The following is a 57,671-nucleotide window of genomic DNA, read 5'->3' as shown; positions in this document are numbered from 1 at the left end:
CGGTGATCTTCATCGACGAACTCGACAGCCTCGTCCCCGCCCGCGGGTCCGGTGCCGGCGAGCCGCAGGTGACGGAGCGGGTGGTGAACACCATCCTTGCCGAGATGGACGGGCTGGAGGAACTGCAATCGGTCGTCGTCATCGGCGCGACCAACCGGCCCAACCTCGTCGATCCGGCGCTGCTCCGGCCGGGCCGCTTCGACGAACTGGTCTATGTCGGCGTCCCCAGCGCCGCCGGCCGCCGCCGCATCCTCGATATCCAGACGGCCAAGATGCCCCTGGCGTCCGATGTCGATCTGGATGAGGTCGCGCGCCGCACCGACCGCTTCACCGGCGCCGATCTGGAGGACGTCACCCGCCGCGCCGGTCTCGCCGCGCTGCGCCGCTCGATCACCAGCACCGACGTGACGATGGCCGATTTCGAACACGCCCTCACCGATTCGCGCGCCAGCGTGACACCGGAAATGGAGCGCGACTATGAACAGATGGCCAGCCGTCTGAAACAGGACGCCGCCTCGATCCAGCCGATCGGCTTCGCGTTTCCCAGCCGGCCCGTCACACCCGAAGAGTGATCCGGGCGGGTCGCCAACATACCCTGTTCCCCGGCCTCCGCCGGGGGTTAGGATCAGGATAACAACCCACCTCTATTCTGACAGACCACCCCGCGCCCACCGATACGACCGGTCCACCCCCGCCACCGCAACCTCGTACCGCTCATACCAGTCCGCCCGCCCCGCATCGCGGATGGCGGCATGAACCGGATGCCCGCGCCACGCCACCGCCGCCGCCTCGTCCGCCCACCAACTGACGGTGATGCCGAATCCGTCCGCCCCGCGCGCGCTGTCGACGCCGCGATAGCCGGGCTGCCCGGCGGCCAGCGCCTCCATCGCCACTGCCGCCGCGCCATACGCGTCGTCGTCCCCCGCCCGCCGTTGCGAGAGGAAGACGACCGCCACCTGTCCCGTCCGATCCGTCATAGGCGGACGGCCATCCCTTATTGTTTCGTCGCCGTAAACTTCGCTGTCGATCCGTTGCGCTTGTTGTCGTTGCTGTAATCGAGCGTCCGCCCGTCCGGCCTCACCGTCACCGTCGTCACGCTCGCCACCTTGCCCTCACGCATCATCGTCGACACGAACGACGATGGGCCGGTCCGCACGAACTTCACCATCGTGTTGCCCGGATCATTGGCCATCGTCACCGCCGGCCCGCCGAACCGCGCCGTCACGCTCTCGCCGGTCGGATAGGTCATCGTCAGATTGTCGCCCTCAGTCCTGAAGGTCACCATCGTGCCCGAATCGGATACCGTCGCGCCGCTCTTGCCGCGCCAGCTACCAGAAATCGCGTGCGCCCCGGCCGGCGCCGCGGCCACGCGGGTCTGCTGCGTTTCATAGGTGACGGGCGTGCCGTTGCCGCTGCTGCTGTCCTCGCCCTTCTGGGTCACGACATTCTTGTCGGACGATACCGTCCAGACTTCGTCGCCATTGACCTTGCCGGCCTTGCGATAGGAGAACTTCACGGTCATCGGATCGATCACCGTCACCGATACGTCGTCGGTATAGGGATCGCCCTTGATCGGGTGGAAGGCACCGTCCGCTGCGATCGTCCACGGTTCGGGGCAGGACACGCAGCTATATTTGCCGGCCTTCAGCGTGCGGATCATCGGCTTGCCGCCGAACTGGGCGGTGCTGGTGTCGACCTTCCATGTCCCGTCGAATACGCTTTGCGCGGCGACGGGCGTCGCGGCACACAGAAATGCGGCAAACGGCGCCGCCATCACGAACAAGGCTTTCATCATCGTCTCCTCCTGTCGTCTACAGGGAAGCGCGCCGCGCCATGATATCGCACGGCCGTCTCCCGCCTTGGGGAAACACGACACGCCGGCAACGCGCGTTCCCGAAACGGGGACGCAAGCGGCGGTCGATCGATGATATGACGCCGCGATCAGCGCGCCAAGCGGCTGCATCGGCCCGATCCGGTACTGTCGTCCCATCGCGGGAATGAACCCGATGGCTTGCAACACGTTCGGCACTTGTGCGACGGAAGGGGGAGACCCTCGCCGTTCGTGTGGGGACCACGATCGACAGGATTTCGATGGCTAGTTCGACCTCTGCCGCCCGCCGCGTGCGCCGCCCCGCCGGGATACCGTCGCCGGCACAGATGTTTTTTCAGGGCTTCCTGAAACATCCCGTGATGGTCGGCTCCATCATTCCGTCCTCGGACAAGCTGATTCGCAAGATGCTGTCCCGAGTCGATTGGGATGCTTGCAAACTTTTCGTGGAGTACGGTCCCGGCGTCGGCACCTTCTGCCGTCCGATCCTCGAACGGATGGCACCCGATGCCACGCTGATCGCGATCGACACCAACACCGATTTCATCCGCTATCTCGATGCCACGATCGTCGATCCGCGTTTCCAGGCCGTCGAGGGATCGGCCGCCGACGTGGCGCAGATCATCGCCGATCGCGGCTTCGCCCATGCCGACTTCGTGCTGTCGGGCCTGCCCTTCTCGACGCTGCCGCCCGGCGTCGGCCCGGCGATCGCCGCCGCGACCCATGCATCGCTGCGGGTCGGCGGAGCGTTCCTGGTGTATCAGTTCAGCCCGAAGGTGAAGGACTTCCTCGATCCCCATTGGGATCGCATCGACCACGATATGGAATGGTGGAACGTTCCCCCCGCCCAGCTCTACTGGGCCTGGAAGGAATAAGCCGACGCGTCGTCATTGCGAGCGTAGCGAAGCAACCCAGTGCTCCGCGTGAGACACTGGTTTGCTTCGCTACACTCGCAATGACGGCGTTCTCAGATCGGGCGGGCGGCTATCACGGCCGACCCGACCCGCTCACATCATTTCTTGCCGGCGCGCTGCTTGCGGGCGGCATAGCGCGCATCGCGCGCCGCCTTCATCTCGGCTTCGGTTGGCATCGTCGGAATATACGGCTTTGCCGCCTCTGCCGCAGCGGCAGCCGCTTCGGCAGCGGCAGCAGCGGCCTCGGCCGCCCGCGCCTTCTTGTCGGCGATCTCCTGCTCGCGCGCCGCCTTCTTCTCGGCGCTCAGGCGCGCCTTTTCCTCTTCGCGGGCCGCAGCGGCCGCACGCCGCTCGGCCAGTTCCGCCTCGTCGACGGGCGGCTTCGCGCGCAGCTTGTCCAGCGCAGCCTGCTTGGCCTTGGCGGAGAGCGCGTTACGCTCCTGAAAACTCTGTTCCTTGAAGGCAGCCATAGAGACGAAATGATCCTGTCGTTGGTCGGGAATCGCGACACCCACCCATGGGCGCCGCTCACCATCACACGCCCGATAGGGCAAAACGCCGGTTTCTACAAAATATCCGGATTTGCAGGCGTAGCGGCACCATAACCGATCGACGGCTACCGATGGTTCCACCCCCGACCGGCCATCGGCCGACAAGGATGCTCGCCACCCGCTGCCCCCTGCTGTATCGGCCCCTGATGACACCCAGAGAATTGCTCGGCACCGCGCAGATACCCGGCGGGAACGAACTCCGCCTGTTCCGGCGCGGCGGCGACTTCATGATCGTGCTCGACCGCAACGAATTGATGAGCAGCCGGATGAGCGGATCGGAAGAGGCGCTGGCGGTCATGACCTGCGACCGCCTGCGCGGCCGCCCCGCCCCGCATCTGCTGATCGGCGGCTATGGCATGGGCTTTACCCTGCGCGCCGGCCTGGCCGCGCTCGGTCCCGATGCCCGCGTGACGGTGGCCGAACTGGTGCCGGAGATCATCGAATGGGCGCGCGGCCCGATGGCGACACTCACCGCGAACGGCCTAGACGACCGCCGCGTCGATCTGGTCGGCGGCGACGTCGCCGATGTCATCGCCGCCGGCCGCGGCCGGTACGACGCCATCCTGCTCGATGTCGACAACGGCCCCGACGGCCTCGTCCGCGTCGCCAACGACCGCCTCTATTCGATGCGCGGCCTCGCCACCGCCCGCGCCGCGCTCAAACCCGGCGGCGTCCTCGCCGTTTGGTCCGCCGGCGCCGACCCCGCCTTCACCCGCCGCCTGAACGCCGCCGGCTTCGACACCGACGAAGTGGGCGTGAAGGCCCGCAGCAACGGCAAAGGCCCCAGCCACATCATCTGGTTCGCCACGCCACGCTGAACCGTTCACGCGAAGCCGCAAAGAAGATGGTTTCGCGCAGAGGCGCGGAGGACGCAGAGCGTCAAGAACATACAGCGCTGTCCGTTCAAATGACGCCAGCGATCGCTTCAGCGACCCGCCCGGCGCGCAACCCCTCTGCGTCCTCCGCGCCTCCGCGCGAAACCATCACTTCCTGTTTCTTTTCGCGGCTTCGCGGCTTCGCGTGAATGCCAAACTCGACCGCCCCTATTCGTCGATCCCGAAATTCAGCCCCCGCGACACACTGGGATCGACCACCGCCAGCGTCAGGTACGCGCCGAACTGCTTCACCCGCTGCCACCACCCCGTCCGCGCCTTGTACACGTCCCAGGTGATCGCCTCCGACTGCGCGATCTCGCCGTCGACATACCCCCGGACATGGTCGGCAAAGGCGCCATCCTCGATCCGCAGCATCAGCTCCAGATTGATGAACAGGCTGCGCATGTCGAAATTGGCCGACCCGACATGCACCGCATCGTCGACGACATACAGCTTGGTATGCAGCTTGGTCTGGGTAAACTCGAACATCTGCACCCCCCGCCGCAACAGGCCGGCATAGGTGAAGCGCGCCGCCGCGATCGTCGCATTGTTGTCCGATTTCGCCGCCGTGACGATCCGCACCCGCTTGCTCGCCCGCCCCGCCCGCTCGATCCGGCGCAACAGCAACGGGCTCGGCGTAAAATAACCCGCGATCATATCGATGCACCGCCCCCGCGCCATGTCGTCGCGCAGCGTCCGCGCCCAGGGCGACAGCTTGCGCGTCGGCCCGCCGATCAGCCAGCGCAGCGGTCCCTCGGTTTCGCTATATTTCGCCAGCGCCTTGTTCAGCGGCCTGATCTTCGGGTTGGGATGCTCGATCGCGGTCTTCAGTTCATCGAAATAGGCCGCCATCCGCGCCGCCGCCGGTCCCTCGACCAGCAGGCCCAGATCGCGCCACGCCTGCTCGGCCGCCGTCCCGAAATAATCGTCCTCGACGTTGAAGCCGCCGATGATGATCCGCGGCGCGTCCTCCGCATCCGCCAGCGCCAGCTTCTGGTGATTGCGCAACAGATACCGCCGCCCGAACTTCGCGGCGAAGCGGCACATGTCCACCCCCGCGTCGCGCAGCGGCGTGAAGAAGTCGTCATCGGTATCGTCGCTGCCGAACCCGTCGATGATGAGCGCCACATCGACCCCGCGCCGCGCCGCCGCCATCAGCGCCTCGTTCACGCGCCGGCCCGCGCCGTCATCGGCGTAGATATAATACAGCACCCGCAGCGTCCGCCGCGCCCCCTCGATCAACGCCACCAGCGCATCCAGCCGGCGCGGTCCGGTGTCCAGCAGCGTCAGCCGGTTGCCGTCCACCGTGAACACCGGCTGTTCGGGCGGCGGTGTCATATCGGAAGACGGAGGACTTTGATTGACCGATGCCATCTTTCCATTACGCGCAGGGACGCCCGGTTGATCCATGTTCCTCGCGCCGGCCGCTCCCCCGCCCCGCCAACCTTGATTTTACCGGCCCGGTCTGCTAGCCGCCACGGCTCTCCCTATTCCCCGGGTATTTGAAGGACACGGCATGGCGCGCGTCACCGTCGAGGATTGCGTCGACAAGGTTTCCAATCGCTTCGACCTGGTGCTGTTCGCGGCCCAGCGGGCACGGCAGATTTCCGGCGGCGCCGATCTGACGCTCGACCGCGATCGCGACAAGAACCCGGTCGTCGCTCTCCGTGAGATCGCCGAGGAGCGCGTGCGCCCCGACCATCTCGAAGAATCGGTCATCTCGTCGCTCCAGAAGGTGCAGATCGACGACGATGACGAGGTCGATGCCGTCGGCTCGCTGTCCGGCGCGGCAGAGGCGCTGCGCCTCACCGCCGCCGCCCCGCCGCGCAACCAGAATCTGGGTGCCGACTACGACGGCTGATCCGCTACGCTGCCCGGCAGCGTGACGATCCGATACGAAAAGAGCCGCGACGGCAACGTCGCGGCTCTTTTTATGTCATTCCCTCTCCCAACGGGAGAGGGAGGGAGGCGCAAAGCGCCGGAAGGGTGAGGGTGTGCCGAGGCGGCGGCGGCAGAACCTACCTCTCCTCGTCCGCCCTTGCATCAACCGTGGCCGCCCGCCCCTTGAACCCCTGCGCGATCACATACCACTCCGACGAATCCTTCCGGCTAGCCGGCGGCTTGGCATGCTTCACCGCGGTGAAATTCCGCTTCAGCGTCGCAACCAGATCATTGTCCGCCCCGCCCGCCAGCACCTTGGCGACGAACGCCCCGCCCGGCCGCAGGATGTCGCAGGCGAAATCCACCCCCGCCTCGACCAGCCCCATCGTGCGCAGATGGTCGGTCTGCGGATGCCCGACGGTGTTCGCCGCCATGTCCGACAACACCAGATCCGCCTGCCCGCCCAGCGCCTCTTCCAGCAGGCGCGGCGCGCTGTCGTCCATGAAATCCAGCTGCATGATCGTCACGCCGTCGATCGGATCGACCGGCAACAGGTCGATGCCGACGATGCTGGCGGCCGGCACCTGCCGCCGCACCACCTGCGACCAGCCACCGGGCGCGATGCCCAAATCCAGCACGCGGCGCACGCCCTTCAACAGCCCGAATCGCTCGTCCAGTTCGATCAGCTTGTACGCCGCCCGGCTGCGATAGCCCTCCGCCTTCGCCCGGCGGACATACGGGTCGTTCAACTGCCGCTCCAGCCAGCGCTGCGACGCCGCGGTCCGGCCACGCGCCGTCTTCACCCGCGTCCGGCCGCCCGATCCACCCCTGCTCACAGTCTGTTCTCACCCATCAATCGGCGTAATATGCCCTCGCGAATGCCGCGATCGGCGATGCCGAGCCGTTCGGCAGGCCACAAGTCCATGATCGTTTCCAGGATCGCACAGCCCGCCACCACCAGATCGGCCCGCTCCGCGCCGATACACGCGACCTGCGCACGCTGCGCGATCGATTTGCCCGACAAGGACCGGCTGATATCGCGCATCGCCGATGTCGGCGCGATCAGGCCATCGACCATCGACCGGTCGTAATGGCTCAGCCCCAGATGCACGCTGCCCAGCGTCGTCACCGTACCGCTGGTCCCCAGCAACCGCGGCCGATCCACCCGTGGCAACCGCGCCGCAAACCCCGCCATGCTCTCCGCCGCCAGCGCCCGCATCCGCGCATAGACATCGGCGAGCGATGCCGCCCCACCGTCCGCGCTGCCCGCCACGCTCTCGGTCAGCGACACCACGCCCCACGGCGCCGAATGCCAGTCGAGCACGCGCGGTTGCGGCCCGGCGGTATCGACCAGCACCAGTTCGGTCGATCCGCCGCCGATATCGAACACCAGCGCCGGGTCGCTCCCCGGCTCGATCAGCGCATGACAGCCCAGCACCGCCAGCCGCGCCTCTTCCTCGGCGGTGATGATGTCCAGCCGGATGCCGGTTTCCGCATGCGCCCGTTCGATGAAGGCCGCACCATTCGCCGCCCGCCGGCACGCCTCGGTCGCCACCGATCGCGCCAGCACGACGTTGCGCCGCTTCAGCTTGTCCGCGCACACGCGCAGCGCCGCCAGCGTCCGCTCGATCGCCGCATCGCTCAGTCGCCCGCTCGCCGCCACGCCCTCGCCCAGCCGGACGATTCGCGAAAACGCATCGACCACCGCAAAGCCCGCGCCCTGTGGCCGGGCGATCAACAGCCGGCAGTTGTTGGTGCCAAGGTCCAGCGCGGCATAGGCCTGCGCATCGGACCAACGGCCGCGTGGCGGCCGGGTCGGCGCCGGACGGGCAGGACGGTCCTGCCGGTACGGCTGTCGGGTGGAAACGTCCCCCATCGCCGTGGTGCTTTCTTTTAATGTTCTGCCGTCGCGGGCCAGACCCGCTCGGTGCTTGCCGCCAACGTAGCGATACCCGCCCCCCACCACAAGCCGAGCGTTGACAGGCCGCCCGACCCCGCCTAGATGCGCCGGCCTGTTGCCCCGTCGTCTAAAGGTAAGACTACGGACTCTGACTCCGTTAATTGAGGTTCGAATCCTCACGGGGCATCCAATTCCAAGCTGCCAAGTGGCTGGAATTTGTCAGAAATTTAGCGAGATCGATGTCTGACTTATCACAGTCAACTAGCGTTCGCTGACTGTATAGCTGTTTTTGGGATTTTTCCGCTTCACCCCTTGACAAATTGACTAGACGCGGAACGGCATATGCTCTATATGCGACTCATGGCTCTCCGTTTCCAATTCAATGAGCGGAAGGGTACGGAGGCTCTGGCGTATATCACGTCGAGATGGCCGGGAATTTCCGCATTTTTTGCCTCCAAGGTGCTTTTCTACGCAGAAAAAAAGCATTTGAATGCGTACGCTCGTCCGATCGTAGCGGATACGTTCGTAGCGATGCCGAATGGTCCAGTCCCATCGACTCTTTATGACTTCATGCGCAATCGACTTGGAATGGCGGGCGATCCCGAGGCGGTTCAGGGCGCGATCGATTGCTCACAATATCCACGAATGGCAGCGCGGCGGGATGCCGATATGTCTGCGCTATCAGACACAGACCGGGCCTGTCTTGATGAGGCGATGGAATTCTGTCGATCAAAGGGCTTTGGCCATTTGTCGTCGCTGACGCATCAGGAGCGCGCGTGGGCGGATGCCAGCTCAAATGGGCCGATGGATTATGAGAAGTTCATCGATGAAGACAACCCGCATCGCGAGCAGATTTTAGAGGATGCGGCCGACTTTGCGGCATATGGCGTTTTGTGAGCGTTGGAGACGTGTTCGTCGTTTACACGGCACTTTCCAAACCCTCCAAAGATAAAATTGTCGTCTGCGTGGGTAATAATCCGCCGATATTCTTTTGGGTTAATACCGACCCTCGCTTTCATGGAATTGGCCAGATGCGATTGTCCGGGAACGACCATACTGCTCTTACCCATGATTGTTATCTGGATTGCAGCCGCGTTACTACATTTCCTGCGCATGAGCTTCGGGCCGCTCGACAGCGTGATCCGATCACAACGGATTTAGCAGATGCGATCGTGAAATTTCTTGAAACGGAGCAGCCAGCTACTCTCCCCTCGGCACAGCGGGAATCAATCTGCCAGGTTTTGCGCGAGCACGTTTGATATCGATTTATCTGTAACCGAGTCTTCCTAGCGATCGGCTGCATACCAACCGCCTGATTTAACAGAAATTTAACCCACTTTGATGCTCGTCCGTCAAATAAAAGAAATGCTGCACCGCAAACAGCCTTAAACCGGCCTTAACCATAGTAGCCGATAACGGGGGCATGGATCGCATCGCCCCGCCCGCCGCCTATGCCGATTCGGGATCGTCCGTCATGGCGGCATCGTCCGGCATCGCCGCCTTCACCGCCGCCCTCGTTCGGCGCCTGCCCGTCAACGCCGGCACGCTGGCGACGATGCGGATCGATGAGGCGCGGGGCCTCGCGTCGATCATGGTCGTCGCTTTCCACGCCATCGGGTCGGAGTCGCTTGTACATTCGTCCTGGGCCTATCTGGCCCAGAGCCTCACCTTCGTGCGGATGCCGCTGTTCATCGCGATCACCGGCTATCTCTATGGCCTGCGCCGCGGGCATCGGCCGCTGACCTTTACCGGCTGGAGCAAGCGCACCGGCCGGCTGCTGCCGCCGTTCCTGCTCGGGACGTTGGTCTGCTGGACGATCAGCCTGCACAAGGGGCGCCCGTTCGAGATCGTGAACGGCCTGATCTTCGGCGCCTGGCACCTTTGGTATCTGCAAGCTCTGGCCATGATCCTGCTCGCGGTGTGGGTGATGGACAAATGGCTGCGGCCGTCGAACGATCGCCTGTGGATGGTCGCGGGGGCAGCGTTTGCCGTCGTGGCGACGGGCATGTTCAGCGGCGTCGCGCAACTGTCGGTCGCCAAGGCCGCGTATCTGTTGCCGCATTTCCTGGTCGGCGCGGCGATCGGCGCGTCACCGGCCCTGCTGGAACGCCGCCGGAACCGGATCGCGATCTACATGGCCGGCGCGTTCGGCCTGATCGCGCATCAGGCGTCGCTGCTCGGCGTCGGTTCCGAATGGGCCAAGACGTCGCTGGTCGCCGCCACGATCGGCGTCGCCACCTTTACGCTGGTCCGCACCAGCATGCCCGCCAGCCCCGTGCTGCGCCGCATCGGCGCCTATTCGCTGCCGATCTTCCTGTGGCATCTGCCCGTCGCCTCGGTGTTGAGCGCGCTGCTCCTCCACCGATTCGGCACCGAGCCGCACATCGCCGTGATTGCGAAGATGGCGTTCGGCATCGCCGTCCCCATCGCCGCCGCGATCGCCTGCGCGCGCCTCGCGCCGCAGATGCTGATCTTCGTCGGCCGGCGCGCGACCAGCCCGTCGCCGGAACCGGCGGCGGAAACCCGCCGCCCGGTCCCGGCGCTTAGCCCGGCGCTGGCCTGACACCCCTACTTCAGGGCCGCGATAGCCTTGGTCGCCAGTTCGCCCGTCCAGTCGAGATCGCCGACCGTGCGCAGCACCTCGTGCCCGGTCGAATCATACAGGATGCTCGTCGGCAGGTTGCTGGCCACCGCCGGCACCCACGCCATCTTGGGATCGGTATAGGCCTTCAGCGTCTTGAAGTTGCGCGCCGCGAAGAACGGCGCGACCTTGGCCGGGTCCATGTCCTGGCTCAGCGTCACGACATGCAGCCGCCCCGCCTCGCGCGTCGCCAGCGCGTCCAGCGTCGGCAGTTCCTTCACGCACGGCCCGCACCATGTCGCCCACAGGTTCAGCAGCACCGGCTTGCCGCGATAATTTACCAGCGTCACGCTTTTGCCTGCGGGATCGAGAAAGGCGAGCGTCGGCGCCGCATCGCCCGCATGGCTGCGATCGAACGATCCGCCGGCGGCGGCACCGGCGGGCGCGGACGGCGCGACCTCGTCCGCACTGACGGCATCAGCGGGGTTGGCGGCAGAGTTGGCGGACGCGGCGGCATTGCCTTGCCCCCCGTCGCCTGACGGCTTATCGCCGCACGCGGCCAGCAGGCCTGCAAGCAGGACCGGAACGATCAACGAACGCATGAAAACCTCCAATGCCATGTGGGGCGGCCGCTTTGCGGAGGGCCCGTCGGCGGTGATGCGCGAGATTAACGCATCCCTGCCATTCGACAAGCGTATGTGGCGTCAGGATATTGCTGGGTCAAAAGCCCATGTCGCGATGCTCGGTGCGCGGGGCATCGTGTCGCCCGCCGATGCCGCGACGATCGCCGCCGGGCTGGACCAGGTGGCCGCCGATTACGAAGCGAACGGCGTCCCCGACGATCTCGCGCTCGAAGACATCCATATGCTGACCGAGGCACGGCTGGCCGATGCGATCGGCCCGGTCGCCGGCCGGCTGCACACCGCGCGCTCGCGCAACGATCAGGTCGCGACCGATTTCCGCCTGTGGGTACGCGACGCGATCGATCAGGTGCTGGCCGCGCTGGCCGGTTTCCAGACCGCGTTGCTGGTCCGCGCCGAGGAACACGCCGACAGCGTGATGCCCGGCTTCACCCACCTGCAATCCGCGCAACCCGTCACGCTCGGCCATCACCTGATGGCGTATCACGAGATGATCGCCCGCGACGTCAGCCGCTTCGCCGATGCGCGTACCCGCCTGAATCGTTGTCCGCTCGGCTCCGCCGCGCTGGCCGGCACCGGCTTCCCGATCGACCGCGACGCGACCGCCGCCGCGCTGGGGTTCGATGGCCCGACCCGCAATTCGCTCGACGGGGTCAGCGACCGCGACTTCGCGCTCGATTACCTGACCGCCGCCACGCAATGCGCGCTGCACCTGTCGCGGCTGGCGGAGGAATTCGTGCTCTGGGCGTCGCAGCCCTTCGGCTTCGTCGCGCTGTCCGACCAATGGTCGACCGGCAGTTCGATCATGCCGCAAAAGCGCAATCCCGACGCCGCCGAGCTGGTGCGCGGCCATGCCGGCCGGATCATGGGCGCCATGACGTCGTTGATGGTCACGATGAAGGGCTTGCCGCTCGCCTATTCCAAGGACATGCAGGACGACAAGCCGCCGGTGTTCGAGGCGCACGACCTGCTCGGTCTCTGCCTCGCCGCGATGACCGGCATGGTCGAAAGCGCCACGTTCCGTACCGAGCGGATGCGCCAGGTCGCCGAAGCCGGCTTCTCCACCGCCACCGACCTGGCCGACTGGCTGGTGCGCGAGGCGGGGTTGCCGTTCCGCGAGGCGCACCACGTCACTGGCCGCGCGGTGAAGCGCGCCGAGGAACTGGGCGTCGGCCTCGACGCGCTGTCGCTGGACGAACTCACCGCGATCGACGCGCGCATCGATACGTCGGTCTATGACGTGCTGTCGGTCGACGCCTCGGTCGCCAGCCGCACCAGCTTCGGCGGCACCGCCCCCGCCAATGTCCGCGCGGCGATCCGCGCAGCGAGGAATATCTGATGCGCGGCCTTCTTCTGCTCCCTTTGCTGCTGGCCGGTTGCGGCTCGGCCGCCGGCCTGAAGCCGCCCGAAGGCGGCAAGCTGCCCGTCGCCCCGCTCGGCGCGCGCGCCACGCCGACGCCGCAACAGTTGCTGACCCCCACCACGCAGCAGCGACCGCAACGCAGCGACGAGCTGCTCCGCAGTTCCGAAGAGCGTCGTTCCGACGAATTCGATCTGCCGCCCCGCTGATGAACCATTTCGATCACAAGGACGGCGTGCTGCACGTCGAGGACGTCGCCATTCCCGCCATCGCGGCGGCGGTCGGCACCCCCGTCTACATCTATTCCGCCGCCACGCTGCGCCGCCATGCCCGCGTGTTCCGCGAGGGTCTTGCCGGCGTGCCGCGCAAGCATCTGGCGTATGCCATCAAGGCCAATCCCAACCTCGCCGTCCTGCGCGTGCTGGCCGATGAGGGATACGGCGCCGACGTCGTGTCGGTCGGCGAGATGCGCCGCGCGCTGGCCGCCGGGATGCCGCCCGCCGACATCGTGTTCTCCGGCGTCGGCAAGACGAAGGCCGAACTCGCCGCCGCGCTCGACGCCGGCATCGGCCAATTCAATCTGGAGCTGGAAGAGGAAGGCGTCGTCCTCGCCGCCCTCGCCGCCGAACGCGGCATCCGCGCCCCCGCCACCCTGCGTGTCAACCCGGACGTCGATGCCGGCACCCACGCCAAGATCTCGACCGGCCGCAAGGAGAACAAGTTCGGCGTCCCGATCGACCAGGCGGCGGCGATGTTCGACCGTCTGGCGCCGCTCCCGGGCCTGAACCTGCGCGGCGTCGCGATCCATATCGGCAGCCAGTTGTTCGATCTGGCCCCACTGGAGGCCGCGTACACCCGCGTCGGCGAACTCGTCGCCGAATTGCGCGCCGCGGGCCACACCATCACCCATGTCGATCTCGGCGGTGGTCTCGGCGTGCCGTACAAGGCGGGCGACATGCCCCCCAGCCCGGCCGATTACGGCGCGATGGTCGCCCGCGTCACCGCGGATTGGGACGCCGAACTGATGTTCGAACCCGGCCGCGTCATCGCCGGTAACGCCGGCGTGCTGCTGACCGAAGTCATCTGGGTGAAACCCGGCGTCGTCCACCCCTATGTCATCGTCGATGCCGCGATGAACGACCTCGCCCGCGTGGCGCTGTACGATGCCTATCACGATTTCGTCGCGGTGCAGCCCAACGGCGACCGGATGACCGCCAACATCGCCGGCCCGGTGTGCGAAAGCGGCGACACCTTCGCGATGGGCCGCGACATCGACCATGTCGTGTCGGGCGACCTCGCCGTGTTCCGCACCGCCGGCGCGTACGGCGCGACGATGGCCTCCACCTATAACAGCCGCCCGCTGGTGCCGGAGGTGCTGGTCGACGGCGACCGGTTCGCGGTGGTCGCCGACCGCGTCGCCGCCGAAACGCTGATCGCCGCCGAGCGCGTGCCCGACTGGCTGAACGAGGCGCGCGAGGGATGAGCCTGCACAGCCTGCCGCTGTTCATGCGGCTGGCCGGGCGGCCCGTGATCCTGCTGGGCGAAGGTGAATCGGCCGACGCGAAACGCCGCCTGCTCGAACGCGCCGGCGCGTTCGTCTGCGGCGAGGATACCGCCGCCCCCCTCGCCATCGTCGCGATCGATGACGAGGACGTGGCGCTGGCCGCCGTCGCCCGGCTGAAGGCGCGGGGCATTCTGGTCAACGCGGTCGACCGCCCCGATCATTGCGACTTCACCCTCCCCGCCATCGTCGATCGCGATCCGGTGCTGGTCGCGATCGGCACCGGCGGCGTCTCCGCCGGCCTCGCCGCCGCGCTGCGCCAGCGGCTGGAGGCGCTGCTCCCCGCCTCGCTCAGCAGCCTTGCCGATGCGATGCATGCCGCCCGCACCGCGATGCGCGACCGCTTTCCCGATGGCGGTGAGCGCCGCCGCGCGATCGGCGCGGCCTTCGCCCCCGGCGGCCCGCTCGATCCGCTGGACGACCACCCGAACGCCGACGTCATGACCGCCCTCACCGGCGGCGGCCCCGCCCGGCTGGAACGCATCGTCCTCACCTCCCCCGACCCCGACGACCTGACGCTGCGTCACGCCCGGCTGCTCGCCAACGCCGACCGCGTCTTCCACGCCGATGGCGTCCCACCCGCGATCCTCGACCGCGCCCGCGCCGACGCCGCCCGCATCGCCGGCCCGCCGCACGACGCACCGGGCCTCTCAGTCTGGCTGGAGATGGCGTGATGGACGCCTATTGCTACCGCATCGCCGGCGGTGACGGCACCCGCATCGACCCGGCGGAGGCGCTGGCCGACCGCTGCGACCTCGTCTGGATACACCTCGCCCAGATCGATCAGGAAACGCAGGACTGGCTGCGCGGCCCCGCCGGCCTCGACGACTATATCGTCGACGCCCTCACCGCGACCGAGACGCGCCCCCGCTGCGAGGCGTTCGGCGACGGCGCCTTCCTCAACCTGCGCGGCCGGTCGAAGGAGGAACCCGACAGTTCCGATCTCCTCGCCTCGGTCCGCATCTGGGCGGTCAAGGGCCGCGTGTTCTCCGTCACCCGCAAGCCGCTGATCGCGGTCGGCGCGGTGAAGCAGGAGGTGACGGCGGGCCGCATCCGCGATCCCGGCGACCTCATCACCGCCTTCGCCACCGCGATTACCACCGATCTCGACCCCGACGTCGCCGAACTCGGTGACCAGCTCGACGATTGCGAGGAACAGCTCGACGCCAACCGCGTGTTCGAACTGCGCCGCAACGTCAGCCGGGTGCGCGTCGCCGCCATCGCCTATCGCCGCTTCCTCAGCCCGCAACGCAGCGCGCTGGAGAAGCTGGCGGCCCTGCCCGGCGACTGGCTGGGCGACGACGATCGCCTGCACATCGCCGCCGCCGCCGATCGCGCCGCGCGCATGGCCGAGGAACTGGAATCGATCCGCGAGCGATCCGCGCTGATGCACGAGACCCTGTCCGATCTGCGCGCCGAGCAGATCGACGGCCGCACGCTCATCATCTCGATCGTCGCGATGGTGTTCCTGCCGTTGACCTTCATCACCGGGCTTTACGGCATGAACGTCGCGCACCTGCCCTATGCGCAGGAACCATGGGCATTCGACGCGATCATGGGCGTCTGCACCACGATCGCGGTCGGCGTGGTGCTATATTTCGTCCGCCGCCACTGGTTCACTCACTGACCTGATTCGGCCGCCACCCGCGCCAGCGGTGCGAAGCGCGCCACCTGCCGGCCGATCAGCCGCAATTGTTCGACCACCGCCGGGTCGCTCGCCCCGCCCTCGTCGTCGAAACGCGTCACCTGCGTGTTGATCGCGGCGGCGAACGGCGTCGGCCAGCCGCGCAGCGCATGGACGATCGACCGCAGCGCCGCGATCGTCGATCCCGTCGCCTGCCAGCCATAGGCGGTGGCGATCAGGCCCACCGGCATGTCCGCCAGATACGGCCGCCCGTCCTTCGCCGTCTCTTCCAGCAGGTCGAGCGCGTTCTTCACCACGCCCGATATCGACCCGTGATACCCCGGACTGGCGATGATGACCGCCGATGCGCCGCGCACCGCATCGACGAACGCGCGCTCGTCCGGCGTGCGCGTCGTCGCGCGCGGATCGTACAGCGGCAGCCGCGCCATGTCCGCGCCGCCGAACATCCGCGTCGCGAATCCCTGCTGCGCCGCCGCCTCCAGCGCGATGCACAGCGCGCGTTCGGTCGACGATACCGCGCCGATCGTCCCGCCGATTCCCACCACCAGCGGCCGCTGCCGGTCGATGTCGCCTGTCGTCACCTGATCCATCCCGCTCCTATTCCACATTAGCGCTGCAAAAGAACAGGGGGGTCGCGCTTCCGCGGTCACGCGATTATGAAGGACCACATTGCGCGAGGTGTTCTAGTCAGGTAGAACAGCGCCCGTGTCCTGGAACCCGCCGATGCGCCCCGACCCCTTCGATCCCGATCGCCCCCGGCCCCGGACCGACCATGATACCGAACGCCCCTACACCTATGCCGGTGTCGATCCGTGGCGCGACCGGTTCGATGCCGAGCCACGACCGGAACCCCGATCCTATCGCTGGATCGGCCGCTGGCTGGTGCGCGGGTTCGCCGCCGGCATCGTCCTGCTCGTCATCGCCATCGCGTGGCTGGCGATCACCGCGCCGCTGTCTCGCTCGTTGAAGCCGCCGACGCCCCCGTCGATCACGCTGACCGCCGACAACGGCACGCCGATCGCCCGGCGTGGCGCGATCATCGGCACGCCGGTCGATGCCGCCACCCTGCCGCCGCATGTGCGCGAGGCGTTCATGGCGATCGAGGACCGGCGCTTCTATTCGCACTGGGGCATCGATCCGCGCGGCATCGCCCGCGCCGCATGGGCCAATATCGGCTCCGGCGGCGTCCGTCAGGGCGGCAGCACGATCACGCAACAGCTGGCGAAAAACGCCTTCCTCGATTCGGATCGCACCGCCGCGCGCAAGCTGCGCGAGGTGATGATCGCGTTCTGGCTGGAGGCATGGCTGACCAAGGACGAGATCCTGTCGCGCTATCTGTCGAACGTGTATTTCGGCGACAACGTCTATGGCATCTCCGCCGCCGCGAAACATTATTTCGGCCGCACCCCGCAGACGCTGAGCGTCGGTCAGGCGGCGATGCTCGCCGGACTGGTCAAGGCGCCCTCCCGCCTCGCCCCCACCGTCAACCTGAAGGGCGCCCGCGCGCGTCAGGCCGTCGTCGTCGCCGCGATGGAAGATGCCGGCTTCCTGACCCAGCGAGAGGCCGATGCGGTGCAGCCGCAGCGCGTGCTGGCCTCCCGGCCGCAGCAATTGCCCAGCGGCACCTATTTCGCCGACTGGGTCCTGCCCCAGGCCCGCGACCGCGCCGGCGAGGTGAAGACCGAGGCGACCGTCCGCACCACGCTGGACCCCCGTCTCCAGAACGCTGCCGAACGCGCCATCCGCGGTGCCGGCCTGCGTCAGGCGCAATCGGCCCTCGTCGCGATGCACCCGGATGGCCGTGTCGTCGCGATGGTCGGCGGCCGCGATTACGGCAAGAGCCCGTTCAACCGCGCGACGCAGGCCCGTCGCCAGCCCGGATCGACGTTCAAGCTGTTCGTCTATCTCGCCGCGCTGCGCGCCGGCATGACGCCCGATACGGTGATGGACGATTCGCCGGTCGAGATCGCCGGCTGGAAACCGCGCAACGACGACAACCGCTATCTGGGGCCGATCACGCTGCGCCGCGCCTTCGCCCGCTCGTCCAACGTCGTCGCCGCACGGCTGACGCAGGAGGTCGGCGTACGCAACGTCATCCAGACCGCGCGCGATCTCGGCATCTCCACCCCGATCGCCAACGAGGCGACGATCGGCCTCGGCACGTCGGAGGTATCGCTGATCGAACTGACCGCCGCCTATGCCGCGATCGCCAACGGCCGTTACCCCGTGCAGCCGCGCGGCGTCGACGAGGTCGCCGACCGCAGCTGGTACGCCTCGCTGGCGGGGCGCAGCCGTGCCCTGCCCGAAAATGTCCGCAGCCAGATGCTGCAGCTCCTGTCGTCCTCGATCCGGGGCACGGGTCGCGAGGCGGTGCTGAGCATCGATGCCTGGGGCAAGACCGGCACCTCGCAGGACAGCCGCGATGCGTGGTTCATCGGCTTCGCCGGCGATCTGGTCGTCGGCGTGTGGGTCGGCAACGACGACAACAGCCCCAATCCCGGTCTTCACGGCGGCGGCGTGCCGGCGCGCATCTGGCGCGACTTCATGCAGAACGCGCTCGGCGTCGCGCCCCCCGTCGTGGCCGAACCCGAACCGGCGTTCGACGGCAACGCGGTCGAGGGGATCGGCAACGATCTCGCCGACATGGGCGCCGACGCGCTCGACGCCGCCGCCAGCCAGTTGGAAGGGCTGGGCCTCGAAATCCGGCAGGGCGACGACGGCTCGATCTCCGTCGGCCCCCGCCGCGACCGCGACCGTGACCGCGATCCCGGTCCCCCACCCCGCGACGACCGCCGCCCCCCGGACGAACCACAGGACGAATTCTGACGATCTTTCCCTCTCCCACCGGGAGAGGGAGGGAGGCGCGAAGCGCCGGAAGGGTGAGGGTGTTCACCAGGCGCGAAAAGGTATGTCCTACACCCCGACGCGCTGATACACCCAACCCATCGCTCTTTCCCAGTACCGGCCAGTATAATCCCGCCCACGCGCCCGCGCACGCACGCCCTCGCGCGCGAGCGCAGGTGTGACTTTAGCGACTTTCCGGCGCTTTCACGTCAGCAACATTGACGTGGCCGGCACATCTTTCCACAGCGCCCGCCATGCGCTTCTTTTCCGACAACGCCGCCCCCGTCCATCCGCGCGTCTTCGCTGCGCTGGCCGAGGTCGATCAGCTCGACACCGCCTATGACGGCGATCGCTGGTCGAAACAGCTCGACGGCCGCCTGTCCGACCTGTTCGAAACGGAGGTGCGCGCGCTGTGGGTGCCGACCGGCACCGCCGCGAACTGTCTGGCGCTCGCGGCGTTGTGCCCGCCCTATGGCGGCGTGATCTGCCACCGCGACGCGCATATCCAGAACGACGAGGGCGGCGCCCCCGAATTCTACACCCACGGCGCCAAGCTGATGCTGGCCGACGGCGACGGCGCCAAACTGACCCCGGCAAGCATCGCCGCCGTCGCCGATGCGATCGCCAACGACGTCCACCGCGTCCAGCCGCACGCCGTCTCGATCACCAACGCCACCGAATACGGCCTCGTCTATCGCCCGGACGAGGTCGCCGCGATCGGCGATCTCTGCCGCAGCCGTGGCTGGCGCTTCCACATGGACGGCGCCCGTTTCGCCAATGCGGTGGCCAGCGCCGGTTGTTCGCCCGCCGACGTGACATGGCGGGCCGGAGTCGAGGCGCTGTCGTTCGGCTTCGTCAAGAACGGCGGGATGAGTGCCGAGGCACTGATCTTCTTCGACACCGGCCTCGCCGCCGCCACGCTGCGCCGTCGCAAGCGCGCCGGTCTGCTGCTGTCGAAGGGTCGCTACCTCGCCGCACAGATCCTGGCGATGACCGAGGACGATCTGTGGCTCGACAACGGCCGCGTCGCCAATGCCGGCGCCGCGCTGCTCGCCGACGCCGCCGGCGACCGCCTCGTCCATCCGGTCGAAGCGAACGAGGTGTTCCTGCGCGTCACGCCTGACGAGGCTGCGGCGCTCAGGGCAAAGGGGTTCGACTTCTATGACTGGGGGCCGGGCGAGGCGCGGCTGGTCATTTCGTGGAACCAGCGCGAGGACGCGATCCGTCCGCTCGCCGACGCGATCCAGGCCTTGTGAGCGCTACGCCCAACAGCGATTTCGCCGGCACCGCCCCGCAATCGACCCGCGCGTCGATCCTGATCCCGTTCGCCATCGTGACGCTGATCTGGGGATCGACCTGGATCGTCATCCGCGACCAGATCAGCGTGGTGCCGCCCAGCTGGTCGGTCACCTATCGCTTCCTCGTCGCCGCCGTGGCGATGGGCATCTGGGCGCTGATCCGCCGCGACAGTTTCCGCTTCGACGGACGCGGCCTCGCCTTCGCCACGGCGCTCGGCGTGCTGCAATTCTCGCTGAACTTCAACTTCGTGTACCGGGCAGAGGGGTTCATCACCTCCGGCCTCGTCGCCGTCACCTTCGCGATGCTGCTGGTGCCCAACGCGGTATTGGCCCGCCTTTTCCTCGGGCAAAAGATGGGCCGGCAACTGGTGCTGGGCTCCGCCGTCGCGATGGCCGGCATCGCCCTGCTATTCCTGCACGAGGCGCGATCCGATCCGCAGGGGCCGACCGCCTCCTTGGTCGGGATCGGCTGGACGCTGGCGGCGATCCTGTCCGCCTCCACCGCCAACGTGATGCAGGCGAGCGCCACCGCCAAACGCTATCCGATGGCATCGACGCTGACGATCGCGATGCTGGTCGGCGCCGCGCTCGATGCCGGGGCGGCATGGTGGCTGGCGGGACCGCCGGTGTTCGAGCCGCGTTGGGGCTATGTCGCCGGCATCCTCTATCTCGGGCTGTTCGCCTCCGCCCTCGCCTTCCCACTGTATTTTCAGGTGCTGCGCGTGATCGGCCCGGCCAAGGCGGCCTATTCCAGCGTCATCGTGCCGGTCATCGCCATGCTGTTGTCGACCGTGTTCGAGGGTTATCGCTGGTCGACATTGGCGGCGGGTGGCGCAGCGCTGACCGGACTGGGCCTCGTCATCGCGCTCAGCGCCCGCAGGCCCAACCGGTAATCCGGCCAACGCGGGGTCCAGCCGAGCACCCGCTTCGCCTTGCCGTTCGCCACCCGCCGGTTCTCCGCATAGAAACCGCGCGCCATCGGTGACAGGTCGGCCAGCGACACGAGCGGCGGCGGCGTGCAGCCGATCAGCCGGGCGCCGAACGTCACCACGTCGTTCGGCGAACAGGGCAGGTCGTCGGCCAGATTATACGCCCCCGCCGGCCCGTCGAACCCGGCGATGACACCTGCGACGATGTCGTCGACATGCACCCGGCTGAACACTTGCCCGGCCACATCGACCCGGTGCGCCTCCCCGGCCCGCACCCGGTCGAGCGGCGAACGGCCAGGACCATAGATGCCGGGCAACCGGAAGACGCGCGTGCCGATCGCCAGCCAGTCCGCATCCGCCTGCGCCCGCGCCGCCCGCCGGCCACCGCCGGTCGCCGCCGTCTCGTCGATCCACGCCCCGTCCGCATCGCCGTATACGCCGGTCGACGACAGATATCCCAGCCACGCCCTCCGGCGGGCGAGCACCGACCCATAATTCACCAGCACCGGATCGCTCTCCGCCACCGGCGGCACCGACGACAGGATGTGCGTCGCCGCCGCGATCTCCGCCAGCACCGCCTCGCGGTCGTCGAACCGCACCGTGCCGTCGCGACCGTCCCGCGTCGTGCCGGTCACATGCCAGCCCTCGCCCGCCAGCCGCTCGCCTAGCCGGCCCGCGCTATAGCCGAGGCCGAAGATCAGCATCCTGCTCATCAGCGCGCCATCGCCCCCTTGTAGAGCGTGCCGAAATAATCGCCCTTGTTCCACACCGGTCGTTCGGCCCCGTCGGCGATATCGCGGGCGATGCGATAATTCACATCGACGAAGCGCACGCCCTGATCCCACATGATCGGCAGCGACAGATCGTCGCAGGGTCGGTGGTAGCAGGTCGACAGGAACCCCTCGACCGCCGCCTTGCCCGGCCCCTTCTGCCCCGGCCACAGGAAGACCGAGGGGATACCCTGCTGCACGAACCGGAAATGGTCGGACCGGACGAAGAAGCCCTGTTCCGGGTTCGGATCGGGCGACATCGTCGTCCCCGCCGTCGCCGCCGCCCGCGCCACGATCGGCCCAAGCGTCGATCGATCCGCGCCGAACACGATCATGTCCTCGAACGGATAGAGCAGCATCGGCATGTCGAGGTTCACGTCGGCGACGATCGCGCTCTTCGGTACGGTGGGATGATGCGCAAAGTAATCCGCCCCGACCAGCCCCTTCTCCTCCGCCGTCACTGCCAGGAACATGACGGTGCGGCGCGGCGGCTTGCCGCTGGCGGTGAAGCGCTTGGCCTCCTCGATCAGGCTGGCGATGCCGATCGCATTGTCGAGCGCGCCGTTGTTGATCGCATCGCCGTTCACCGGCCGACCCACACCGATATGGTCGAGGTGCGCGGACAGGACGACCACCTCCTTGCCGACCACCGGGTCGCTGCCCGGCACGATACCGACGACGTTGCTGCTCGGCATCGGCGTGAAGCTGGTATGGAGCGCGATAGTGAGCGTTCCCGGCAGCGGCACGGCCTTCAGCCGCGGTTCGGCACGGGCGGCCTCGGCAACGATGCTTGCCCATGATGTGCCGGCACCTGCGAACATCCGCGCGGCTGCCGTTGGGGAGAGCGTCCCGAGCAGCGGCGTCGTCGGCGTGGCCGTATTGGCGAAGCCGGCGGGCGCCGCCCAGTTGGTGCGGGCGCGGTCATAGGAATCCGCCATCCGCGTCATGCCGTCGGCGGTCGTCGAAGGCGCGGCCAGTTCGATGGCACCGACCGCCCCGTGCGCCGCGGCGATCCGCAGCTTTGTATCGGTAGACCCGAAAAACGCGCGTTCCTCACCGGCGAAGCGACCCGGCGCGCCGCGGAAGAAGGCGACGATGCGGCCTTGCACATCGACGCCCTTATAGCTGTCATGGGCATATTGCGGCGCGTCGATGCCATCGCCGACGAACACCACCGGTGCCGAGACGCTCGTCTCGACCCGTGCCGGATCGGGGGCTGGCACGACATCGGTGCCGAACGCCAGTGTCCGTGGCTCACCACCGCGCGCCGTCCACACGAAGCTGCCCTTGTCCGCTGCCTTGTACGCGACCAGCGGCACCTGTTGCAGGTAGCCGCCGGCATCGCCCGCCGGTCGCAGGCCGGCGGCGTAGAATTGCGCGGCGACATATTGTGCGGCGATGTCGTATTCGGCGCTGCCCGCCTCACGCCCCTTCATCGCGTCGGACGCCAGGAACATCACGTGCGCCTTCATCGCCGCCTGACCGGCGGGCAGCGGCGCGTTCAATCGGGCATTCAGGGCCGCCGCATCCGGCTTGACCGGCGCGGGCACGGGGACGGGCGCAGCCGTCTGGGCGATCAGCGAGGTGGACGACACCAGCGCCACCAGCGCGGCCGGGAAACGATACATCGACAAGGTCCTTGATTCTCCACGCGCTGCTATCACGCCGCGCCCAACGCGCGAAGTCGGTGGAACGCCCGCCATCGTCGTCTATATTGATGCGATGGATATCCAGCACAGCCTCGCCCAGCCCCCGGTCGTCATCCTGCGCGAAGACTATCGGCCACCGGCATGGCTGGTGCCGGAAACGCGGCTGGTATTCGATCTGGATGCCCATGCGACACGCGTCCACGCGATCCTGTCGGTGACGCGCAACGGCGATCATGGCGAACCGCTGCGCTTGGACGGCGCCGGCCAGACGCCGCTCTCGGTGACGGTTGACGGCATCGCGATCGACGACTGGCGGCTGGAAGGCGAGCAGCTGGTGATCCCGCTGAGCGGCGGCCAGCACCGTGTCGAAACCGAGGTCGAGATCGCACCCGATCGCAACACGCAGTTGATGGGACTGTACGCCAGCGGCGGCAATCTGTGCACGCAGTGCGAGGCGGAGGGCTTTCGCCGCATCACATACTTCCCCGACCGGCCCGACGTCCTCAGCCGCTATGCCGTGCGGATGACGGCGGACAAGGCGCGCTATCCGGTGCTGCTGGCGAACGGCGATCCGATCGCGACGGGCGATCTGGATGGTGGCCGGCACTGGGCGGAATGGAACGACCCGTTTCCCAAGCCTTCCTATCTGTTCGCGCTGGTCGCGGGCGATCTGGCGGTCAATCGTGGCACCTTCACCACCCGATCGGGCCGCGAGGTCGCGCTCGGCATCTGGGTCCGTGCCGCCGATCTCGCCAAGACCGACCATGCGCTCCATGCGCTGAAGCTGTCGATGGCGTGGGACGAGCGCGTCTATGGCCGTGAGTACGATCTCGATGTGTTCAACATCGTCGCGGTCGACGATTTCAACTTCGGCGCGATGGAGAACAAGGGGCTGAACATCTTCAACAGCCGCTATATCCTCGCCGATGCCGATACCGCGACCGACCATGATTATGACGGCATCGCCGCGGTCGTCGCGCACGAGTATTTCCACAACTGGTCGGGCAATCGCATCACCTGCCGCGACTGGTTCCAACTGTCGCTGAAGGAAGGCTTCACCGTCTATCGCGATCAGGGCTTCTCTGCCGATCAGGGATCGGCCGCGGTCAAGCGGATCGAGGATGTCCGCTCGCTCCGCGCCGCCCAGTTTCCCGAAGACGCCGGCCCGCTGTCGCATCCGGTACGCCCCGATGCGTATCAGGAGATCAGCAACTTCTACACCGCCACCATCTATAACAAGGGTGCCGAGCTGATCCGCATGATGGCGACGATCCTCGGCCCCGCCGCCTTTCGCGCCGCCACCGATCTGTATTTCGACCGTTTCGACGGCACGGCCGCGACCTGCGAGGATTTCGTCGCCTGCATGGAGGAGGCGAGCGGCGCCGACCTGTCGCAGTTCCGCCTGTGGTACGGACAGGCGGGCACGCCGCGCGTGTCGGCCAGCATCGACCATGTCGCCGGTGGCGGCCGCGCGACGCTGCGGCTGGCGCAGCGCGTACCGCCGACGCCCGGACAACCGACCAAGCGGCCGATGGTGCTGCCGCTGAAGGTCCGGTTGTTCGGGGCGGAGACCGCCACGCCGTTGACCGACGAGCGTCTGATCCTGCTCAGCGATGCCGACGAGACCCTGGTGTTCGAGGGCGTGACCGAGCGGCCCGTACTCTCGATCAACCGCGGCTTCTCCGCCCCCGTGATCGTCGAGAGCGACCGCAGCGCCGCCGACCTCGCCTTCCTCAGCGCGCATGACGACGATCCCTTCGCCCGGTACGAGGCGATGCAACAACTGATGCTCGACACGCTGGTCGCCGGCGCGATCGAGGGACGGGCGGACCATGACGCGGTGATCGCGGCGGTCGCCCACACGCTGGACGATCCCGATCTCGATGCCGCCTTCGTAGCGGAGGCGGTGCTGCTGCCGTCCGACGCGTTCGTCGGCGATCAATTGGCGCTGGTCGATCCGGATGCGATCTTCCGGGCGCGGGAGGCCTTGCGTCGCGACATCGGCGTACAGTTGCAGGACCGCTGGCGGCTCGCCTACGACCGCGCACCGGCGGTGCCCTACGTCTATTCGCCGACCGAAAAGGGCAAGCGGCGGTTGCGCAACGTGGCGCTCGGCTATCTGGCGGCGACCGATGCCGCCGATGTCGCGGCCCTCGCTTTTGAGCAGTTCCGGGCGGCGGACAACATGACCGATCGGCAGGCGGCGCTGACCACGCTGGTCAACGGCGACGCGGAGGAGCGGCAGGCGGCGCTCGACCTGTTCTATGCCCGCTATGCCGACAATGCGCTGGTGCTGGACAAGTGGTTCCAGACACAGGCGCTGGCGACGCGGGACGATACCGCGGCGGTGGTGACGCGGCTGGCGGCGCATGCCGACTTTTCGCTGGCGAACCCCAACCGGGCGCGCAGCCTGATCGGCGCGTTCGGCGTGAACCAGCGGGCGTTCCATCAGGCGGACGGGGCCGGTTATCGCTTCCTGGCCGATCAGTTGATCGCACTCGACCAGTTGAACCCGCAGACCGCGGCCAAGCTGTTGCCGCCGCTCGGCCGCTGGCGCCGGTTCGATCAGGGTCGCGCGGCGCTGATGCGGGCGGAACTGGAGCGGATCGTCGCCACCCCCGGCCTGTCGCGCGACCTGTTCGAACAGGCGTCGAAGAGCCTGGAGGCCTAGGCGATCGTCAGAACAGCCGGCCGCCGTCGGGCACCGGCTGGCCGGGGCCGATTAGTACGACCTTGCCGTCGGCGTCGGGAAAGCCGAGCGTCAGCACTTCGGACATCATTGGCCCGATCTGGCGCGGCGGGAAATTGACGACCGCCGCGACCTGACGGCCGACCAGTGTGTCGGGCGTATAGTGTTCGGTGATCTGGGCGGACGACCGCTTGCGGCCGATCTCCGCGCCGAAGTCGATCGTCAGCTTGATCGCGGGTTTGCGCGCTTCCGGAAAGGGTTCGGCGGCGACGATCGTGCCGACGCGGATGTCGACCTTCAGGAAGTCGTCGTAATCGATCACGTCCATCAGAAATCCAGATTGTCGTAGTGCGCGGGCGGCCCGATCATCTCCATCCGTTCGGACAGGAGCGGACGGAAGGTGGGCCGGCTCTTCAGCCCGCGATACCAGCGCGCGGTCTGGTCGTGGCCCTTCCAGTCGATGCCGCCGAGATAGTCGGCGACCGAGATCTGCGCGGCGGCAGTCAGATCGGCGAGGCTCATGGTCGCGCCGCCCAGCCATTGGCGATGATCGAGCAGATAGTCGGTGTAATCGAGATGCCCGACCGCCGCCTTCATCGCCTCCCGCAGTGCCCGTGCATCAGGCGTGGCGCGCTGGGCGATGCGCTTGACCATGCGTTCGTGGAGCAGCGGCCCGGTGACGTCGCGATAGAAATGCGTGTCGAACCACGTCACCAGCCGGCGGATTTCGGCGCGGTTGGCGGCGGTGCCGTTGATCATCGCCGCCTTTTCGACCGTCTCCTCGAAATACTCGCAGATCGCCATCGAATCGATCAACAGCGTGTTGCGGGCCGGATCGACCATCACCGGCGTCTGCGCGGCGGGATTCATGTCGACGAATTCGTCCCGCCGGACCCAGGGGGATTCGCGGACGAGTTCGTAGCCGACCCCCTTTTCGCCCAGCAACAGGCGCACCTTGCGGCTGAAGGGACAAATCGGGAATTGATACAGTTGCCACATGGTCACGGTGTTAGCCGTCCCGACGTGTCGGCGGAAGGGCAGTGGTAGTGCTTATTGCGAATGGAACTTCACACTGCTTCGCACCCAGACGATGCATTTTTCTGACATGACCGACCGTGGCGGCATGAAAGTCACTCAGGCGTGATGACGGATGTCCTCGCGCTTAGAACCGCAGGCGTCGATGCGACATGAGAAACAGCGCCACGAGGATACGATCGACAGGTCGTGTAGGACAGGGCCATGTCGGCCTTGATCATACCTGTTGGACATTTGTTTGCTGACGGTGGCCGGTTTGCAACACGGCGACGAGCGACATCGCCTTCGTGGTGGCGACCGATAGCGCGTATTGCGGCTGTGGAAAGCCCGGCATACGGACCGTTCCCGCTCAGACCGTCGTCCACGCCGGTATCGATCCATGGGAACCGAGATTCACGCCGATGGACGCGCTGTTGTTCCTGTTCGCCGCGATGGCGCTGGTCGCGCTGGCGGATCGCTGGCCGCCGCTGGCGCTGGCGGCGGTGCCGATGGCGGCGTTGGCGGGGACGACGTTGCCCGATTGGGATATGGCGCTGGACCTGGGCCATCGCAGCGGGCTGACGCATGGCGTGCTGCCGGTGTTGCTTGCGCTGTGGTCGCCGCGATGGCGGCCGGTGGCGGCGGGGCTGGCATTGGGGATCGGGCTACATCTTTCGGCGGACGTGTTTCCGAACGGGATGCGCGGGTTCGCGACGGTGAAGCTGCCGGGCGTCGGGTCGATCGGGCGCGGCGGATCATGGGCGTGGCTGGCGGTGAATGCGGTCGCGGCGCTGGCGATCGGGGCGCTGTTGTTGCGGCGGATGGCGAGCGCGGGCGTAACGCTGGTGATCCTGATCGTCGTGGCGGTGATCGGGGCGGCGTATCTGTTCGTCACCGATGGCGGGTGGCCGGCGCTGCTGGTGTATGGCGGCACGGGGTGGGCGCTGGTGCGGCGGCGGGGGATCGCCAGCAGCTAGGGGTCGTGCTCGATCAACATCTGTTCACCCTCACCCTTCCCACCCGGCTGCGCCGGGCGGGCCCCTTCCCTCTCCCATCGGGAGAGGGAGAGACGCCGAAGGCGGCGAAAGGTGAGGGTGAACAGATGTGATCGAGAACGGCTCTAGGCGTTATATCAACCATCGTCATTGCGAGCATAGCGAAGCAATGACGGATCGGGGTGAGGTCGTCACAAGCTAGACCTGTGGTCGATGCCCCCCCCTCCGTCAGTCCTGCGGACTGCACCTCCCCGTGCCGGGGAGGATTTATTCGGCTGCGATCTGTTCGATCTGGTCGTCCAGCGGGTGGGCGAGACGGGTGAGCATTTCCTTGGGCACGACTTGCCAGAAATCGCCGGCGACACGCTCCCAATCGTCGAGCAGTCCCTTCGACCAGCGGCTGTCGGTGGCCTTGGCATGCGCCGCAACGAGATCGTGCAGCACGCCTTCCCAATGCGCCGAGCCGAGCCGCCGCCAGGTGATGTTCTCCGGGTTGGCGCGGCGATCGAACTGCCCTTCCGGATCGTAGATGAAGGCCATGCCGCCAGTCATGCCGGCGCCGAAATTCGCGCCGACCTTGCCCAGCACCACCGCGACACCGCCGGTCATATATTCGCAGCCGTTCGCGCCGCAGCCCTCGACCACCACCTGCGCGCCGGAGTTGCGGACGGCGAAGCGCTCGCCCGCCTGCCCCGCCGCGAACAGCCGGCCGCTGGTCGCGCCGTACAGCACGGTGTTGCCGATGATCGTGTTGTCTTGGCTGGCCAGTGGTGACGACACCGCCGGCCGCACGACGATGACGCCGCCCGACAGACCCTTGCCGACATAATCGTTGGAATCGCCGAACACCTCCAGCGTGATCCCCTTGCACAGGAAGGCGCCGAGCGACTGGCCGGCGGAGCCGCGCAGGCGGATGGTGACGTGGCCATCGGCGAGCGCGGACATGCCGAATTTGCTCGTGATCTCCGACGACAGGCGCGTGCCGACCGCGCGGTGCGTGTTGCGCACCGAATAGGTCAGCTGCATCTTTTCGCCACGGCTGAACACGGCGGCGGCATCCTTGATGATCTGCGCATCGAGGCTGTCGGGCACCTCGTTGCGCCACGTATCGAGGCTGAAGCGCCGTTCCGCGTCGGTGGCATCGACCTTGGCGAGGATGGGGTTCAGATCGAGATCGTCGAGATGTTCGGCACCGCGGCTGACCTGACGGAGCAGTTCGGTGCGGCCGATCACGTCGTCGAGCGATTTGACGCCGAGCCGGGCGAGGATGTCGCGCACCTCTTCGGCGATGAAGGTCATCAGGTTGATGACCTTTTCGGGCGTGCCGGTGAATTTGGCGCGCAGGCGCTCGTCCTGCACGCAGACGCCGACCGGGCAGGTGTTGCTGTGGCACTGGCGCACCATGATGCAGCCCATCGCCACCAGCGACAGCGTGCCGATGCCGTATTCCTCGGCCCCAAGGATGGCGGCGATGACGATATCGCGGCCGGTCTTCAGCCCGCCATCCGCGCGCAGGCGGATACGACCGCGCAGGCCGTTCAGCGTCAGCGTCTGGTTGACCTCCGACAGGCCCATTTCCCACGGCGTGCCGGCATATTTGATCGACGTCTGCGGGGACGCGCCGGTGCCGCCGACATGGCCTGAGACGAGGATGACGTCGGCATGCGCCTTCGCCACGCCCGCCGCGACGGTGCCGATGCCCGCCGAGCTGACGAGCTTCACGCAGACGCGGGCGCGCGGGTTGATCTGCTTGCAGTCGTAGATGAGCTGGGCCAGATCCTCGATCGAATAGATGTCGTGATGCGGCGGCGGCGAGATGAGCGTGACGCCGGGAGTCGCGTGGCGCAACTTCGCGATGAACTCGGTCACCTTGAAACCGGGCAGCTGACCGCCCTCACCGGGCTTGGCACCCTGTGCGACCTTGATCTCGATCTCCTCGCACGCACCGAGATATTCGGCGGTGACGCCGAAGCGGCCTGATGCGATCTGCTTGACGCCGGAATTGCCGTTGTCGCCATTGGCGTATGGCTTGAAGCGGATCGTGTCCTCGCCGCCTTCACCCGACACGGCCTTTGCACCGATGCGGTTCATTGCGATCGCCAGCGTCTCGTGCGCCTCCGGCGACAGCGCGCCGAGCGACATGCCGGGGGTGACGAAGCGCTTGCGGATCTCGGTGATCGCCTCGACCTGATCGATCGCGACGCCCTCTGCCGGGAAGTTGAACTGGAGCAGATCGCGCAGATAGACGGGCGGCAGGTCACTGACCCCGCGCGAGAATTGCAGATAGCTGGAATAGCTGTCGGTCGCGACCGCCGTCTGGAGCAGGTGCATCAGCTGCGCCGAATACGCATGCGTCTCGCCATCCGCACGCTGGCGATAGAAACCGCCGATCGGCAGGGTGGCGACCGCGCTGTCGAAGGCGAGATCGTGGCGCATCATCGCCGACAGATGCAGCGAGGTGTAGCCTTCGCCGGAGATCTTGGCGGGCATGCCCGGAAACAGGTCGTTCACCAGCGCGCGGGACAGGCCGACCGCTTCGAAATTATAGCCGCCGCGGTAGGACGAGATGACCGCGATGCCCATTTTCGAGATGATCTTGAGCAGCCCCTCTTCCACCGCGACGCGGTGACGGGTCAGGCATTCCTCGATCGAGAAGTGGCCGAACAGACCACGGGCATGGCGATCGGCGATCGCGGCTTCGGCGAGATAGGCGTTCACGGTGGTCGCGCCGACGCCGATCAGGACCGCGTAATAATGCGTGTCGAGGCATTCGGCACTGCGCACGTTGATCGACGCATAGGAGCGCAGACCACGGCGGACGAGATGCGTGTGCACCGCCGCCGCCGCCAGCACGCCGGCGATGGCGACGCGATCTTCGGACACATGCTCGTCGGTCAGAAACAGTTCGGAGCGGCCTTCGCGGACCGCCTGTTCGGCCTGGTTGCGGATGCGCTGGATCGCGGCGCGCAGGCGTTCGGGGCCGCCATCGGCCTCGAACGTGCAGTCGATCTCGGCGGCGGCGCGGCCGAAATGGGTCTTCAGCCGCTCCCAATGCGCGCCGGTCAGCACGGGCGAGTCGAGTACCAGCACGCGTTCGCGCTGGTCGCGGACATCGAGGATGTTGGCGAGGTTGCCGAAGCGCGTCTTCAGCGACATCACATGGCGTTCGCGCAGGGAATCGATCGGCGGGTTCGTGACCTGCGAGAAATTCTGGCGGAAGAACTGGCTGATGAGGCGCGGCTTGTCGGAAATGACGGCGAGCGGCGTGTCGTCACCCATCGATCCGATCGCTTCCTTGCCGCCCTCGACCATCGGCGACAGGATCAGCTCCATGTCCTCCAGCGTCTGGCCGGCGGCGACCTGACGGCGCGCGAGTTCGGGGCGCGGGAAGCGCAGCGCGTCGACGGTGGTGGGCGGCAGATCGGCCAGCGTCAGGAATTCGCCGGTCATCGCGGCATAATCCTGTTCGCTCGCGATCCGGTCCTTCACCGCGCGATCTTCCAGCACGACGCCTTCGTCGAGATCGACGGCGATCATCTGGCCCGGCCCGAGGCGGCCCTTGGCGATGATGGTCGATTCGGGGACGACGACCATGCCGCTTTCCGACCCGACGATCAGCAGGCCGTCATTGGTGCGGGTATAGCGCAACGGGCGGAGTGCATTGCGGTCCATGCCCGCGACCGCCCAGCGGCCATCGGTCATCGCGAGCGCGGCGGGGCCGTCCCACGGCTCCATCACCGAGGCGAGATAGCGGTACATCGCCGCATGGCTCTCGGGCGTGTCGCCGCGTTCGTCCAATGCCTCGGGCACCAGCATCAGCTTGGCGGTCGGCGCGTCGCGGCCGGAGCGGCAGATCGCCTCGAACACGGCGTCCAGCGCGGCGGTGTCGGATGCGCCGGCGGGGATGACCGGCTTGATGTCCTCCGAATTGTCGCCGAACGCGATGCCGGCCATGCGGATCTCGTGGCTGAGCATCCAGTTCTTGTTGCCGCGGATCGTGTTGATCTCGCCGTTGTGCGCCAGGCAACGGAACGGCTGCGCCAGCCACCATTGCGGGAAGGTGTTGGTGGAATAACGCTGGTGGAAGATCGCGACGCGGCTTTCGAACCGCTGGTCGGTCAGGTCTGGGTAGAAGACCGACAGGCTCTCGGCCAGGAACAGGCCCTTGTACACGATCGAGCGCGCCGACAGCGAACAGATGTAGAAGCCCTGGATCTGCGCGGCGATGATCCGCTTTTCGATGCGGCGGCGCACGAGATACAGGTTCTTCTCGAACTCGGCGACGTCCTGTTCGTCGGGCAGTGGCCCCGCGATCATGATCTGCTCGATTTCGGGCCGGGTCGCCTGCGCCTTCTGACCGATGACGGACACATCGACGGGCACCTGACGCCAGCCATAGATGGTGTAGCCCGCCTCGATGATCGCGGATTCGACGATCGTCCGGCAATCCTCCTGCGCGCCCAGATCGGTGCGCGGCAGGAAGATTTGGCCGACGGCGAGCCGGTTCGGCCGGACCTTGTGCCCCGACGCGGCGATGGCATCGTCGAAGAAGCGTAGCGGCAGGTCGAGATGGATGCCGGCGCCGTCGCCGGTCTTGCCATCGGCATCGACCGCACCGCGATGCCACACCGCCTTCAGCGCATCGATCGCCGATTGCACGACGCGGCGCGAGGGCCGGCCATCGGTGGCGGCGACGAGGCCGACGCCGCAGGCATCGCCCTCATATTCGGGGCGGTACATGCCGTGTTCGGCGAGATAGGCGTGCTGGGGGGTCATGCTCTGGACTCCAGTAGGCGTCGTGCGACGACGACACGATGCGCCCGCTCGGCGGCATCGAAGAGAAACGGAAACGCGTCATGGGCAGCGATGAAGCGATCGTAGCGATCGGACGAACCAAGCGGATATTCGTGGACGAGTTCGTTGCGCAGCTTGGTAATCGCGACCCAGCGATCGGGATCGTCCAGAACATCAAGTTCCGCCATCCGGTTGGCGATGTCGAGGGGATACAAGCCCTTCAAACGCACGGCCATGATCCGGAGGATCGCGCGAAACAGACCGGTCAGGAGCCCTTCCATCTGCTCGAACTGCTTCAGCATCGCAGTGCTCGCCATACGCTGCATCGTGGTCATCGCGGCGAAGGTGGCATCGTCCACCGGCATCCTGCCGATCAGCGGCAGCGTTTCACGCGCCGATCGTTCGACCGCCGCAATCGCGTCCAGCTGGTCGGCGACGATCTCCTGCTCAGGCGTCACAGGACCACCCCGTCACGATAGGCGATCCGCTCAAATCCCCGCGGGGTGCCGCCACGCCTGGACAGGATCAGATCGACCTTTTGCGGTTCGATCCGGCGAAACAGCACGTCTTCGAAGACACCACGCGCGTGCCACTCGTCAGCCGGGGGGTCGATTTCGATATGCAGGTCGATGTCGCCGCCGCGTGCATCGTCATCGAGACGACTGCCGAACAATCGCACGACCGCCGTCGGGCCGAACGCCTCGCGCGTTGCCGTCTTGATCGCATCGATGTAATCGGGTGCCAGCCTCACGCGGCGACCTTGACGGCCTTCGCCTTTGCTTTCAGCCATTTGTGCATGCTGGCCGCCACGTCACGACCGTCGCGGATCGCCCAGACCACCAGCGAGGCGCCGCGGACGATGTCGCCCGCCGCGAACACGCCGTCGAGGCTCGTCATCAGCGTTTTGCCGTCGACCAGCACGGTGCCCCAGCGGCTGACGCCCAGTTCGGGGGCGCCCCAGAGCGTCGGCAGGTCCTCGGCATCGAAACCGAGTGCCTTGATGACCAGATCGGCCTCCAGCGACAGTTCGGCGCCGGGATCGACTTCCGGCGCGCGGCGGCCGCTGGCGTCGGGCGCGCCTAGGCGCATCCGGCTGGCGCGGACCTGCGACACCGTGTCGTTGTCACCGGCGAAACCAAGCGGGGCGGAGAGCCAGACGAATTCGGCGCCTTCCTCCTCGGCGTTGGCGACTTCGCGCTGGCTGCCGGGCATGTTGGCGCGGTCGCGGCGATAGAGGCATTTCACCGAGGTCGCGCCCTGGCGGATCGCGGTGCGGACGCAATCCATCGCGGTGTCGCCGCCGCCGATGACGATGACGTTCTTGCCCGCCGCATCGAGCGAGCCATCGTCGAACGCGGGGACGGCATCGCCGAAGCCCTTGCGGTTCGACGCGGTCAGATAGTCGAGTGCGGCGACGACGCCGGATGCGCCGTTGCCCGGCACCTCGACCTGCCGCGCCTTGTACACGCCGGTCGCAATCAGGATCGAATCGTGGCGCTGGCGCAACTCGTCCAGCGTCGCATCCTCACCGACCGCGAAGCCGTAATGGAACTCGATCCCGGCCGCGGCGAGGCGGTCGATACGGCGCATGACGACGGGCTTTTCCAGCTTGAAGCCGGGGATGCCATAGGTCAGCAGGCCACCGGCGCGGTCGTGCCGGTCATAGACGTGGACGTCGTAACCATGACCGCGCAGATATTCGGCGGCGCTGAGTCCTGCCGGTCCGGCACCGATCACGCCGACCGACTGACCGCGCGACGGGCCGACGACGACCGGCTCCACCCAGCCCTCCGCCCAGGCGGTGTCGGTGATGAACTTCTCGACCGACCCGATCGTCACCGCGCCGTGACCGGAGAACTCGATCACGCAATTGCCTTCGCACAGCCGGTCCTGCGGGCAGATGCGACCGCATATCTCGGGCATGGTCGAGGTGCTGTTCGACAGCTCATATGCCTCGCGCAGCCGCCCCTCGGCGGTCAGACGCAGCCAGTCGGGGATATGGTTGTGCAGCGGACAATGCACCGAACAATAGGGCACGCCGCATTGCGAGCAGCGCGACGCCTGATCCTCAGCCGTCGGTGCCGCATAGCGGTCCGCGATCTCACGAAAGTCGGCGGCGCGCAGATCGGCATCGCGCTTGGCCGGATAGGCCTGATCCTGATCGACGAATTTCAGCATCGGGTTGTCGGCCATACGGCGTCTCCGCTCGGAAAATTACTCCGGCGGCTCTACCGACGACCGAAACCTATAACAAGTAAGCCTTGCTTACCTATAAAAGCGTCGGTCATGATTTATTTCGCACAAGTGCGAATGGATCGCAAGAATAAAAGGCCGATGCGGCTCTAATGATTGTAGAGAAAGAACAGCGCAGCAGTGCCCGCGACGATTCGATACCAGGCGAAGGGTGCGAAACCGTGCCGGGTCACCACCGCCATGAATCCCTTCACCACGGCCAGCGCGACGATGAACGACACCACGAACCCGATGGCGATCAGGCCGAGACCCCCACTGGTGATCGCATCACGGTGCTTCACCATCTGCAACACCGTCGCGCCGGTCAGCGTCGGCAGCGCGAGGAAAAAGCTGAACTCCGCCGCCGTGCGCCGATCGATGCCCAGCGTCATCGCGCCCATGATCGTGGCGCCGGAACGGCTGACGCCCGGAATCATCGCCAGACACTGGACGATGCCGATCTTGGCCGACTGGATGGCGGACACGCCGGCGATGCCGCCCACCGGCTGCGTCTTCGCCAGCCGCTCGACGATCAGGATCGCGACGCCGCCGACGATCAGCGCCCACGCCACGACGATCGCGTTTTCCAGCAACGCCTCGATCTGGTCGTTGAACGCCAGCCCCAGCACGACGGCGGGGACGAACGCGATCAACAGGTTGCGCACGAACGCGATCGAATTCGGCTCGCGCTTCAGCAGGCCGGTCAGCACCGCCATGAACGTCCGCCAGTACAGCACGACGATCGCCAAGATCGCCCCCGGCTGGATCGCGATATTGAACACCGCCCAGCGCGACGCGTCATATCCCATCAGGTCGGTGGCGAGCACCAGATGGCCGGTGGAGGAAACGGGCAGGAATTCGGTGACCCCCTCGACGATGCCGAGGAGGATGGCGACCAGATAATCGTTCAAGGGCGTCGCTCCGGACGGGAAGAAGGGATCAGGCGGCCTGTTCCAGCGAGCGTCGGCCGAACCGGCCCTGCCGGCGGAAGCGGACCAGCCAGTCGGAGGCGACCGCCGCCAGCGGCGTGGCGGCGACGCCGAGCGCGTCCAGCCCGTCGGTCTCGGTGCCGACGATATTATCCTGCTGCAACATCAGCCACTGGTCGCGCGTGATCGGCCCGCCGGGCACCGACGCCAGCAACGATCCGATCGCGTCCGGCAATTCCAGTATCGTCGGCGAGCGGCCGATCGCATCGGCGATGAAGCGGATCAGCTCACCCATCGACAGGATATCGGGACCGCCGAGGGCGAACGTCCGGCCGCCGAAGCGATCGGGATCGCTTGCCGCCGCCGTGATCGCCGCGCCGACATCGCCCGCGAAGACCGGCTGGAACCGCACTGGCGCGCGCAGGACGGGCACGATGGGGCTGGCGGCGATCATGCCGGCGAACCGGTTGACGAACTGATCCTCGCGACCGAACACGATCGACGGGCGTAGGATCGTCGCCTGGGCGAAGGCGGCGCGCACCGCGGCTTCCCCCTCGCCCTTGCTGCGGCCATAGGCGGATTTGCTGCCGGCATCGGCGCCGATCGCGGACACGTGCACCAGTGCTGCCGCACCGGCCTGCGCCGCGGCCTCCGCCACCGTACGGGCGCCATCCACATGGATGCGGTCGACCGCCCCGGCCAGCACGCCGACCAGATTCACGACCACGTCCGCACCGGCCACCGCCCGCGCGATCGTATCCGGCCGCGTCACGTCGGCGGCGACGAACTGGGTCTGGCCCAGATTGCCCTGCGTCTTCAGGAACCACGCATGGCGCGGATCCCGCTGTGCGATGCGTACCCGCGCCCCGGCGGCGAGCAGGGATCGCACGGCATAACGCCCGACGAAACCGCCCCCGCCGATCAGCGTCACCAGCTTGTTGTTCATGTGTTCGTATCCCGCTGCGGCCATGAAATGCCTTTGGCCGTGACGAGCGCTGTTGACAAGGCTCCGTCACGTCCCCTAGAGGCGCCGGCCTACCCCGTGCCCAGATGGCGGAATTGGTAGACGCACCAGCTTCAGGTGCTGGCGATCGCAAGGTCGTGGAGGTTCGAGTCCTCTTCTGGGCACCATTTTTCCCGGGGTCAGAATACCCTTGGGAACCAGCGAAAAAGCGATGCTTCGGAGCGCGTCTTACTCGCCATTGCGGGTTGACGGCCGTCGTTCTTCTGCCGCCCTCTATCCTGCCACGCTTCACACGCATCTGCGATCGAGCTTCGCTGTGAGCGACAGGCGAGCACGGGATTTGCTCGGTATCAAGCATGCCGTCCTGGTGGTTAGATAATATCTTTACCTTTCGTTCGGATCATATTCTTCCTCAACCCGTAACTTGCATATCGACGTTATCCCGATAATATCATACTTAATTGGTAAGTAAGAGACGGTGGGGAGAAAACGACATGACGGGCAGCGGGCTTCGGCATGGGCAGATCGACCGCCGTCGATTGGTGCAGACCCTGGGTGTCACTCCGTTTCTCGGCTTGTTCGGTCCGGCAGTTCTGGCCGGCGAGCGCGAGGCGTCGGGCGATCTGGCGGCGATATGGCGGCGGGCGCTGGACCCGGATGACGAGGGGCTGTCGCGACGCTGGTATGCCACGACGCTGCCGGACACGCTGCCGATGCCGGGCAGTCTGGAACAGGGCCGTGTCGGCAATCCCGTCGCGTTGACCACGCCGTGGACCGGCGACGTCAACGACCGGTCCTATTTCACCGAACCGAACTACGCACGCTATCGTAAGCCGGGGCAGTTGAAGGTGCCGTTCTTCCTGCAACCGGACACCTGGTATCGCGGTGCCGCCTGGTATCAGCGCGACATCGATATTCCCGCCGCGTGGCAGGGCAAGCGCGTCGAACTTTTTCTGGAGCGACCGCACTGGGAGACGCGCGTATGGGTCGACGGGCGCGCGATCGGGCGGAGCGACGCGCTGCACGTGCCGCATCTTTATGATCTCGGTCGGTTGTCGCCGGGCGTCCACCGGCTGACGATCCGCGTCGACAACCGCATGATCGTCGAGATCGGCCATAATGGCCACGGCGTGACCGACCATACCCAGGGCAACTGGAACGGCATCGCCGGCCGCATCGAACTGCGCGCGAGCGAACCCGCATGGATCGACCGGGTGGACCTTTATCCTTCGTTCGCCGACCGGGTGCTGACGGTGCGCGGCACGCTGGCCCGGATCGGCGCGGCCACCGGCGCCGCCACCGCGGACATCCTGTTCGCCGGCCGATCGACCCGCGCGACGGTGGAATGGACGGGGACGGACGGCCGGTTCGAGGCGAAGGTCGGCGCCGACCCCGGCGACACCGCATCGGCGCGCGCGTGGGACGAATTCGATCCGGTGCTGCACGACGTCACGGTGCGGCTGGCGAACGGCGAGGAATGGCAGGGCCGCTTCGGCTGGCGCGAACTCGCCGCCGGCCCCGATGGCTTCACCATGAACGGCCGCCCCGTCATGTTTCGCGGCGCGCTGGAATGCAGCATCTTCCCGCTGACCGGACACCCGCCGACCGACATCGACAACTGGCGCCGGATCATGCGCCGCGCCAAGGATTACGGCCTGAACCATCTGCGCTTCCATAGCTATTGCCCGCCGGGCGCCGCATTCGATGCCGCCGACGAGGCCGGTATCTACATGCAGATCGAAACCGTCTGGGCGAACCAGTCGGTGAAGATCGGCAGCGGGTTGCCGGTCGATCGCTGGGTCCTCGCCGAAACCGATCGCGTGCTGGCGGCGCACGGCAATCACCCGAGCTTCGTCCTGATGACGCATGGCAACGAACCGGGCGGCGGCAAGACGCCGGCGGGAGAGGCGAAGCGCGATGCGTTCCTCGCCGCCTATGTAACGACCTATCGGCAACGCGATCCGCGCCGGTTGTGGACGGCCGGATCGGGCTGGCCGTTGATCGACGAGAGCCAGTACCATGTCACGCCCAAGCCGCGCATCCAGGACTGGGGCCAGGGGCTGGCGTCGCGGATCAATGCGAAGCCGCCGGAGACGCAAACCGATTATCGCGATTTCATCGGCCGTTACCGCGCGCCGGTCATCAGCCACGAAATCGGCCAGTGGTGCGTCTATCCCGACCTGAACGAGCGCCGCAAATATACCGGTTATCTGAAGGCGAAGAATTTCGACATCTTCGCCGACCGGCTGCGCGACAACGGCCTGCACGATCTGGCACCCGAGTTCCTGTACGCATCCGGCCGGCTGCAGGTGCTGTGCTACAAGGAAGAGATCGAAAGCGTCCTGCGGACCCACAAGATGGGCGGGTTCCAGTTGCTGGGGCTGCAGGATTTCCCCGGTCAGGGCACGGCGCTGGTCGGGGTGCTCGATCCCTTCTGGGACGACAAGGGATATGTGACGGGATCGGAGTACCGGCGTTTCTGTGCAGCCACGGTGCCGCTCGCGCGGATGGGGTCGCGCGTGGTCGATTCGGGCAAGGCGTTCGCCTTCACGATCGACGTCGCGCATTTCGGCGCGGCGCCGATCGCGGATGCAGCGATCGTCTGGCGGATCGAGACGACGGACGGCGCGACGCTGGCGGAGGGTTCCTTCACCCACACGATCCCGCTCGGCAACGCGCCGCTCGATCTGTCCGCCGCCCCGGTGCTGACGGTGAAGAGCGCCAGCGCGGCGCGGCTGACCGTCGGCATCCGGCACGCGGGCCGGATGGTTGCGGAGAATGACTGGGACCTGTGGATCTATCCGGCCGTAAAGGCGTCATCGGCCACCAGCCGCATCCGGCGCACCGACCGCATCGACGCGGCATTGCTCGACCATCTCGCCGGCGGTGGCGATGCGTTGATCGGCCTGTCGGGGAAGAGCGTCGCCAACTATGCCAAACGGTCGGTCCAGCTCGGCTTTTCCAGCATCTTCTGGAACACGTTGTGGACGCAGGGTCAGCCGCCGACGACGCTGGGTATCCTGTGCGATCCCGATCATGCGGCGCTGGCCGATTTCCCCACCGACGCGCACAGCAACTGGCATTGGTGGCACCTGATCCACCGCGCCGGCGCCCTGCGGCTCGACCTGTTGCCGCCCGGCGTGAAGCCGATCGTGCGGGTGATCGACGACTGGTTCACCGCCCGTCCGCTCGGGCTGGTGATCGAGGTGGCGGTAGGACGCGGCCGGGCGATCGTCTGCGGCTTCGCCCTCGACGGCACGGGCGCGGACGATCCGGTCAGCCGGCAACTGATCGCGAGCCTGGAACGCTACATGACCGGCGACCGCTTCAGACCAGCGACGCCCGTCTCCCCCGATCAACTCCGCCGGCTGGCCGCGGTATAGGTCAGCGAGCGGAGCCGGGATAGATAAAGACGGGATTGGGGTAGCGGCGTGTCGGGTCCATGTCGGCTCGCTTCATCGGGGCGAGCGAGCGTCGGCGGTCTTGCCCGTACCGATCAGGAAATATGGCAACCGGCGAAAGCCATGCCCCGTCACCAGTCCCGTTCGATCTGCTCCAGCGTCTTGCCCTTCGTTTCCGGCAGCATCCGATGGATGAAGACGAACCCCGCCGCGCAGATCGCGCCGTAGATCCAGAAGGTAACACCCGTCCCCGCACGGGCGTTGAGCAGCGGGAAGGTGTAGGTTAGCAGGAAACACGCCGCCCACAGCGCGGTCGTCGCGATCGCCATGCTTGCGCCGCGTGCCTCGCCCGGAAAAATCTCCGACAGGGCGACCCAGGTCACCGGCGCCAGCGTCATGGCGTAGGTGGCGATCGCCGCTACGACCAACAGCAACAGCGGCCAGCCCTGCACCCCCATGACATACCCCGCCCCGACGGCGGCATAGATGATCGCAAGGCCCGCACATCCGACCAGCAACAGGCGACGCCGTCCCCAGCGCTCCACCGTGCCCAGCGCGACCAGCGTGAAGACGCAGTTCACGACACCGGTGATGACGATGTTGAACAGCGTGTCGGACACCTCGTATCCGGCGCCGGCGAATATCTCCTGCGCGTAATTGAAGATGACGTTGATGCCGCACCATTGCTGTAGCACGGCCAATCCGACACCGATCAGCAGGACGCGGCGGAAACGGGGTTCCTGCAACACCGCCCGCAGGCTGCGACCGGGTGCCGCCTCCAGCGCGCGGCGGATATCGTCGAGCGCCACCTGCGCATGCGCCTCGCCGCCCAGCCGGGCCAGAACCGCACGCGCCCGGTCCCACCGGCCGCGCAACGCCAGCCAGCGCGGGCTTTCGGGGATCAGGAGACAACCGAGCACGAACGCGATAGCCGGCACTGCCGCCGCCGCGAACATCCAGCGCCAGCCCAGCATGCCGTTCCACGACGCGGCGATGTCGGCGGCCGTGGCACCGGGCGCGACCGGCTGCGCGATCAGCCAGTTCACGATCTGCGCCGCCAGCAGGCCGATGACGATGGCGATCTGGTTCAGGACGACCAGCCTGCCCCGGCTGCCCGATGGCGCGATCTCCGCGATGTAGAGCGGCGACAGGCCGGACGCCATGCCGATCGCCACGCCGCTGGCGATGCGCCACGCGACGAACATGCCGAAGCCGCTCGCCAGCGCCGTACCGATCGACGACACCGCGAAGATCACCGCCGCGATCAACAGCGCGGGCCGGCGGCCGTGACGATCGGCGATGACCCCCGACACCATCGCCCCCGCCAGACATCCGATCAGCGCGCAACTGACCGCCCATGCCTGGGCCGACGGCGTATCGAGCGCGAAGGCCGCTTCGTAGAACGGCTTCGCGCCGCCGATCACGACCCAGTCATACCCGAACAGCAAGCCGCCCAGGGCCGATATCGCCGCCGCCAGCCAGACCGCGCCCGTCGCGGTGGGTGCATCACCCCTCGCCTCGGGTCCTCCGAGATCGACGACGTGCATGTTACAGCCTCCCCATGCGGCCGCCATCGGCGACGATGTCCTCGCCGGTGATGAACCGCGCCGCGTCCGAGGCGAGGAAGGCGGCCAGCGCGGCGACGTCCTCGGGCTGGCCGAGATCGGCGGGATCAACCATTTCGGCTCCCGACGCGATGTTCGGGCTGGCGCGCAACAGCGATCCCTCGATGGCGCCGGGCAGGATCGCGTTCACGCGAATGCCCAGCGGCTTGCCCTCGATCGCGGCGGACCGCGTCAGGCTGACCAGCGCGGCCTTGGCCGCCGCATAGGGCGCGACGAGGGCGGAAGTGCGCCGGGCGTGGACCGAGGCGATGTTGACGATGCAGCCGCCCGGCGTCATCCGGCGAAACGCCTCGCCGATGAACATCGCCGCGCCGACCAGATTGACGTCCAGCAGCCGGCGCCAATCCGCCGCCGCCAGTTCCGCCAGCGGCTTGTAGATCATGATGCCCGCGACGTTCACGACGACGTCGAGCGAACCGAACCCTTCCTGCGCGGTGGTCGCCGCCGCGGCCACCATAGCCGGATCGGCGATGTCGGCGGTGCGGATCAGCACCTGCGTCGCGCCGTCGGCCAGCAGCGCCTCGGCCGCCCCGCCCCCATCCTCGCGCGCATCGACCAGCAGCAGCGATGCGCCTTCCCGCGCAAAGGCGCGCGCCACCGCCATGCCGATATCGCCCAGCCCGCCGGTCACGATCACGCTGCGCCCGGTCACCATTCGCGAAGCTCCCCGTCCCGTCCCCGCCAGACGGGATTGCGCCAGCGGTGGGGATCGACCGCCATCGCCCGCACCGCCTTCTCGTCGATATCGACGCCCAGCCCGACCCCCTCGGGCACGGCGACACTGCCGCCGTCGATACGGAACAGGTCGGGATTGCGCATCAACGTCGCCAGTTCCTGTGCCGCGCCGTTGTAATGGATGCCGAGCGATATTTCCTGGATGACGAAGTTGGGTGTCGCCGCCGCGAGGTGCAGGCATGCCGCCAGCGCGATCGGCCCGATCGGACAGTGCGGCGCGAACGCCACGTCATAGGTTTCGGCCATCGCGGCGATACGGCGGCATTCCGAAATACCACCGGCATGGGCCAGATCGGGCTGCGCGATATCCAGCGCTCCGCTCTCGAAGAAGGGCCGGAAATCCCAGCGGCTGTACAACCGCTCGCCCAGCGCCAGCGGCACGCTGGAAAAGCCGGCCAGACCGGCGAAGATGTCGGGATTGTCGCCCAGCACGATCTCTTCGGCGAACAGCGGACGCAGCGGCTCGATGGCGCGCAGCACGGTGCGCGCCATCGGCTTGTGGACGCGGCCGTGGAAGTCGATACCGACGTCGATGCCCGTGGCCCGCACCTCCGCCAGCCGCGTGGCGACGGCGTCGATCTTCGCCGGACTGTCGAGCCAGCCGACATCCTCGGTGCCGTTCATCTTCACCGCGGTGAAGCCCTGATCGATGCGGGCGCGGGCGGCGGCGGCCACGTCGGCGGGGCGATCGCCACCGATCCACGCATACACCGGGATGCGGTCGCGCACCCGTCCGCCCAGCAACTGATAAACCGGCACACCCAGCTTGCGCGCCTTGATATCCCACAATGCCTGATCGATCCCGGCGATGGCCGACAGCAGGACAGGGCCACCGCGATAGAAGCCCAGCCGGTGCAGCATCTGCCACGCATCTTCGATGCGGTCTGGGTTATGCCCGATCAGGCGGTCACGCACCGCCTCCAGCGCGCCGACGACGGCCTCGGCATGCCCCTCCAGCGTCGCCTCGCCCCAGCCGACCGCACCCTGTTCCGTCTCGACCCGGACGAACAGCCAGCGGGGATGGACCAGAAACGTCTCGATCCGGCCTATCCGGTCCACGCCGTCGGCGGTCATCGATATATCCCCATCTGGAACGTCATCGTTGCGTGCGATCCTAACCGTCGCCTGACAAGCGTCAAGAAATTATCATATTTTACTTTGCCCGAGAAGAAGGTACGACGCGCTATGGTCGCCTTCGATCTGCATGCCTGTGGATCGCTCACCGGATGGGCGATCGGGGCGGCCGCTTCGCCGGCTGAGCTTCGCCTTACCCGGTGACCTCGTGAGCGCGATCCGGTATGCGATCGGGATGGACATCAGCAGCAAGCCATCGGCGGCACGGGAGGACGGGAGCGGGAACATCACCCGGCGCATTGCCAACGATCTGGGGCGGGCGATCGTCACCGAGCAATTCACCGCCGCGACCGGATTTCCGTTCGAGGCGCAGCTTTGCGAGCAATATGGCGCCAGCCGGCCGGTCGTACGCGAGGCGGTGAAGATGCTGACCGCCAAGGGCCTGCTCCGTGCCCGGCAACGCGCCGGCACGGTGGTGCAGCCGGAGGACAGCTGGAACCTCCTCGATCCCGACGTGCTCAAATGGCTGTTGGAGCGGGAATTCTCGATCGACCTGCTCATCGCGTTCACCGAAATGCGGATGGCGATCGAACCCCGCGCGGCCGGACTCGCCGCCGACGGCGCCACCGGGACGCAGCGGGCGGCAATCGGCCACGCCACCGACCGGATGTTCAGCGCCGAACAGGGCAACGACGATCCGCTCGAGGCGGATATCGCCTTTCACCGCGCCGTGATCGAGGCGAGCAACAACCGCTTCATGCGACAGTTCACCGATCTGTCGGAAGCGACGCTGCGATTCAGCATCCGGCGGACGAACGAATATGCCGGCGTCAGCCGCGCCAGCGCGATCGATCACAAGCGGGTGGCGACGGCCATCATGAAGGGCGACGCGCTGGCCGCGTCAGCCCTGATGAGCAAGCTGATCGAGGGGGCTCTCAACCTGCTGTTGAAAGCGGGGAACCATGTCGTGAAGCAGAGCTTCTAGTTCAGGATCTCCGATAGCAATATATTACTTATATCCCATGCAACGCGACCGCCCGACATGTCGGTCGCCGTACCAGCATGTCGGCGGCCCGCGATATCGCCGCCGATCAGAACCGGAACCGGACGCCGGCCGACAACAGGCTCGCTTCCCAGCGAACGTCGCGGGGATAGCGTGAATCCTTGACGTAGCTGTGGTACGGCGTGCGTAACAGATTGGTGGCGTCGACCGTAAAGGTCAGTTTGTCACTGATGTTATAGCTCGCCGACAGATCGAGGCGACCGACCGAATCCGAATAGACGGTCGTGAACACGCCGGGCGCGCCGAAGCCGTCGACGTTGGCACTTCGGTAGTTGTACGCCAACCGGATGCTCGTCGGTCCGAGTTCGTAGAGCCCGATGACGTTGAAGCTGTATTTCGACACGCCGGGCAGGGTGTTGCGGCCCCCGACGAAGTTCGCCGCCGACTGCAACGTCTGCTCGCCGTCGATATAGGTGAAATTAGCCTGCGCACCGAGACCGCGCAGCGCGCCGGGCAGAAAGTCGAAGAAGGTCGTCGCCGCTGCCTCGATCCCCTTGATCTTGCCGGAACCGGCATTGGTAGGGCGATAGACGAGGATGTTGCCGAACGGCGCGACATTCACGATCTGCGGCAGCGAGTTGATGAAACCGTCGATCTCGCGATAGAAGCCCGCGACCGATACCGATCCGGTGCGCGAAAAATAATATTCCAGCGACGCATCGTAATTGTCGGAGCGGACCGGCTGCAGATCCGGGTTGCCGCCGTTGCCGGTGTACGAGATGTTGCCGCCGATCGTCCCCTGCTGCACCGTCAGCGTCGGATTGATCTGGTTGAAGCCGGGCCGGGTCAACGCCTCCGTGCGCGACAGACGCAGTTTCAGGCGATCGGTGAAGTGCAACTGTGCACTGATATTGGGCAGCACGTCGGTATATTGCTGGGAAGAGGCGATCGGGACGAGCAACGTCGCGCCCCCGGCACCCGGCAGCGAGTTGGTGCCGTCCAGCCGGTTGCGGGTGATGACCATGCGCGTACCGATCACGCCATCGATCGGGATACCCAGATCGAACGCATAGTCGACCTGCGCATAGCCGCTGAACACCTGCTCGCGCGCGGAGAAGGCGTTCAGGGGGTTGAGGGCGGGTCGTTCCGGCGCCCATTGCCCGCGCGTGCCCGCATCGGCGCTCGCGCGCACCAGAGCGTCGCGGACATAGCCGCGCACATCGTTGATACGGTCGTTCAGGATGTCGGCGTCCGGTGCGAACCAGGATCGGAATTTCTGCACGTCGTCGCCGTGGAAACCGGCTTCGATGATCTTGCCGTCGGACACGCCGGGCACCCGCGAGATGGGATCGCGCAGACCGGCAAGGCCGGCATAACGATCGCCATAGGTCGAACTGGCGTTGCGATTGGCGTAGCGCCATCCGAACTTGAACTTCGGTAACAGGGGGGAGCCGGTGTCGAGGTCCATGTTACCCTGCCACTGCCACTGGTCGCCGGTGGCGCGACTCCGGTTCTCATAGAGGCCGCGCACGTTGAAGCTGGCCGGGTCGGTGAAATCGGCGCCGGTGGGTACGAAATCGACGCTGCGTTCCGCGTTCAGCCGGACCGCCAGCGACAGCGGGCTGACCATCTGGGTCTGGAATTCGTAATAGGTGTTGTCGACCGTCGACTTGGTGAAGGCCAGATCGGTGGTGAACACCGCATTGCTCACCTCCCACCGGGCACCGAGCGCACCTTGCAGCGTATCGGTGCGGCCACGCCCGGCCTGCTTGGTCGGGCCGTTGACGATGCCCAGATCGATGTCGAACGAGTCGAGCGTCGTTCCGTCCTGCGTCAGCACGGCGTTGCGGATCGTCGGTGGACTACCCCCGGTGGTGCTCGACTGGATCGAGATGCCGAAGAAGTCGTTGGCGACCTTGTTGCGATAGCCCTGATACAGACCGTCGGCGTAGATCATCAGATTGTCGGACGGCTGCCATTGCAGCGATCCGTTGATCGACGGCCGCTGACGATTCCCGCGCTGATAGAAGAGCCCGATATCCTGCGGAAAGGTGAAGTTGCGCCCGACCGATGCCGGCAGCACCTGCTGCGCGGTCGGCACATTGTCCTGAAAACCCTGATAGCGGATCGAATTCAGATAGCGGGTCTGGGTGAAGGATGCGTTGAGCAGCGCGCCGATCTCACCGATGCCGGTCTGCCAGCGATTGCTGACGAGCAGGCTGCCGATCGGGTCGAGCTTGCGCGACTCGGTGTTGTAGACGCCCCGCGCCGCGCCGGCGAGTTCGAAGCCCTTGAAATCGAATGGCCGGCGCAGTCCGACATCGATCAGGCCGGCGATGCCGCCCTCCAGATTCTGCGCGGTCACCGCCTTGTACACGTCGACGCGCGAGAGGGCCTGTGCCGGGAAATCCTGGATCGCGACCGAGCGGCCATCGGCGGTGAATATCTCGCGCCCCTGCACCGTGGTCTGCACATTGGGGAGGCCGCGGATCAGCACGCCGTTCGCTTCGTCGGCGTAACGTGTCACCTGCACACCGGTGACCCGCGCGATCGCCTCCGACGCGTTGTTGTCCGGGAACTTGCCGATATCCTCGGCGACCAGCGCATCGACGATCGCGTCCGAATTACGCTTGATGTTCTGCGCGCTGCTCAGGCTCTGGCGGATGCCGGTGACGATGATGTCGTCCGTCGAACCATCGGCCGGCGGCGCGGTGTCGGTGGTCGGGTCGGCGCTGGTGGTGGCGCTGGTGGTACCCGGCACCTGTTGCTGCGCGATTGCCGGTGCGGCGGAAGCCAGCACCAGCACTGTTGCCGTCGACGTCAACAGGCGTGCGATCATGATGTTCTTCATGTTACCCCTCCTCGATTATCGGCTTGGTTGATGTCGTCGTGTCAGTGGGTGGCCGGCGCCTTCGACCCCGGCATCGGTGCCACGGCGATGTGATCGATGTTCGGGGCGAAGCGAGAGCGCAGCAGCACGCCCGGCCATTGCTGCGAGGCCAAGGTACGCCCGTCCCGGTTGGGCTGTTCCTCGCCGGCGATGCGGATGGTGTTCGTGCCGGCACGCAGGGTCACGGGCACCGTCATCTCCCACCAGTTGTTGCGGTGAAAGCTGTTGGGAAAGGTCGCCAGCACCGGCGTGGCACCGTTGACCGAGATGCGCGCGATGCGCGCGAGCGGGTCGGGATTATAGTGCGTCGCCTTCGACTGCTCGTCGTTCGAATAGCGGATGGTGAGCGCATAATCGCCCGCCCGGTCCACCGTCACCGCCGGGAACGTCAGCGTGTTGCCATTGCCCGGTGCGCCGCCGATGTCGAACACGGCCCGCCCGCCGCTCGCCAGCGTGGCGGGCATGATGCGCGCGACACCGGCGATCGTCGCGGCTTCCGCTTCGTAGATGCGGGCGGGCGAGGCCGGCGCGCTACCGACGCGCAGGCGATGCAACCGTGTCGTGCCGGTCAGTCCGGTGAGCGTCACCTTGTTGACGCCGCCGAACAGGAAGGCATCGCGCGTCGCGCGGGCCAATATACGCCCGTTGACGGCGAGGCCGGCCATGCCGTCACCGTCCGACTCCACCGTCAACCGCGCCGGACCGTCCTGCGCAGCATATACCCAGAAGGTCGCGGCATCGCCCTTGTCGAGCCGCACCGCATCGGCGGCATCGGCGCCGGCATTCGTCCGCGTCAGCCAGGCGTCCCGCGCTTCGTAACGGGTGTCGGGCGCCGTATCGGCGAGCGACAGCGTGATGCGATCGACCAGCGCATTGCCCTGCGTGCGACGCTTGCCGTCGAGGCTGCGCGTCGCCAGCGTCAGGACGTGGCGCCCCTCCGTCAACGTCACCGCCGTATCGGCGTGATCGAGCACGGATGGCTTGTAGCCGAGCGGCAGGAATAGCTCCGTCTCGCCGATCGCCTTGCCGTCGATGCGCAGGAATATGTTGGTCGGCCCCTGCGCGACGGCCTTCGGGTCTTGATTGAAGGTGCTGGCGAGGACGCGCAGGTCGTAGCGGCCATCGCGCGGCACATCGACCGCGAAGTCGAGCCCGGCATTCGCACCGGTGGTGAATCCCTCCACCGAATAGCCGCCCGAGGTGTGGAAGCGGCCCACATCCTTCGGCGATCCCTCCGGCCCGCGCACCGTCAATCCGGTGCCCGTCCGGCGTGCCGCTTCGGCCTCGTAATCCTGTCGCCACGGTATCGCGGGTGCGATGGATCGCGCACCCCTGGCATCGGGTGTCAGGACGACTTCATAGGCGGATTCCTCCCGCAATCCTGGCAGGTCGCCAGTGCCGAACGCCAGATCCACGCGCCCGTCACGTATCGGCACCGCGCGTTCCGCGACGACCAGCGGCGGCGGCGCATCGCCAAGCTGGCCGGTCCAGCCGATCTCGCGCACCCGTACCCGCGCGGTGGTGCCGAAGGACGCCGGCATCCTGGTCAGGGCGATCGTCGCACCGCCGCTCCTGCCACCGAACAGCAGCCGGGCCTGCCCCCGCGTCGGATCGAAGGACGCCAGACCCTGCAGCGTGTAGCTTTCGTCCGGGTGCGGCGGCGTGACGGTCAGGCCGTGCCCGCTCATCGTGCGGTACGCATTGAGCAGCCACCACTGGCCGTTGCCGCGATTGGCCTGAACCGCGGAGTCGCTCAGATTGCCGTCGATGTTCCAATAGGCGATGTCCGCGTCGATCTTCGAATCCTCGATCGCGGCGATCCACTGCACCATCTGTCCCGGCACGGACGTGTGGTAGTTATGGGCGTATTCGTTGATGTTGATCGGCAGGTGGCGCCCCTGCAACGGCGTGCCGGCAAACAGCGTGTCCTCCCACGCGCGATATTTCCTGACGCTGGCGCGGACGGTCGCGGGATTGCTCAGTTCGTGCCACGTCACGACATCGGGCACGGTGCCGTTCTTCACCGCATGCGCGATGAAGCCCTTCACCTCGTCGAACAGGATGCTGGTGTTCGGTCCCGCGATGCGCGCGCCGGGCAATATCTGGCGGATCGCGCGATAGGCGCGGTCCCAGGCGTCGAAGAACGCGGTCGGGTTCTTCTGCCAGCCGACACCGTTGCAGCTTTTGACGCCGTCGCCGAACATGTTCCCTTCGGGCTCGTTGAACGGCGCGAAGACGATGCGATCGCGATAACGCACGGGCATCGCGCGGACCTGTTCGGTCTGCATCCGTATCTTGTCGAGATAGGACGCCACCGACTGTTCGCAGGTGCCGGTCTTCCACGCATAGGGAAATTCGCGGTAGATGTCGGTCATGTAGATGTAGGTGTCGCCGCCCGACGCATCGGTCAGCAGCGTCGATACCTCCAGCGCATCGGCACCGGGATGCTGCGGCCCGTCCTGCGCCTTGGTCGATACGGTACGCAGCGCGATCCCCTCGACCAGATTGGCGCTGGGCAGGCGCGCGTCGTACAGGCCGTACAGCGTGCCGGACGCGCCGCCATGAACCGGGCCGGTGTCGCTCGACAGGTCGGCCTCCAGCCGCTCGGCCACCTGCTGGCCTGCCACCGGCGCGGCGACGAGGGCGGACGAGCCGAGCAGGACGGCGACGATGGTCGTGGCACGACGGCGGAGGGCGGACGCGGATGTCATGGGATGTAGCTCGGCCTCGTTGGGGATGTGATGACGGTTCATGCCCTGCGCCCGGCCGTCATGCGGTCGATCGTCGCGCGGTTCAGGATCAGGCGGCTGGCGGTCAACGCGAGCGCGAGGTGCATCAGGCCGGGGATGACCGTCGACAACAGGATGATGCCGGTGAGCGAAAGCGGTGTCTGGTTGCCGGCGCCCGCCTGATACGACACCGCGACGAGCACGCCGCTGATGAGTACCCCGGCCACGGCCCAGGCCAGTTTGACGAAGAACTGGTTGAACGCGAAGCTCATCCCCGACGATCGCGTGCCGAGCCTCCACTCGCCATATTGGTCGGCGAGCTGGATCAGCGTGAAGTGCAGCGGCAGCGTGCAGCCCAGTACGATGCAGCACAGGCCGACCAGCACCAGCCATAGGGTCGGATAGTCGCCCGGCACGAAAAAGGCGGCGAAATGCCCCGCGACCAGCACCAGATTGACCCAAACATAGACGGTCTTCACGTCATAGCGCCGCGTGAACAGCTGGACGACGATCGAGCCGATGAAACCGCCGGTGGTCGCGATACCGAAGAACAGCGCCTGATAGGTCGTGCCGCCGTTCAGGACGTAGGTGATGAAATACAGTGCGGCGCCGCCCTTGGTATTGAAGATGCCGATCAGCAGCAGCGTCATCACGAACGTCAGGCGTAGCTGATCGTTCTTCAGCGTGTTGGAGATTGCCACGCGCAACGGTAGCTCGACCGCATCGGACGGCACCGCCCGCTCGCGCACGAACGCGAAGCAGATCAGGAACATTGCCACCGCGGCCAGACTGAGGATCGCGACGCCGTTGCGATAACCGAGCGCCACGTCGGCGCCGCCTAGTTGCCGCACCATGATCGGCAGGCCGACCGACACCCCGAACGACGCGATCGCGACCATCGCGAACCGCACCGACTGGCACGCCACACCCTCACGCGCGCTGTCGGTCATGCGGGTGATGAGCGCGCAATAGGGCACGTTGTTCAGTGAATAGGACAGCGCCAGCAGGAAGTAGGTCGCGGCGGCATAGGCCACCTTGCCGTCATAGCCGAGGTCAGGCGATTGGAAGGTCAGGAAGCAACTGAGCCCGACCGGGATCGCGGTCCACAACAGATACGGCCGGAACCGGCCCCAGCGGGTGTGGGTGCGGTCGGCCATCATCCCGATCAACGGATCGGAAATCGCGTCGAAGATGCGTAGCGACAGGAAGATGACACCGACGATGCCCGGCGCCAGTCCGAACACGTCGGTGTAATAAAAGGTCAGGAAATTGGCGATCAGCCCGGTGATGATCGTGCCGCCCGCGTCACCGAAGCCGTAGCAGACCTTCTCGAAGAACGGCACGCGGTCCGCGGGCGCGACGGGGCCTAGCTCCACCGTACCGGCGTCCCCCTGTTGCGCGATCGTCACCATCAGCGTCTCCTCTCCTGCCCGTCGATACCGCTATGCGCGTGCTGTCGGATCAGCTCGTCCCGGCGTCTTGCGCGAAGGCCGATGCCACGGCGGCACCGGCGCGGACGAAGACCGGGATGCGTGCGAGCGGTGCGGCGCAACGGACCACCCGCCCGCCGGCGACCGCATCACCGCTCCATGCATTTACCCAGTCGCCGTCAGGCAGATACACGTCGCGCTCCGTCACCCCCGCCGCCACGATCGGCGCGACCAGCAGGTCGGGGCCGAACATGTACTGGTCGTCGAGCGCCCAGCAGCGCGCGTCGTCAGGGAAGTCGAAGAACATCGGCCGCATCAGCGGATCGCCATGCTCGTGCGCCTTCACCATCAGCGACGCGACATAGGGCCGCAGCCGTTCGCGCAGCGCAGCGTAGCGACGCAGGATATCGAACACTGGCTCGCCGAAACTCCACAGTTCGTTGCCCGCGCCGGTATCGCATTGCGCGACGCCGTCACGAAACGGCTCGGCTGGCGGGGTGATCGGGTCGCGGTGGCCGTGCATGCGCAGCACGGGGGTGAAGACCGCCCATTGGAACCAGCGCACCATCAATTCTCGGAACGTGGGATCGTCGACATGGCCGCCGTGGAAGCCGCCGATATCGGTGGTCCACCACGGAATGCCCGCCATGCCCATATTCAGGCCGGCGCTCAGCTGGTTGCGCATCGCCGCGAACGAACTGTGGATGTCGCCCGACCAGACCAGCGCACCCTGACGCTGGCTTCCCGCCCAGGCGCAACGCACCAGACTGACGATCTCGGTTTCGCCCTCGGCACGCAGACCGTCGTGAACGGCTTGCGCTAAGTGGAAGGGATAGGCGTTGCCGACCTCCAGCACGCCGCCGGCATGATAGCGATAATTGTCGAAATCATAGGCGGAATATTCCGGCTCCGCCTCGTCCAGCCAGAACAGCCGGACGCCCAGATCGCGATAGTTGCGCTTCAACCGCTCCCACAGGAATGCCCGCGCGCCGGGATGGGTCGGATCGATGAAGCGCGTGTTGCCGAGGAAATCCTGTTGGATGTCGATTCCCCGGCGCGTTCGCACCAGATAGCCTTTTTCGGCCATTGCCGGATAATTCTCGGACCGCGGATCGACCGTCGGCCACACCGACACCAGCAATTCGGTGCCCATCGCCTTCAGCTCGGCGGTCATCGCCGCCGGATCGGGCCATTCGCGCGGATCGAAGCGCCAGTCGCCCTGCACCGGCCAGTGGAAAAAATCGGCGACGATCACCGCCAGCGGAATGCCGCGCCGGCGATACTCGCGCGCCACCGCCAGCAGTTCGTCCTGCGTGCGATAACGCAACTTGCTCTGCCACAGGCCCAGCGCGAAGTCGGGCATCTTCGGCACGGTGCCGGTGACCGCGGCATAATTGCGGACGATCGCGGCCGGCGTGTCGGCGGCGGTGACCCAGTAATCGATCTCCCGGGCGGCGTGCGCGATCCAGCACGCGCCGTTGGCGGCGAAGCACACATCGCCGACCGCGGGGTTGTTCCAGAGGAAACCATAGCCGTCGCTCGATACGACGAACGGCACGCTCGCCTGCGAATTGCGCTGCGCCAGTTCAAGGATGCAGCCGGCCAGATCGAGATTGGGCTGTTGATACTGGCCCATGCCGAACAGCTTCTCGCCCGGCTTCGCCTCGAACCGTACGGTGATCTGCGATACGTCGCCGTGCAGCGGCCTGAACTCGCGTCCCGCGATGCCGAGCGCGCTGATCGTGCCCGTCGCATCCGTGCCGACCGTCCAGAATTTCGCCACCGTATCGCGCTGGCGCCACTTCTCCTCCAGCAGCACGCGGCGGTTCCGATCGAGAAAGCGCACCCGCCCCTGCAGGTCGACTTCAGCGGCGATATTGCCGTGTTCGATCCGGGCGACGTTGCCGTCGCGCCGGACGACCGGATCGGGTGTCGCCACGTCGAGCAACGCCCCCGGCGACGCCGCCCGCGCCGGACGATCGGAGGCCCGCAGACGCAGGCCATGCGGTCCGTGCGCCTCGATCCTCAGCCAGTCGCCATTGTACGACCAGCCGATCGAATGCGATTCCAGGGCAAGCGTATCCAATGCGATCCTCTCCTTCGGATACGGTTCGCGCCGTTCCGTAAACGTTTCCGGTGTTGTCGCGTGGAGTAGGGCCGCTGTCAATCCACTTGCGCCGACGGAGCCGCGCCGCGATCACGGCGGCATGGATATCCGCGACCTTGCCCGCCAGCTCGGCCTGTCGATCGGCACGGTCTCGCGCGCGCTGAACGACCGCAAGGACGTGAGCGCGGCCACCCGCCAGCGCGTGCTCGAAGCCGCGACGCGGCTCGGCTACACGCCCAACCAGTCGGGCCGAACGCTGCGCAGCGGACGGACTGGCACCATCGGTTTCATGCTGACGCTGGAACATGACAGTGCCGTTCATGGCGATCCGTTCTTCATGGCGCTGCTGGAAGGGGTGCAGACCGGACTGGCCGAACACGGTCTCGATCTGGTCGTGCTGCTCGCACGCACGGGAGAGGATGGCCTCACCTTCCTGCGTCGCCATGTCGCGCGCGGCACCGTCGATGCCTGGCTGCTGTCCGCGACCCGGTATGAGGATAGCCGCATCGACTTCCTGCTCGACCGGAGGATTCCGTTCGTCGCCCTCGGTCGTTCCGCGACCGCGCGGCCCTTCGCCTGGATCGATCTCGATTTCGAAAGCGTGGTCGCCGATGCCGTGGCGCTGTTCGCGGCGGCCGGTCATCGCCGGATCGGACTGGTCGCGCCGCCCGCCACGATCAACAACAGCCATATCATCGTCGACAGCTACCGAACGGCGCTGGACGATGCCGGCATCACGTTCGATCCGGCACTGGTCCACAACGGCGATACCGATGAAAGCGATGGCGAGGCGACGGCGCGGCAATTGATGGCGCTGGACGATCGGCCCAGCGCGCTGTTGCTGATGGGCGAGACGGCACCGGTGGGGGCGTATCGGGCGTTGCGTGGTCTTGGGCTGGAACCCGGACGCGACATCGCCTTGATCGGGTTGCGCGACAGTCCGACATGCCGGGCGCTGTCACCGGACCTGACCTGCTTCACGTTGGCGTTGGAAGACCTGGGGCTGGCGTTGGCGCAGGGGATCGGGGCGGCCGTGGCGTCGCGCGACGGTCATGACGTTCCGCTGCTGCAGCAACGCTGGCCGATGACACTGCGTCTCGGCGACAGTCACCACATCCGGCCACCGGTCTGAAACGATCGTCGCGGCTATAATCAGGCAGCGCACCCCAGGCTGAAAACCGCCCTGCTGATCCGAAGAACTTGTCACTTTCCCGACAGCGTGCAAAGCCGACGGCAAAATAAATAGTACACGGGGGAGGCGACGATGGTCACGAAAGCGCTGCTGTGCGGGATGATGCTTGCCATCGCTATGCCGGCCGATGCCGCCCCGGCGTCGATCGAGCGGCCCGGGACCATCCTGTACGGCGTCGCCTATTACGACGAATACACGCCCGTCGACCGCGTCGACGAAGATGCGCGGATGATGAGGGCGGCGGGGATCAATGTGGTCCGCATCGCCGAATCGACCTGGGGGACGCTGGAGCGGCAGCCGGGCGTGTTCGACTTCACTCATGTCGACCGGATGCTGGCGGCGATGCACCGGCAGGGCATCAAGGTGATCGTCGGCACGCCGACCTATGCCGTGCCGACCTGGCTCGCGCGGCAGCATCCCGACGTGCTCCAGCGGCCGGGGCAATATGGCACCCGCCAGAACATGGACATCACCGACCCGGATTACCGTGCCGCGTGCGAGCGCGTGATCGTGGCCTTGATCGACCATGTGAAGGACCACCCCGCCGTCATCGGTTATCAGATCGATAACGAGACGCGCACCTTCCCGCTCGATACCCCGCGCATCCAGGCCGCGTTCAAGGCCGGGATGCAGCGCAAATGGCCGAGTCTGGACGCGCTGAACGCGGCATGGGGCCTGAATTACTGGTCCAACCGCATCAACGACTGGGACGATTTCCCGACCACCACCCATTCGATCAACGCCAGCGTCACAAGCGCGTTCGCCGAGTTCCAGCGCACGCTGGTCACCGATTTCCTCGTCTGGCAATCGCAGCTGGTCCGCGGCCATTCCCGGCCCGGCCAGTTCATCACCCATAATTTCGATTACGACTTCGACGGCGGTTTTTCGTCCGGCCTGCAAGGCAGGGCAAATCATTGGCGATCGGCCAAGGCGGTCGATATCACCGGCGTCGATATCTACCATCCCAGTCAGGAAAAGCTGACCGGCACCGAGATCGCGTTCTTCGGCGACCTCGCGCGCTCGATCCGTCCGGGCGAAAATTACTTCGTGATCGAGACGGAGGCGCAGGGCTTTCCGCAATGGACCCCGTTTCCGGGACAGTTGCGATTGCAGGCGTTCAGCCACCTCGCCTCCGGCGCGAACATGGTGTCCTATTGGCACTGGGCATCGACCGCCAATGCGATCGAAACCTATTGGCGCGGACTGCTGACGCAGGATTACCAGCCCAACCCCGTCTATGACGAGGCGAAGACGATCGGGGCCGACCTGAAACGGCTGGGATCGAAACTGGTCGACCTGAAGAAGGACAACAAGGTCGCCATCTATGTCAGCAACAATGCGCTGACCGCGTTCGACGCGTTCAGGATCAATGCCGATGGCCGGCAAATCAGCTACAGCAATGTCGTCCGCGGCTTTTACGACGCGCTGTATCGCCAGAATATCGAGGTCGATTTCGTCAGCGTCGATGCGCCGGTGCCGCTGGATAAATACAAGCTCGTCATCGTCCCCGCGCTCTACGCCGCCAGCGATGCCGAGATCGCGACGCTGAACGATTATGCCAAACGCGGCGGCCACCTGCTCTACAGCTTCAAGAGCGGTTTCTCCGACGAGAACGTCAAGGTCCGCTATGCCAGCCAGCCGGGCGCGATCGCCGAGGCGGCGGGCGTGAAGTATCAGTTGTTCACCATTCCCAACGACGTGTCGCTGGCCGACGATCCGTTCAAGGTTGGTGACGCCGAGAACCGCCCGCGCTGGTGGATGGAGATGCTGACCCCGACCACCGCCACCGTGGTCGCCCGCTACAAACACCCGTCATGGCCGGCCACGGCGGCGATGACGCGCAACGGCTGGGGCAAGGGCGAGGTCAGCTATGTCGGCTTCATGCCGACCGACGCGATGGCGGAGAAACTGCTGGCCGACGAAGTCCGCCGCGCCGGTGTCGAGGTGCCGGCCGAACACTGGCCGTTGATCGTCCGTCGGGGTACGGCGCGCGACGGTCGATCCTTGCGCTATGTGCTCAATTATTCGGCCACGGCACGACCGGTGATCGATGCGACCGGCGGCACGGAATTGCTGTCGGGCCGAAAGCTCGCCGCGGGTGAAGCCATCGACCTCGCGCCTTGGGGCGTGGCGATCGTACAGGGCCGGTGATGTGATCTGACGGGCTATTTCACCGCCGGTTCCAGCAGCGCCAGCACCACGTCGTTGCTGCGCATCGGCACGGTGGCGAGGTAGCGACCATCGCGTCCGATCGTGACCGAGCGATCGGTTTCCGGCAAGTCGCGCGTCAGTGATTGCAGTTCGGCCAGTTGCGCAGGCGACAGGGTGGCGGGCGAACCCATCTCCAGATAGCGGGTGTGCGAATCATTGGCATGGTATCCGGTACGCCGTATCGTCAGCCGGTAGCGACCGGGCTTCAGTCCGGCGAAACCGATCGCGCGCGGTATCGCCTGCTGCGCCGGCAGAACGCGCGTGAAGAACGGGCGGTTGCTGATGTCCTGTCGTGGTTGCTGCCAGTTCCATAGCAGGACGCCGGTGCGACCACCTTCGCTGGCGGCGAGGGTCTGATCGTCGCCGGTCGCGATCTCGCGGCCGCGCAGGAGGTGCAGATACTTGTATGCGAACCACGCCGGTTTGCGGA

46 protein-coding genes, 2 tRNA genes and 1 pseudogene (1 of these 49 running past the window's edge) are annotated in these 57,671 nt (G+C 66.7%); 23 read left to right on the top strand and 26 right to left on the bottom strand.

The annotated features are described in order from the left end of the window. Positions 1 to 572, top strand: partial view of a CDC48 family AAA ATPase gene (locus tag JAO74_RS12995; RefSeq protein WP_199038706.1) — the final stretch only. 1,711 nt of this gene lie to the left of the window's left edge; only the last 572 of its 2,283 coding nucleotides appear in the window; the start codon falls outside the window, past its left edge; it ends in the stop codon at positions 570 to 572. A gap of 72 nt (positions 573 to 644) precedes the next feature. Here JAO74_RS12995 and JAO74_RS12990 read toward each other — a convergent pair whose 3' ends face one another. Together JAO74_RS12990 and JAO74_RS12985 are read right to left on the bottom strand one after the other, a co-directional pair. Further along, positions 645 to 977, bottom strand: a complete 333-nt coding sequence (locus JAO74_RS12990; protein ID WP_199038703.1) for an antibiotic biosynthesis monooxygenase family protein — start codon at positions 975 to 977, stop codon at positions 645 to 647. Positions 978 to 994: 17 nt separating this feature from the next. Beyond that, entirely contained in the window at positions 995 to 1,792 is a 798-nt protein-coding gene (locus tag JAO74_RS12985; protein WP_233150986.1) for a hypothetical protein, read from the bottom strand. A 299-nt stretch (positions 1,793 to 2,091) separates the two neighbouring features. Here JAO74_RS12985 and JAO74_RS12980 point away from each other — a divergent pair, with 299 nt between their 5' ends. After that, entirely contained in the window at positions 2,092 to 2,703 is a 612-nt protein-coding gene (locus tag JAO74_RS12980; protein WP_199038697.1) for a class I SAM-dependent methyltransferase, read from the top strand. Positions 2,704 to 2,840: 137 nt separating this feature from the next. On the opposite strand, the gene JAO74_RS12975 is transcribed toward JAO74_RS12980, so the two are convergent. Beyond that, entirely contained in the window at positions 2,841 to 3,212 is a 372-nt protein-coding gene (locus tag JAO74_RS12975) for a DUF6481 family protein (RefSeq protein WP_056530568.1), read from the bottom strand. 227 nt (positions 3,213 to 3,439) lie between these two features. On the opposite strand from JAO74_RS12975, the gene JAO74_RS12970 reads away from it, so the two are divergent. Beyond that, positions 3,440 to 4,111, top strand: a complete 672-nt coding sequence (locus JAO74_RS12970) for a spermidine synthase (RefSeq protein WP_199038695.1) — start codon at positions 3,440 to 3,442, stop codon at positions 4,109 to 4,111. Between the two features lie 225 nt (positions 4,112 to 4,336). Here the strand turns inward: JAO74_RS12970 and JAO74_RS12965 are convergent, their stop codons facing one another. Next, complete coding sequence (locus JAO74_RS12965) at positions 4,337 to 5,506, bottom strand: phospholipase D-like domain-containing protein (protein WP_199038693.1); 1,170 nt, start codon at positions 5,504 to 5,506, stop codon at positions 4,337 to 4,339. A 178-nt stretch (positions 5,507 to 5,684) separates the two neighbouring features. Here JAO74_RS12965 and rpoZ point away from each other — a divergent pair, with 178 nt between their 5' ends. Beyond that, positions 5,685 to 6,029: a DNA-directed RNA polymerase subunit omega gene (gene rpoZ, locus JAO74_RS12960; protein ID WP_056529942.1), complete on the top strand. Its 345-nt coding sequence runs from the start codon at positions 5,685 to 5,687 to the stop codon at positions 6,027 to 6,029. A 157-nt stretch (positions 6,030 to 6,186) separates the two neighbouring features. Here rpoZ and JAO74_RS12955 read toward each other — a convergent pair whose 3' ends face one another. Further along, positions 6,187 to 6,885 (bottom strand): RlmE family RNA methyltransferase, encoded by a 699-nt coding sequence (locus tag JAO74_RS12955; RefSeq protein ID WP_199038691.1) that lies wholly within the window; start codon positions 6,883 to 6,885, stop codon positions 6,187 to 6,189. Continuing rightward, positions 6,882 to 7,925 carry a Ppx/GppA phosphatase family protein gene (locus tag JAO74_RS12950; protein WP_199038689.1) on the bottom strand — a complete coding sequence of 348 codons (1,044 nt, stop codon included), beginning with the start codon at positions 7,923 to 7,925 and terminating at the stop codon, positions 6,882 to 6,884. Before JAO74_RS12950 ends, JAO74_RS12955 begins: the two co-directional genes overlap by 4 nt. A 140-nt stretch (positions 7,926 to 8,065) precedes the next feature. Between JAO74_RS12950 and JAO74_RS12945 the strand changes: the two genes are divergently transcribed. The 4 genes from JAO74_RS12945 (at position 8,066) to JAO74_RS12930 (ending at position 10,512) form a co-directional block, all read left to right on the top strand. Then, positions 8,066 to 8,139 (top strand) — tRNA-Gln (locus JAO74_RS12945). A 170-nt stretch (positions 8,140 to 8,309) separates the two neighbouring features. Continuing rightward, entirely contained in the window at positions 8,310 to 8,846 is a 537-nt protein-coding gene (locus JAO74_RS12940) for a Panacea domain-containing protein (RefSeq protein WP_233150985.1), read from the top strand. Positions 8,847 to 8,857: 11 nt separating this feature from the next. Next, entirely contained in the window at positions 8,858 to 9,208 is a 351-nt protein-coding gene (locus JAO74_RS12935) for a hypothetical protein (RefSeq protein WP_199038683.1), read from the top strand. Positions 9,209 to 9,372: 164 nt separating this feature from the next. Next, positions 9,373 to 10,512 carry an acyltransferase family protein gene (locus JAO74_RS12930; RefSeq protein WP_199038680.1) on the top strand — a complete coding sequence of 380 codons (1,140 nt, stop codon included), beginning with the start codon at positions 9,373 to 9,375 and terminating at the stop codon, positions 10,510 to 10,512. Between the two features lie 5 nt (positions 10,513 to 10,517). On the opposite strand, the gene JAO74_RS12925 is transcribed toward JAO74_RS12930, so the two are convergent. Then, a complete protein-coding gene (locus tag JAO74_RS12925) occupies positions 10,518 to 11,132 on the bottom strand; it encodes a TlpA family protein disulfide reductase (protein WP_233150984.1) in 615 nt (204 codons plus the stop codon). 16 nt (positions 11,133 to 11,148) lie between these two features. On the opposite strand from JAO74_RS12925, the gene argH reads away from it, so the two are divergent. Genes argH through JAO74_RS12900 form a run of 5 tightly spaced genes read left to right on the top strand, consistent with a single transcriptional unit; the run spans position 11,149 to position 15,719 of the window. Continuing rightward, on the top strand, positions 11,149 to 12,510 hold the full coding sequence (argH, locus tag JAO74_RS12920) for an argininosuccinate lyase (protein ID WP_199039154.1): 1,362 nt from the start codon (positions 11,149 to 11,151) through the stop codon (positions 12,508 to 12,510). Next, entirely contained in the window at positions 12,510 to 12,740 is a 231-nt protein-coding gene (locus JAO74_RS12915; protein ID WP_199038674.1) for a hypothetical protein, read from the top strand. The genes argH and JAO74_RS12915 overlap by 1 nt, the downstream gene beginning before the upstream one ends. Then, the gene (lysA, locus tag JAO74_RS12910; protein ID WP_199038671.1) at positions 12,740 to 14,014 is read left to right on the top strand and encodes a diaminopimelate decarboxylase; all 1,275 of its coding nucleotides are present in this window, start codon (positions 12,740 to 12,742) and stop codon (positions 14,012 to 14,014) included. Before JAO74_RS12915 ends, lysA begins: the two co-directional genes overlap by 1 nt. Beyond that, positions 14,011 to 14,766, top strand: a complete 756-nt coding sequence (locus JAO74_RS12905; protein WP_199038668.1) for a precorrin-2 dehydrogenase/sirohydrochlorin ferrochelatase family protein — start codon at positions 14,011 to 14,013, stop codon at positions 14,764 to 14,766. Before lysA ends, JAO74_RS12905 begins: the two co-directional genes overlap by 4 nt. Next, complete coding sequence (locus tag JAO74_RS12900) at positions 14,766 to 15,719, top strand: zinc transporter ZntB (RefSeq protein WP_199039151.1); 954 nt, start codon at positions 14,766 to 14,768, stop codon at positions 15,717 to 15,719. Before JAO74_RS12905 ends, JAO74_RS12900 begins: the two co-directional genes overlap by 1 nt. Here JAO74_RS12900 and JAO74_RS12895 read toward each other — a convergent pair. Further along, the gene (locus JAO74_RS12895; RefSeq protein ID WP_332908810.1) at positions 15,713 to 16,318 is read right to left on the bottom strand and encodes an NADPH-dependent FMN reductase; all 606 of its coding nucleotides are present in this window, start codon (positions 16,316 to 16,318) and stop codon (positions 15,713 to 15,715) included. The two genes, JAO74_RS12900 and JAO74_RS12895, sit on opposite strands and share 7 nt — an antisense overlap. A gap of 142 nt (positions 16,319 to 16,460) precedes the next feature. On the opposite strand from JAO74_RS12895, the gene JAO74_RS12890 reads away from it, so the two are divergent. The 3 genes from JAO74_RS12890 to JAO74_RS12880 all read left to right on the top strand — a co-directional run bounded on the left by JAO74_RS12890 (position 16,461) and on the right by JAO74_RS12880 (position 20,772). Continuing rightward, complete coding sequence (locus JAO74_RS12890) at positions 16,461 to 18,563, top strand: transglycosylase domain-containing protein (protein ID WP_199038662.1); 2,103 nt, start codon at positions 16,461 to 16,463, stop codon at positions 18,561 to 18,563. Positions 18,564 to 18,835: 272 nt separating this feature from the next. Next, positions 18,836 to 19,837 (top strand): threonine aldolase family protein, encoded by a 1,002-nt coding sequence (locus JAO74_RS12885; RefSeq protein WP_199038659.1) that lies wholly within the window; start codon positions 18,836 to 18,838, stop codon positions 19,835 to 19,837. Beyond that, the gene (locus JAO74_RS12880) at positions 19,834 to 20,772 is read left to right on the top strand and encodes a DMT family transporter (RefSeq protein WP_199038657.1); all 939 of its coding nucleotides are present in this window, start codon (positions 19,834 to 19,836) and stop codon (positions 20,770 to 20,772) included. The genes JAO74_RS12885 and JAO74_RS12880 overlap by 4 nt, the downstream gene beginning before the upstream one ends. On the opposite strand, the gene JAO74_RS12875 is transcribed toward JAO74_RS12880, so the two are convergent. Both JAO74_RS12875 and JAO74_RS12870 read right to left on the bottom strand, forming a co-directional pair. Continuing rightward, the gene (locus JAO74_RS12875) at positions 20,682 to 21,521 is read right to left on the bottom strand and encodes a Rossmann-fold NAD(P)-binding domain-containing protein (protein WP_199038655.1); all 840 of its coding nucleotides are present in this window, start codon (positions 21,519 to 21,521) and stop codon (positions 20,682 to 20,684) included. The genes JAO74_RS12880 and JAO74_RS12875 overlap by 91 nt on opposite strands. Then, positions 21,521 to 23,206, bottom strand: coding sequence for a M28 family peptidase (locus JAO74_RS12870; protein ID WP_199038653.1), 1,686 nt, complete (start codon positions 23,204 to 23,206; stop codon positions 21,521 to 21,523). Before JAO74_RS12870 ends, JAO74_RS12875 begins: the two co-directional genes overlap by 1 nt. Positions 23,207 to 23,300: 94 nt before the next feature. Between JAO74_RS12870 and pepN the strand changes: the two genes are divergently transcribed. Further along, the gene (gene pepN, locus JAO74_RS12865) at positions 23,301 to 25,898 is read left to right on the top strand and encodes an aminopeptidase N (protein ID WP_199038651.1); all 2,598 of its coding nucleotides are present in this window, start codon (positions 23,301 to 23,303) and stop codon (positions 25,896 to 25,898) included. Between the two features lie 7 nt (positions 25,899 to 25,905). Here pepN and JAO74_RS12860 read toward each other — a convergent pair whose 3' ends face one another. Together JAO74_RS12860 and JAO74_RS12855 are read right to left on the bottom strand one after the other, a co-directional pair. Next, the gene (locus tag JAO74_RS12860; protein ID WP_199038648.1) at positions 25,906 to 26,244 is read right to left on the bottom strand and encodes a tRNA-binding protein; all 339 of its coding nucleotides are present in this window, start codon (positions 26,242 to 26,244) and stop codon (positions 25,906 to 25,908) included. Next, a complete protein-coding gene (locus JAO74_RS12855) occupies positions 26,244 to 26,915 on the bottom strand; it encodes a glutathione S-transferase family protein (protein ID WP_199039148.1) in 672 nt (223 codons plus the stop codon). The genes JAO74_RS12860 and JAO74_RS12855 overlap by 1 nt, the downstream gene beginning before the upstream one ends. Before the next feature lie 437 nt (positions 26,916 to 27,352). Between JAO74_RS12855 and JAO74_RS12850 the strand changes: the two genes are divergently transcribed. Further along, complete coding sequence (locus JAO74_RS12850; RefSeq protein ID WP_233150983.1) at positions 27,353 to 27,907, top strand: zinc dependent phospholipase C family protein; 555 nt, start codon at positions 27,353 to 27,355, stop codon at positions 27,905 to 27,907. A 285-nt stretch (positions 27,908 to 28,192) separates the two neighbouring features. Here JAO74_RS12850 and gltB read toward each other — a convergent pair whose 3' ends face one another. The 6 genes from gltB to JAO74_RS12820 all read right to left on the bottom strand — a co-directional run bounded on the left by gltB (position 28,193) and on the right by JAO74_RS12820 (position 36,826). Further along, complete coding sequence (gltB, locus tag JAO74_RS12845) at positions 28,193 to 32,701, bottom strand: glutamate synthase large subunit (protein ID WP_199038642.1); 4,509 nt, start codon at positions 32,699 to 32,701, stop codon at positions 28,193 to 28,195. Next, positions 32,698 to 33,177, bottom strand: coding sequence for a hypothetical protein (locus JAO74_RS12840; protein ID WP_199038639.1), 480 nt, complete (start codon positions 33,175 to 33,177; stop codon positions 32,698 to 32,700). The genes gltB and JAO74_RS12840 overlap by 4 nt, the downstream gene beginning before the upstream one ends. Next, positions 33,174 to 33,470, bottom strand: a complete 297-nt coding sequence (locus tag JAO74_RS12835; protein ID WP_332908809.1) for a hypothetical protein — start codon at positions 33,468 to 33,470, stop codon at positions 33,174 to 33,176. The genes JAO74_RS12840 and JAO74_RS12835 overlap by 4 nt, the downstream gene beginning before the upstream one ends. After that, the gene (locus tag JAO74_RS12830) at positions 33,467 to 34,912 is read right to left on the bottom strand and encodes an NAD(P)-dependent oxidoreductase (protein WP_199038633.1); all 1,446 of its coding nucleotides are present in this window, start codon (positions 34,910 to 34,912) and stop codon (positions 33,467 to 33,469) included. Before JAO74_RS12830 ends, JAO74_RS12835 begins: the two co-directional genes overlap by 4 nt. Positions 34,913 to 35,061: 149 nt before the next feature. Further along, on the bottom strand, positions 35,062 to 35,862 hold the full coding sequence (locus JAO74_RS12825; RefSeq protein ID WP_199038630.1) for an undecaprenyl-diphosphate phosphatase: 801 nt from the start codon (positions 35,860 to 35,862) through the stop codon (positions 35,062 to 35,064). Positions 35,863 to 35,890: 28 nt separating this feature from the next. Then, positions 35,891 to 36,826: a complex I NDUFA9 subunit family protein gene (locus tag JAO74_RS12820; protein ID WP_199039146.1), complete on the bottom strand. Its 936-nt coding sequence runs from the start codon at positions 36,824 to 36,826 to the stop codon at positions 35,891 to 35,893. Positions 36,827 to 36,924: 98 nt separating this feature from the next. Between JAO74_RS12820 and JAO74_RS12815 the strand changes: the two genes are divergently transcribed. Further along, positions 36,925 to 37,011 (top strand) — tRNA-Leu (locus tag JAO74_RS12815). 375 nt (positions 37,012 to 37,386) lie between these two features. Beyond that, entirely contained in the window at positions 37,387 to 40,227 is a 2,841-nt protein-coding gene (locus tag JAO74_RS12810; RefSeq protein WP_332908808.1) for a sugar-binding domain-containing protein, read from the top strand. Positions 40,228 to 40,376: 149 nt separating this feature from the next. Here the strand turns inward: JAO74_RS12810 and JAO74_RS12805 are convergent, their stop codons facing one another. From JAO74_RS12805 to dgoD, 3 genes are read right to left on the bottom strand one after another with little or no spacing between them, the layout of a single operon-like run. Beyond that, complete coding sequence (locus JAO74_RS12805; RefSeq protein WP_199038623.1) at positions 40,377 to 41,792, bottom strand: sugar porter family MFS transporter; 1,416 nt, start codon at positions 41,790 to 41,792, stop codon at positions 40,377 to 40,379. 1 nt (position 41,793) lies between these two features. Next, positions 41,794 to 42,525: an SDR family NAD(P)-dependent oxidoreductase gene (locus JAO74_RS12800; RefSeq protein WP_199038620.1), complete on the bottom strand. Its 732-nt coding sequence runs from the start codon at positions 42,523 to 42,525 to the stop codon at positions 41,794 to 41,796. Next, positions 42,519 to 43,679 carry a galactonate dehydratase gene (gene dgoD, locus JAO74_RS12795; RefSeq protein WP_233150982.1) on the bottom strand — a complete coding sequence of 387 codons (1,161 nt, stop codon included), beginning with the start codon at positions 43,677 to 43,679 and terminating at the stop codon, positions 42,519 to 42,521. The genes JAO74_RS12800 and dgoD overlap by 7 nt, the downstream gene beginning before the upstream one ends. Before the next feature lie 208 nt (positions 43,680 to 43,887). On the opposite strand from dgoD, the gene JAO74_RS12790 reads away from it, so the two are divergent. Continuing rightward, positions 43,888 to 44,664 carry a FadR/GntR family transcriptional regulator gene (locus JAO74_RS12790; RefSeq protein ID WP_332908807.1) on the top strand — a complete coding sequence of 259 codons (777 nt, stop codon included), beginning with the start codon at positions 43,888 to 43,890 and terminating at the stop codon, positions 44,662 to 44,664. 106 nt (positions 44,665 to 44,770) lie between these two features. Here the strand turns inward: JAO74_RS12790 and JAO74_RS12785 are convergent, their stop codons facing one another. From JAO74_RS12785 to JAO74_RS12770, 4 genes are read right to left on the bottom strand one after another with little or no spacing between them, the layout of a single operon-like run. After that, complete coding sequence (locus JAO74_RS12785; RefSeq protein WP_199038617.1) at positions 44,771 to 47,533, bottom strand: TonB-dependent receptor; 2,763 nt, start codon at positions 47,531 to 47,533, stop codon at positions 44,771 to 44,773. Between the two features lie 41 nt (positions 47,534 to 47,574). Further along, positions 47,575 to 50,283, bottom strand: a complete 2,709-nt coding sequence (locus JAO74_RS12780) for a carbohydrate-binding protein (RefSeq protein ID WP_233150981.1) — start codon at positions 50,281 to 50,283, stop codon at positions 47,575 to 47,577. Positions 50,284 to 50,321: 38 nt separating this feature from the next. Then, the gene (locus JAO74_RS12775) at positions 50,322 to 51,713 is read right to left on the bottom strand and encodes an MFS transporter (protein ID WP_199038611.1); all 1,392 of its coding nucleotides are present in this window, start codon (positions 51,711 to 51,713) and stop codon (positions 50,322 to 50,324) included. Between the two features lie 49 nt (positions 51,714 to 51,762). After that, the gene (locus JAO74_RS12770; RefSeq protein ID WP_199038608.1) at positions 51,763 to 53,817 is read right to left on the bottom strand and encodes a glycoside hydrolase family 31 protein; all 2,055 of its coding nucleotides are present in this window, start codon (positions 53,815 to 53,817) and stop codon (positions 51,763 to 51,765) included. A gap of 121 nt (positions 53,818 to 53,938) precedes the next feature. On the opposite strand from JAO74_RS12770, the gene JAO74_RS12765 reads away from it, so the two are divergent. Together JAO74_RS12765 and JAO74_RS12760 are read left to right on the top strand one after the other, a co-directional pair. Continuing rightward, positions 53,939 to 54,970 (top strand): LacI family DNA-binding transcriptional regulator, encoded by a 1,032-nt coding sequence (locus tag JAO74_RS12765; RefSeq protein ID WP_199038605.1) that lies wholly within the window; start codon positions 53,939 to 53,941, stop codon positions 54,968 to 54,970. 132 nt (positions 54,971 to 55,102) lie between these two features. Then, positions 55,103 to 57,181 carry a beta-galactosidase gene (locus tag JAO74_RS12760; protein WP_199038604.1) on the top strand — a complete coding sequence of 693 codons (2,079 nt, stop codon included), beginning with the start codon at positions 55,103 to 55,105 and terminating at the stop codon, positions 57,179 to 57,181. Positions 57,182 to 57,195: 14 nt separating this feature from the next. On the opposite strand, the pseudogene JAO74_RS12755 reads toward JAO74_RS12760, so the two are convergent. After that, positions 57,196 to 57,671 (bottom strand): annotated as a pseudogene (locus JAO74_RS12755) (GH39 family glycosyl hydrolase); the annotation flags it as partial.

It is taken from the genome of Sphingomonas mollis, from assembly GCF_016427505.1.
Taxonomy (GTDB): domain Bacteria; phylum Pseudomonadota; class Alphaproteobacteria; order Sphingomonadales; family Sphingomonadaceae; genus Sphingomonas; species Sphingomonas mollis.
Note: the sequence above shows the minus strand (reverse complement) of the source record. Positions and strands in the feature narration are given on the sequence as shown.

Coding starts and splice junctions, on each gene's coding strand:
- JAO74_RS12940 (WP_233150985.1), top strand. CDS start 8,310: ATGGCTCTCCGTTTCCAATTCAATGAGCGGAAGGGTACGGAGGCTCTG.
- argH (WP_199039154.1), top strand. CDS start 11,149: ATGTGGGGCGGCCGCTTTGCGGAGGGCCCGTCGGCGGTGATGCGCGAG.
- JAO74_RS12860 (WP_199038648.1), bottom strand. CDS start 26,244: ATGGACGTGATCGATTACGACGACTTCCTGAAGGTCGACATCCGCGTC.
- JAO74_RS12850 (WP_233150983.1), top strand. CDS start 27,353: ATGGACGCGCTGTTGTTCCTGTTCGCCGCGATGGCGCTGGTCGCGCTG.
- JAO74_RS12915 (WP_199038674.1), top strand. CDS start 12,510: ATGCGCGGCCTTCTTCTGCTCCCTTTGCTGCTGGCCGGTTGCGGCTCG.
- lysA (WP_199038671.1), top strand. CDS start 12,740: ATGAACCATTTCGATCACAAGGACGGCGTGCTGCACGTCGAGGACGTC.
- JAO74_RS12800 (WP_199038620.1), bottom strand. CDS start 42,525: ATGGTGACCGGGCGCAGCGTGATCGTGACCGGCGGGCTGGGCGATATC.
- gltB (WP_199038642.1), bottom strand. CDS start 32,701: ATGACCCCCCAGCACGCCTATCTCGCCGAACACGGCATGTACCGCCCC.
- JAO74_RS12970 (WP_199038695.1), top strand. CDS start 3,440: ATGACACCCAGAGAATTGCTCGGCACCGCGCAGATACCCGGCGGGAAC.
- JAO74_RS12780 (WP_233150981.1), bottom strand. CDS start 50,283: ATGACATCCGCGTCCGCCCTCCGCCGTCGTGCCACGACCATCGTCGCC.
- JAO74_RS12855 (WP_199039148.1), bottom strand. CDS start 26,915: ATGTGGCAACTGTATCAATTCCCGATTTGTCCCTTCAGCCGCAAGGTG.
- JAO74_RS12890 (WP_199038662.1), top strand. CDS start 16,461: ATGCGCCCCGACCCCTTCGATCCCGATCGCCCCCGGCCCCGGACCGAC.
- JAO74_RS12785 (WP_199038617.1), bottom strand. CDS start 47,533: ATGAAGAACATCATGATCGCACGCCTGTTGACGTCGACGGCAACAGTG.
- JAO74_RS12930 (WP_199038680.1), top strand. CDS start 9,373: ATGGATCGCATCGCCCCGCCCGCCGCCTATGCCGATTCGGGATCGTCC.
- JAO74_RS12905 (WP_199038668.1), top strand. CDS start 14,011: ATGAGCCTGCACAGCCTGCCGCTGTTCATGCGGCTGGCCGGGCGGCCC.
- JAO74_RS12985 (WP_233150986.1), bottom strand. CDS start 1,792: ATGAAAGCCTTGTTCGTGATGGCGGCGCCGTTTGCCGCATTTCTGTGT.
- JAO74_RS12760 (WP_199038604.1), top strand. CDS start 55,103: ATGGTCACGAAAGCGCTGCTGTGCGGGATGATGCTTGCCATCGCTATG.
- JAO74_RS12925 (WP_233150984.1), bottom strand. CDS start 11,132: ATGCGTTCGTTGATCGTTCCGGTCCTGCTTGCAGGCCTGCTGGCCGCG.
- JAO74_RS12980 (WP_199038697.1), top strand. CDS start 2,092: ATGGCTAGTTCGACCTCTGCCGCCCGCCGCGTGCGCCGCCCCGCCGGG.
- JAO74_RS12900 (WP_199039151.1), top strand. CDS start 14,766: ATGGACGCCTATTGCTACCGCATCGCCGGCGGTGACGGCACCCGCATC.
- JAO74_RS12950 (WP_199038689.1), bottom strand. CDS start 7,925: ATGGGGGACGTTTCCACCCGACAGCCGTACCGGCAGGACCGTCCTGCC.
- JAO74_RS12875 (WP_199038655.1), bottom strand. CDS start 21,521: ATGAGCAGGATGCTGATCTTCGGCCTCGGCTATAGCGCGGGCCGGCTA.
- pepN (WP_199038651.1), top strand. CDS start 23,301: ATGGATATCCAGCACAGCCTCGCCCAGCCCCCGGTCGTCATCCTGCGC.
- JAO74_RS12975 (WP_056530568.1), bottom strand. CDS start 3,212: ATGGCTGCCTTCAAGGAACAGAGTTTTCAGGAGCGTAACGCGCTCTCC.
- JAO74_RS12830 (WP_199038633.1), bottom strand. CDS start 34,912: ATGGCCGACAACCCGATGCTGAAATTCGTCGATCAGGATCAGGCCTAT.
- JAO74_RS12965 (WP_199038693.1), bottom strand. CDS start 5,506: ATGACACCGCCGCCCGAACAGCCGGTGTTCACGGTGGACGGCAACCGG.
- JAO74_RS12990 (WP_199038703.1), bottom strand. CDS start 977: ATGACGGATCGGACGGGACAGGTGGCGGTCGTCTTCCTCTCGCAACGG.
- JAO74_RS12885 (WP_199038659.1), top strand. CDS start 18,836: ATGCGCTTCTTTTCCGACAACGCCGCCCCCGTCCATCCGCGCGTCTTC.
- JAO74_RS12775 (WP_199038611.1), bottom strand. CDS start 51,713: ATGGTGACGATCGCGCAACAGGGGGACGCCGGTACGGTGGAGCTAGGC.
- JAO74_RS12820 (WP_199039146.1), bottom strand. CDS start 36,826: ATGAACAACAAGCTGGTGACGCTGATCGGCGGGGGCGGTTTCGTCGGG.
- dgoD (WP_233150982.1), bottom strand. CDS start 43,679: ATGACCGCCGACGGCGTGGACCGGATAGGCCGGATCGAGACGTTTCTG.
- JAO74_RS12765 (WP_199038605.1), top strand. CDS start 53,939: ATGGATATCCGCGACCTTGCCCGCCAGCTCGGCCTGTCGATCGGCACG.
- rpoZ (WP_056529942.1), top strand. CDS start 5,685: ATGGCGCGCGTCACCGTCGAGGATTGCGTCGACAAGGTTTCCAATCGC.
- JAO74_RS12870 (WP_199038653.1), bottom strand. CDS start 23,206: ATGTATCGTTTCCCGGCCGCGCTGGTGGCGCTGGTGTCGTCCACCTCG.
- JAO74_RS12805 (WP_199038623.1), bottom strand. CDS start 41,792: ATGCACGTCGTCGATCTCGGAGGACCCGAGGCGAGGGGTGATGCACCC.